General features: G+C 62.9%; 48 protein-coding genes, 1 other RNA gene and 2 pseudogenes (1 of these 51 only partly in view). 28 read left to right on the top strand and 23 right to left on the bottom strand.

All coding sequences use genetic code 11. From position 1 onward, the window contains the following. Positions 1-23: 23 nt before the first annotated feature. The 4 genes from BN1124_RS07805 (at position 24) to BN1124_RS07820 (ending at position 5,065) form a co-directional block, all read left to right on the top strand. On the top strand, positions 24-485 hold the full coding sequence (locus BN1124_RS07805) for a hotdog fold thioesterase (protein WP_042640620.1): 462 nt from the start codon (positions 24-26) through the stop codon (positions 483-485). A 185-nt stretch (positions 486-670) separates the two neighbouring features. After that, positions 671-2,599: a DEAD/DEAH box helicase gene (locus tag BN1124_RS07810; RefSeq protein WP_042640621.1), complete on the top strand. Its 1,929-nt coding sequence runs from the start codon at positions 671-673 to the stop codon at positions 2,597-2,599. A 240-nt stretch (positions 2,600-2,839) separates the two neighbouring features. Next, positions 2,840-3,754, top strand: coding sequence for a LysR family transcriptional regulator (locus tag BN1124_RS07815; RefSeq protein ID WP_042640623.1), 915 nt, complete (start codon positions 2,840-2,842; stop codon positions 3,752-3,754). 105 nt (positions 3,755-3,859) lie between these two features. After that, positions 3,860-5,065, top strand: coding sequence for an MFS transporter (locus BN1124_RS07820; RefSeq protein ID WP_042640625.1), 1,206 nt, complete (start codon positions 3,860-3,862; stop codon positions 5,063-5,065). An 80-nt stretch (positions 5,066-5,145) separates the two neighbouring features. Here BN1124_RS07820 and BN1124_RS07825 read toward each other — a convergent pair whose 3' ends face one another. Beyond that, positions 5,146-6,468 (bottom strand): Na+/H+ antiporter family protein, encoded by a 1,323-nt coding sequence (locus BN1124_RS07825; protein WP_042640627.1) that lies wholly within the window; start codon positions 6,466-6,468, stop codon positions 5,146-5,148. A 273-nt stretch (positions 6,469-6,741) separates the two neighbouring features. Beyond that, positions 6,742-7,404 (bottom strand): ribonuclease T, encoded by a 663-nt coding sequence (gene rnt / locus BN1124_RS07830; RefSeq protein WP_042640629.1) that lies wholly within the window; start codon positions 7,402-7,404, stop codon positions 6,742-6,744. A gap of 230 nt (positions 7,405-7,634) precedes the next feature. On the opposite strand from rnt, the gene BN1124_RS07835 reads away from it, so the two are divergent. After that, positions 7,635-8,510, top strand: coding sequence for a flagellar protein MotY (locus BN1124_RS07835; RefSeq protein WP_197066188.1), 876 nt, complete (start codon positions 7,635-7,637; stop codon positions 8,508-8,510). Positions 8,511-8,714: 204 nt separating this feature from the next. Here the strand turns inward: BN1124_RS07835 and suhB are convergent, their stop codons facing one another. Further along, positions 8,715-9,518: an inositol-1-monophosphatase gene (gene suhB, locus BN1124_RS07840; RefSeq protein WP_042640631.1), complete on the bottom strand. Its 804-nt coding sequence runs from the start codon at positions 9,516-9,518 to the stop codon at positions 8,715-8,717. Positions 9,519-9,718: 200 nt separating this feature from the next. Between suhB and BN1124_RS07845 the strand changes: the two genes are divergently transcribed. The 7 genes from BN1124_RS07845 (at position 9,719) to BN1124_RS07875 (ending at position 16,564) form a co-directional block, all read left to right on the top strand. Beyond that, positions 9,719-10,174 (top strand): hypothetical protein, encoded by a 456-nt coding sequence (locus BN1124_RS07845; protein ID WP_042640633.1) that lies wholly within the window; start codon positions 9,719-9,721, stop codon positions 10,172-10,174. 137 nt (positions 10,175-10,311) lie between these two features. Then, a complete protein-coding gene (locus BN1124_RS07850; protein WP_042640932.1) occupies positions 10,312-10,920 on the top strand; it encodes a glutathione S-transferase family protein in 609 nt (202 codons plus the stop codon). A 17-nt stretch (positions 10,921-10,937) separates the two neighbouring features. Next, positions 10,938-11,603 (top strand): glutathione S-transferase family protein, encoded by a 666-nt coding sequence (locus BN1124_RS07855; RefSeq protein ID WP_042640634.1) that lies wholly within the window; start codon positions 10,938-10,940, stop codon positions 11,601-11,603. 242 nt (positions 11,604-11,845) lie between these two features. Then, positions 11,846-13,372: an ABC transporter substrate-binding protein gene (locus BN1124_RS07860; RefSeq protein WP_042640636.1), complete on the top strand. Its 1,527-nt coding sequence runs from the start codon at positions 11,846-11,848 to the stop codon at positions 13,370-13,372. Next, positions 13,369-14,331 carry an ABC transporter permease gene (locus BN1124_RS07865; protein WP_042640934.1) on the top strand — a complete coding sequence of 321 codons (963 nt, stop codon included), beginning with the start codon at positions 13,369-13,371 and terminating at the stop codon, positions 14,329-14,331. The genes BN1124_RS07860 and BN1124_RS07865 overlap by 4 nt, the downstream gene beginning before the upstream one ends. Before the next feature lie 2 nt (positions 14,332-14,333). Next, on the top strand, positions 14,334-15,140 hold the full coding sequence (locus BN1124_RS07870) for an ABC transporter permease (RefSeq protein WP_042640638.1): 807 nt from the start codon (positions 14,334-14,336) through the stop codon (positions 15,138-15,140). Then, the gene (locus BN1124_RS07875; protein ID WP_042640640.1) at positions 15,137-16,564 is read left to right on the top strand and encodes an ATP-binding cassette domain-containing protein; all 1,428 of its coding nucleotides are present in this window, start codon (positions 15,137-15,139) and stop codon (positions 16,562-16,564) included. Before BN1124_RS07870 ends, BN1124_RS07875 begins: the two co-directional genes overlap by 4 nt. Positions 16,565-16,868: 304 nt before the next feature. Here the strand turns inward: BN1124_RS07875 and BN1124_RS07880 are convergent, their stop codons facing one another. From BN1124_RS07880 to BN1124_RS07905, 6 genes are all read right to left on the bottom strand, one after another. Then, a complete protein-coding gene (locus BN1124_RS07880; RefSeq protein ID WP_042640642.1) occupies positions 16,869-18,017 on the bottom strand; it encodes a Gfo/Idh/MocA family protein in 1,149 nt (382 codons plus the stop codon). After that, a complete protein-coding gene (locus BN1124_RS07885) occupies positions 18,014-19,099 on the bottom strand; it encodes a sugar phosphate isomerase/epimerase family protein (protein WP_042640643.1) in 1,086 nt (361 codons plus the stop codon). The genes BN1124_RS07880 and BN1124_RS07885 overlap by 4 nt, the downstream gene beginning before the upstream one ends. A gap of 81 nt (positions 19,100-19,180) precedes the next feature. Further along, a complete protein-coding gene (locus tag BN1124_RS07890) occupies positions 19,181-20,134 on the bottom strand; it encodes a substrate-binding domain-containing protein (RefSeq protein ID WP_042640645.1) in 954 nt (317 codons plus the stop codon). Positions 20,135-20,227: 93 nt separating this feature from the next. Next, positions 20,228-21,220, bottom strand: coding sequence for an ABC transporter permease (locus BN1124_RS07895; RefSeq protein ID WP_042640647.1), 993 nt, complete (start codon positions 21,218-21,220; stop codon positions 20,228-20,230). Next, complete coding sequence (locus tag BN1124_RS07900; RefSeq protein ID WP_042640649.1) at positions 21,201-22,688, bottom strand: sugar ABC transporter ATP-binding protein; 1,488 nt, start codon at positions 22,686-22,688, stop codon at positions 21,201-21,203. Before BN1124_RS07900 ends, BN1124_RS07895 begins: the two co-directional genes overlap by 20 nt. Positions 22,689-22,746: 58 nt before the next feature. Next, complete coding sequence (locus tag BN1124_RS07905; protein ID WP_052445579.1) at positions 22,747-23,763, bottom strand: LacI family DNA-binding transcriptional regulator; 1,017 nt, start codon at positions 23,761-23,763, stop codon at positions 22,747-22,749. Between the two features lie 722 nt (positions 23,764-24,485). Between BN1124_RS07905 and emrD the strand changes: the two genes are divergently transcribed. Next, complete coding sequence (gene emrD / locus BN1124_RS07910) at positions 24,486-25,685, top strand: multidrug efflux MFS transporter EmrD (RefSeq protein WP_042640652.1); 1,200 nt, start codon at positions 24,486-24,488, stop codon at positions 25,683-25,685. 206 nt (positions 25,686-25,891) lie between these two features. Here the strand turns inward: emrD and ssrS are convergent. Next, positions 25,892-26,073, bottom strand: a non-coding RNA gene (gene ssrS / locus BN1124_RS20810) — 6S RNA. Positions 26,074-26,087: 14 nt separating this feature from the next. Beyond that, positions 26,088-26,420, bottom strand: a complete 333-nt coding sequence (zapA, locus tag BN1124_RS07915; RefSeq protein ID WP_033129067.1) for a cell division protein ZapA — start codon at positions 26,418-26,420, stop codon at positions 26,088-26,090. A gap of 173 nt (positions 26,421-26,593) precedes the next feature. Between zapA and BN1124_RS07920 the strand changes: the two genes are divergently transcribed. The 8 genes and pseudogenes from BN1124_RS07920 (at position 26,594) to BN1124_RS21660 (ending at position 37,798) form a co-directional block, all read left to right on the top strand. Beyond that, positions 26,594-27,163, top strand: a complete 570-nt coding sequence (locus tag BN1124_RS07920) for a UPF0149 family protein (protein ID WP_033129068.1) — start codon at positions 26,594-26,596, stop codon at positions 27,161-27,163. Between the two features lie 210 nt (positions 27,164-27,373). Beyond that, positions 27,374-28,594: a 2-octaprenyl-6-methoxyphenyl hydroxylase gene (gene ubiH / locus BN1124_RS07925; RefSeq protein WP_042640656.1), complete on the top strand. Its 1,221-nt coding sequence runs from the start codon at positions 27,374-27,376 to the stop codon at positions 28,592-28,594. A 71-nt stretch (positions 28,595-28,665) separates the two neighbouring features. Then, on the top strand, positions 28,666-29,886 hold the full coding sequence (locus tag BN1124_RS07930; protein WP_042640658.1) for an FAD-dependent 2-octaprenylphenol hydroxylase: 1,221 nt from the start codon (positions 28,666-28,668) through the stop codon (positions 29,884-29,886). A 407-nt stretch (positions 29,887-30,293) separates the two neighbouring features. Beyond that, positions 30,294-31,391 carry a glycine cleavage system aminomethyltransferase GcvT gene (gcvT, locus tag BN1124_RS07935; protein WP_042640660.1) on the top strand — a complete coding sequence of 366 codons (1,098 nt, stop codon included), beginning with the start codon at positions 30,294-30,296 and terminating at the stop codon, positions 31,389-31,391. Between the two features lie 78 nt (positions 31,392-31,469). Beyond that, positions 31,470-31,859 carry a glycine cleavage system protein GcvH gene (gene gcvH / locus BN1124_RS07940; protein WP_033129072.1) on the top strand — a complete coding sequence of 130 codons (390 nt, stop codon included), beginning with the start codon at positions 31,470-31,472 and terminating at the stop codon, positions 31,857-31,859. 232 nt (positions 31,860-32,091) lie between these two features. Then, complete coding sequence (gcvP, locus tag BN1124_RS07945) at positions 32,092-34,968, top strand: aminomethyl-transferring glycine dehydrogenase (RefSeq protein WP_042640661.1); 2,877 nt, start codon at positions 32,092-32,094, stop codon at positions 34,966-34,968. Between the two features lie 360 nt (positions 34,969-35,328). Then, complete coding sequence (locus BN1124_RS07950) at positions 35,329-37,023, top strand: DUF3466 family protein (RefSeq protein WP_042640662.1); 1,695 nt, start codon at positions 35,329-35,331, stop codon at positions 37,021-37,023. A 286-nt stretch (positions 37,024-37,309) separates the two neighbouring features. Next, a pseudogene (locus BN1124_RS21660) lies at positions 37,310-37,798 on the top strand (GGDEF domain-containing protein). Positions 37,799-38,050: 252 nt separating this feature from the next. Here the strand turns inward: BN1124_RS21660 and panB are convergent. After that, a complete protein-coding gene (gene panB / locus BN1124_RS07960) occupies positions 38,051-38,899 on the bottom strand; it encodes a 3-methyl-2-oxobutanoate hydroxymethyltransferase (protein WP_197066189.1) in 849 nt (282 codons plus the stop codon). 28 nt (positions 38,900-38,927) lie between these two features. Continuing rightward, the gene (locus tag BN1124_RS07965) at positions 38,928-39,545 is read right to left on the bottom strand and encodes a LysE family translocator (protein WP_042640664.1); all 618 of its coding nucleotides are present in this window, start codon (positions 39,543-39,545) and stop codon (positions 38,928-38,930) included. A gap of 327 nt (positions 39,546-39,872) precedes the next feature. On the opposite strand from BN1124_RS07965, the gene BN1124_RS07970 reads away from it, so the two are divergent. Continuing rightward, positions 39,873-40,325 carry an Lrp/AsnC family transcriptional regulator gene (locus BN1124_RS07970; RefSeq protein WP_042640666.1) on the top strand — a complete coding sequence of 151 codons (453 nt, stop codon included), beginning with the start codon at positions 39,873-39,875 and terminating at the stop codon, positions 40,323-40,325. A gap of 184 nt (positions 40,326-40,509) precedes the next feature. On the opposite strand, the gene BN1124_RS07975 is transcribed toward BN1124_RS07970, so the two are convergent. The 6 genes and pseudogenes from BN1124_RS07975 to BN1124_RS21665 all read right to left on the bottom strand — a co-directional run. Then, a complete protein-coding gene (locus BN1124_RS07975) occupies positions 40,510-40,995 on the bottom strand; it encodes a VOC family protein (protein WP_042640668.1) in 486 nt (161 codons plus the stop codon). Between the two features lie 65 nt (positions 40,996-41,060). Further along, a complete protein-coding gene (locus BN1124_RS07980) occupies positions 41,061-41,729 on the bottom strand; it encodes a dihydrofolate reductase family protein (protein WP_042640670.1) in 669 nt (222 codons plus the stop codon). 20 nt (positions 41,730-41,749) lie between these two features. Continuing rightward, positions 41,750-41,971: a hypothetical protein gene (locus BN1124_RS07985; protein WP_042640672.1), complete on the bottom strand. Its 222-nt coding sequence runs from the start codon at positions 41,969-41,971 to the stop codon at positions 41,750-41,752. Positions 41,972-42,163: 192 nt separating this feature from the next. Next, positions 42,164-43,375 carry an EAL domain-containing response regulator gene (locus tag BN1124_RS07990; RefSeq protein ID WP_042640674.1) on the bottom strand — a complete coding sequence of 404 codons (1,212 nt, stop codon included), beginning with the start codon at positions 43,373-43,375 and terminating at the stop codon, positions 42,164-42,166. Further along, positions 43,356-44,873 (bottom strand): hybrid sensor histidine kinase/response regulator, encoded by a 1,518-nt coding sequence (locus BN1124_RS20820; RefSeq protein ID WP_156128143.1) that lies wholly within the window; start codon positions 44,871-44,873, stop codon positions 43,356-43,358. Before BN1124_RS20820 ends, BN1124_RS07990 begins: the two co-directional genes overlap by 20 nt. Positions 44,874-44,976: 103 nt before the next feature. Then, positions 44,977-47,496, bottom strand: a pseudogene (locus BN1124_RS21665) (transporter substrate-binding domain-containing protein); the annotation flags it as partial. Positions 47,497-47,759: 263 nt separating this feature from the next. Between BN1124_RS21665 and BN1124_RS08000 the strand changes: the two are divergent. After that, a complete protein-coding gene (locus tag BN1124_RS08000; RefSeq protein ID WP_042640677.1) occupies positions 47,760-48,509 on the top strand; it encodes a class I SAM-dependent methyltransferase in 750 nt (249 codons plus the stop codon). Between the two features lie 97 nt (positions 48,510-48,606). On the opposite strand, the gene BN1124_RS08005 is transcribed toward BN1124_RS08000, so the two are convergent. The 4 genes from BN1124_RS08005 to BN1124_RS08020 form a co-directional block, all read right to left on the bottom strand. Beyond that, a complete protein-coding gene (locus tag BN1124_RS08005; protein ID WP_042640678.1) occupies positions 48,607-48,852 on the bottom strand; it encodes a hypothetical protein in 246 nt (81 codons plus the stop codon). A 128-nt stretch (positions 48,853-48,980) separates the two neighbouring features. Further along, entirely contained in the window at positions 48,981-50,567 is a 1,587-nt protein-coding gene (gene ahpF, locus BN1124_RS08010; RefSeq protein ID WP_042640680.1) for an alkyl hydroperoxide reductase subunit F, read from the bottom strand. A gap of 126 nt (positions 50,568-50,693) precedes the next feature. Next, entirely contained in the window at positions 50,694-51,260 is a 567-nt protein-coding gene (ahpC, locus tag BN1124_RS08015; RefSeq protein ID WP_042640682.1) for an alkyl hydroperoxide reductase subunit C, read from the bottom strand. Positions 51,261-51,894: 634 nt separating this feature from the next. After that, positions 51,895-52,341: a CBS domain-containing protein gene (locus BN1124_RS08020; RefSeq protein ID WP_042640684.1), complete on the bottom strand. Its 447-nt coding sequence runs from the start codon at positions 52,339-52,341 to the stop codon at positions 51,895-51,897. Between the two features lie 475 nt (positions 52,342-52,816). Here BN1124_RS08020 and queA point away from each other — a divergent pair, with 475 nt between their 5' ends. From queA to secF, 5 genes are all read left to right on the top strand, one after another. Beyond that, positions 52,817-53,869 (top strand): tRNA preQ1(34) S-adenosylmethionine ribosyltransferase-isomerase QueA, encoded by a 1,053-nt coding sequence (queA, locus tag BN1124_RS08025; protein WP_042640686.1) that lies wholly within the window; start codon positions 52,817-52,819, stop codon positions 53,867-53,869. Positions 53,870-53,987: 118 nt separating this feature from the next. Further along, on the top strand, positions 53,988-55,124 hold the full coding sequence (gene tgt, locus BN1124_RS08030; protein ID WP_042640688.1) for a tRNA guanosine(34) transglycosylase Tgt: 1,137 nt from the start codon (positions 53,988-53,990) through the stop codon (positions 55,122-55,124). 51 nt (positions 55,125-55,175) lie between these two features. After that, positions 55,176-55,511, top strand: coding sequence for a preprotein translocase subunit YajC (gene yajC, locus BN1124_RS08035; RefSeq protein WP_042640690.1), 336 nt, complete (start codon positions 55,176-55,178; stop codon positions 55,509-55,511). An 18-nt stretch (positions 55,512-55,529) separates the two neighbouring features. Next, positions 55,530-57,383 (top strand): protein translocase subunit SecD, encoded by a 1,854-nt coding sequence (secD, locus tag BN1124_RS08040; protein WP_042640693.1) that lies wholly within the window; start codon positions 55,530-55,532, stop codon positions 57,381-57,383. 9 nt (positions 57,384-57,392) lie between these two features. Then, a protein-coding gene (secF, locus tag BN1124_RS08045) for a protein translocase subunit SecF (protein WP_042640695.1) crosses the window boundary here: on the top strand, positions 57,393-57,671 show its beginning. It continues 669 nt past the right edge of the window; 279 of the gene's 948 nt are visible here — the first part of the coding sequence; its start codon is at positions 57,393-57,395; the stop codon falls past the right edge of the window.

Raw genomic sequence — 57,671 nt, forward strand, 5'->3', positions numbered from 1 at the left:
ATCACATAAGGAGTCTGACTGTCATGAGTCAAGAGATCGCCCCCATCTGGCGCAAGCCCATGAGCCTTGAGGGGCTCAACGCCAGCTCCAACAACACCCTGATGGCCCGCCTCGGCATTCTCTATACGGCCTTTGGCCCGGATTGGCTGGAGGCCAGCATGCCGGTGGATCACCGCACTCATCAGCCGCTCGGCATGTTGCACGGGGGCGCCTCCGTGGTACTGGCGGAGACGCTGGGGTCACTGGCGGCCAACATGGCGGTCGGAGAAGACAGCTATTGCGTGGGACTGGAGGTCAATGCCAACCATCTGCGGGCCAAGCGGGAAGGGGTGGTGACAGGGCGTTGTACCCCCCTGCATCTGGGGGCGACGACTCAGGTGTGGCAGATAGAAATCCGGGATGAACGTGAGCGTTTATTGTGCACCAGCCGGTTGACCATGGCCGTGCTCAAACACAAGCGGGACAAGGACTCCCGCGAGGAGTGATCCGCAATAACGCACTATGCGTGCAAAATAAGCAAGCCATAGTCGCGAGATCCCTCTATAATTGCCAACGTCTTGAGATGCTTATCACATTTTTCAAGACAGCAGAACAAAGTGGCGCTATAATCGCCGCCTTTTTGCTATTCCGCGGTGTTAGCCGCCTGCCTTAATCTGGAAGAATCGAATCTATGTCTGATACCGAACAACTGCCCCTTTTTAGTGAGCTTGGACTGGCCGCGCCTGTATTGAAAGCGCTGCAGGACGTGGGCTATGAGCGCCCGTCTCCCATCCAGGCCGCAGCAATCCCCCACCTGATGGCGGGACACGATCTGCTGGGGCAGGCTCAAACCGGTACAGGGAAGACCGCTGCTTTTGCCTTGCCTCTGTTGTCACGTCTGGAAGCTGGTAACCGTAATACTCAGATTTTAGTGCTGGCACCGACCCGTGAGCTGGCGCTGCAGGTGGCCGAAGCGTGCCAACGCTATGCCCACCACATGCCTGATTTCCACGTGCTGCCCATCTACGGTGGCGCTTCCTACGAAACCCAGACCCGCGCCCTGCGTCGCGGTGCTCAGGTGGTCGTGGGTACCCCGGGTCGTGTGATGGACCTGATCCGTCGCAAGAACCTGGATCTCTCCGGCCTGAAAGCCCTGGTGCTGGACGAAGCCGATGAAATGCTGCGCATGGGCTTCATCGACGACGTGGACTGGATCATGGATCAGTGCCCGAGCACCCGTCAGGTTGCCCTGTTCTCCGCCACCATGCCGGATCAGATCCGTCGTGTGGCCCAGAAGCACCTGAAACAGCCAAAAGAGATCAAGATCGTCTCCAAGACCTCCACTGCACCGACCATCCGTCAGCGCTACTGGCAGGTGACCGGTCTGCACAAGCTGGACGCCATGACCCGTCTGCTGGAAGTCGAGCCCTACGAAGCCGTACTGGTGTTCGTACGTACCAAGAATGCCGCCGAAGAACTGGCCGGCAAACTGGCTGCGCGCGGTCACGCCTGTGAAGCCCTGCACGGTGACATCCCGCAGAAACTGCGTGAGCGTACCGTCGACAAGCTGCGTCAAGGCCAGCTGGACATCCTGATCGCCACCGACGTCGTCGCTCGTGGTCTGGACGTTGAGCGTATCACCCACGTGGTGAACTACGACATTCCTTACGATACCGAATCCTACGTACACCGTATCGGTCGTACCGGTCGTGCCGGCCGCAAGGGCGAGGCCATCCTGTTCGTGGCACCGCGTGAGCGTCGCATGCTGCGCGCCATCGAGCACGCTACTCGTCAGGCCATCGAGCCGATGAAGATGCCGAGCACCGAGGACATCAACCAGCACCGCATGACCAAGTTCAAGGAGCGCATCCGGGAAACCATGATGGGCGAAGAGCTGGAGATCTACCACAACCTGGTGAACGAGCTGATCCAGGAAGACTCCGCCGATCCGCTGGAACTGGCTGCCGCACTGGCCAAGCTGGTACAGGGTGATCAGCCGCTGCTGCTGGACGAATCCATTCCGGATCCTGCGTTCAACGCCGGCAGCGATCGCGGCAGCTTCGAGCGCCGTGACTTCAATGATCGTGGCGGTCGTGACTTCAACGACCGTGGTGGTCGTGACTTCGCCGACCGTGGCGATCGTCCTGCCCGTCGCATGCCGTCCCTCGAGCCGCGTCCGCTGAAAGACAATCCTGACGTAGAGATGGAACGCTACCGCGTAGACGTGGGTGCCCATCACGGCGTCAAGCCGGGCCAGATCGTTGGCGCCATCGCCAACGAAGCGAACATCGAGAGCCGTTTCATCGGCAACATCGACATCGCCGATGACTTCTCCACCGTCGATCTGCCCAAGGGCATGACCGCCGATGTGCTGGAAGTGATCAAGAAGGCCCGTGTCTGCCAGCGTCCGCTGCAGATCACTCGCTACACCGAAGTACCGGCCGGCACCAACACTGCCCCCCGTCCTTCCAGCGATCGTCCTGCCTTCAACAAGGACCGTCCTTTCAACAAGGATCGCCGTCCTGCCGGTGACCGCCCGTTCAACAAGAGCGGGGAGCGCCGTGAAGGTGGCTTCAACAAGGATCGCAAGTTCGGTGGCAACAAGCGCCGCGACAGCTAAGTCCTGATTGCACTGATAAAAGGCCGCTCATCGAGCGGCCTTTTTTATGCCCGAATTAAAGTGGAAACGGTGATTTTGACCGGTTTGGCCCGATGTTTCCTCGCGGTGTCGCCCTCCTGGCCGCCGCCTCGATGGAACAGGAGTAGAGCCGATGAGGGGCGGGGTGCTACCTTGTGCCACTGGAGCGTCGGTGGCGGGCAGCAAGCCGTCATATGGCCGGGATTGACGAAGGATAGACGTATGGATCGATTAGGGGCGATGGAGGTCTTCGTGCTGGCGGTGGAGACGGGATCCTTCTCGGCGGTGGCACGCCGGCTGAGCCTGGGGCAGCCCGCGGTGTCCAAGCAGATAGCCCAGCTGGAGGCGCAACTTGGCAGCCGGCTCTTGCTGCGCTCAACTCGCGGCCTGACCCCGACCGAGGCCGGTGAGGCCTATTATCAGCGCGCCAGGCAGATCCTCGACGACATCAGGGAGGCGGACGCCATGGTGGCGCAGTGCCGCGGCGAGCTGAGCGGTCGCCTGCGGGTAAGTGCCCCCGTCACCTTCGCCCGTTTGCACATCATCCCCCAGTTGCCCGCATTCATGGGCGCTCACCCCGGGCTCGATATCGAGATCCTGCTGGACGATGGCAACGTCGATCTCATCTCGGCGGGGATCGACGTCGCCCTGCGGCTCGGGGAGCAGGCGGACTCGGCGCTGGTTGCCCGCCGCTTGTCCCATTGCGCACGGCGGGTACTGGGCACGCCGGCCTATCTGGCGGCCAGGGGTATGCCGACGTCGCCCCAGGATCTGCAGCATTATGACCTGGTGATCTACAGCCCCAAGCCCGGCCTGGGGCAGCAGTGGCTGTTCTGCCGGGGGGAGGAGCAGATCGCGCTTGCCGGGCGCGGGCGCCTGACGGTCTCCGCCGCCGAGGGCATGCGCGCCGCCGTGCTGGCGGACATGGGGCTGGCGGTCAGCTCCGAGTGGATGTTTGCTCCCGAATTGGCCAGGGGGGAGGTCGTGCCTATCCTCACCGACTGGCAGCTGCCCCCGCTCGAGCTGTGGGCCCTGTTTCCCGCCGGCCGCCAGCTCAGTGCCAAGTCTCGCGCCTTCGTGGCGTTCGTGGCCAGCCTGCCCGAGCTGCAGTCGCCGACCCATTCCCGCCTGGAATAGCTGTTATCGCGCCGGGCCGGCTACTGCCGCGCCCCGCTCATGATTAGGCTGTGCTCATCCAGACCGTGCCCGGCACGGCGTTCAATCAGCCACGAGGATGACCACATGAGTGCAACCATATCCACCCAGCCAACCGGAGCGCCTGCGACACTGCTCAGCCCCGGGCTTGTCTTCGCCATGGCGCTGTCGTGTGGCCTGGCGGTGGCCAACATCTACTACAACCAGCCCATGCTGGCGGTGATGGCGCAGGACTTTCCCGGCCAGTCCGCCATTCCCATGATCGCCATGCTGACCCAGCTCGGCTATGCCGTCGGCCTGTTGTTGCTGGTGCCGCTTGGGGATGTGCTGGTGCGTCGCTGGCTCATCGTGGGGCAGTTTGTGCTGATCGCGCTGGCCTCCCTGCTGGCGGCCATGGCCACCGGGCCCGGCATGCTGATGCTGGCCTCGGTGCTGCTTGGCATAGGCGCCACGGCGGCCCAGCAGATAGTGCCGGTGGCGGCGACCCTGGCAACACCCGCCAAACGGGGCGCCGTGGTCGGCAGCGTGATGAGCGGGCTGCTCGGCGGGATCCTGCTCAGCCGCACCCTGGCCGGCGTCATCACCGCCTATGGCAGCTGGCGCGCCATGTTCTGGCTCGGGGTGCCATTGGCCCTGTTGGGGGCGCTGTTGATGGCCAGGATGATCCCCCTTGGCTTGCCGCGCGCCAACCTGAGCTATGTCAGGCTGCTGCGCTCGCTCGTCGGCCTGTGGCGTGAGGAGCCCAGTCTGCGTCGGGCGACCCTGACCCAGGCCCTGCTGTTTGCCTCCTTCAGCGCCTTCTGGACTGTGTTGGCCTTCTACCTCGCCACTCCCGAATACCGGCTCGGGTCCGAGGTCGCCGGTCTGTTCGGGGTGATAGGGGTCGCAGGGGTGGTGGCCGCGCCGCTGGCCGGGCGGATGGCCGACCGGCGAGGGGCGAGATCCGTGGTACTGGTCGGGGCCTTGCTGGTAGTGCTGGCCTGGATCTGCTTCGAGGCATGGCACTCCCTGCTCGGGTTGGCCCTGGGGGTCATACTGCTGGATCTGGGGGTACAGAGCGCCCTCATCGCCCATCAGCAGCTGATCTACGGCCTGCGGGAGGAGGCGAGGGGGCGGGTGAACACCCTGTTCATGACGGGCATGTTCCTCGGGGGGACCCTCGGCTCGAGCCTCGCCATGCTGGCCTGGCAACAGGGGAACTGGGTCGGGGTGGGGGGCGTTGGGCTGGTGCTGGCCTTGCTCGCGCTGCTCCTTGGGGTGGCCAGCAAGGGGGCGGGCCCGGCGGCCTCATGAAGCGGCACGGCGCTTCATACAAATAGAAATGAGAAAGGCGACCCTGAGGTCGCCTTTTGCATGCAGTGACAGTCGCCGACTCAGAGCACCATGGCGGCAATCCAGCCGAAGATGATGAGCGGGATGTTGTAGTGGATGAAGGTGGGCACCACGCTGTCCCAGATGTGATCGTGCTGACCGTCGGCGTTGAGGCCCGAAGTGGGGCCCAGGGTCGAGTCGGAGGCGGGGGAGCCCGCATCCCCCAGCGCACCGGCGGTGCCCACCAGGGCGATGGTCGCCAGGGGGGAGAAGCCGAGGTGGATGCACAGCGGCACATAGATGGTGGCGATGATGGGCACGGTGGAGAAGGAGGAGCCTATTCCCATGGTGATGAGCAGGCCCACCAGCAGCATCAGGAAGGCGGCCAGGCCCTTCTGATCCCCGATGACCGCAGAGACGGACTGCACCAGGCTCTCCACCCCGTGGGTCTCTTTCATCACGGCGGCGAAGCCGGCGGCGGAGATCATGATGAAGCCGATGAGGGACATCATGCGCACGCCCTGGGTGAAGGCATCTTGGCTCTCTCGAAACTTGATGACGCCGCCACAGGTGAAGATGACGAAGCCCGCCAGCGCACCGAGCACTATGCTGTTGGTCATCAACTGCAGCCCCAGCGCCACGGCGATGGCCAGCAGGGCCACCCAGATGTGGTTGAGGTTGAGCTCCACCGTCTCCGGCTCGGCGGCCAGAATCTTGTCCAGATCATACTGGCGCGGCTTTCGATAGCTGAAGAAGACCGCGATCAGCAGGCCGATGAACATGCCAAGCACCGGAATGGCCATGGCCAGCGGCAGCTGGCTGTGCTCCACCGGCACGCCGTTGTCGATCAGGTTCTTGGCCAGGATGTTGTTGAGGAAGATGCCCCCAAAGCCGACCGGCAACAGCATGTAGGTCGCGGTCAGGCCGAAGGTGATGACGCAGGCCACCTGACGGCGATCGATCTGCATCTGAGCCATGACGTGCAGCAGTGGCGGGATCAGGATGGGAATAAAAGCGATGTGCACCGGGATCAGGTTCTGGGAGGAGATGGACACCCCCAGCACCGAGGTGAGCAGCAGGCTCTTGACCCAGAGGATGCGCGAGCTGCTGGCATCTTTCCCCAGCTGGCTTATTACCTTGCGGGCCAGCAGATCGGTGATCCCGGAGCGGGAGATGGCGACCGCAAAGGCCCCCAGCATGGCGTAGGAGAGGGCGATCTCGGCACCACCACCCAGGCCACCGGTGAAGGTGCTGAGGGTATGTTCCAGTGAGAGCCCGCCGATCAGGCCGCCGACGATGGCGCCGATGGCGAGGGAGACCACCACATTGATCCGCAGCAGGCTGAGCACCAGCATCAGCGCCACTGCGATAACAACAGGATTCATTTGTTTTCCTTATAGTTTCTATTGCTGTCTGTCTTCTGAAAGGCAGCTAGTTTGCGAAAAACGTGACAAATGTCTAGTAAAAAATCAGGCAAAAAGGCTATCGGACAGCATCTTGTGGCACAAAGTTGATCGGCGCCGGGATTTGGTCTGCCAGCCGCGCCAATACTGGCTTCTGGTCAAACCAGCCCGGTCGCCACAGCCGCTCTTTTTTGCCCCGATAGACAGCAAACAGGCTGCCATGGGGCAGCCTGTTTGGGCGAGGTCGGGATGCCCTCAGGCATCCGCCTCCTCTGCGGGCATCTCATCCGGATTGGCCGGCGGCCAGCCACCCAGACTTTTCCAGCGATTGACGATGTGACAGAACAGCTCGGTGGTGCGTTCGGTGTCATAGAGGGCGGAGTGCGCCTCTTTATTGTCAAACGGAATGCGGGCGCTCTGGCACGCCTTGGCCAGCACCGTCTGCCCCAGCGCCAGGCCCGAGAGGGCGGCGGTATCGAAGGTGGCGAAGGGGTGGAACGGATTGCGCTTGAGGCCGGCACGCTCGGCGGCAGCGGTCACGAAACCGTGATCGAAGGTGGCGTTGTGGGCGACTATGATGGCCCGGCCGCAATCCTGCTCCTTCATTCCCTTGCGCACCCCCTTGAAGATCTCGGTCAGCGCCTCTTTCTCGCTGACGGCGCCGCGCAGCGGATTGAAGGGATCGATGCCGGTGAACTCCAGCGCGGCCTTCTCCAGGTTGGCGCCTTCGAACGGCTCCACATGAAAGTGGAAGATCTGATCGGGCATGAGCCAGCCCTGCTCATCCATCTTGAGGGTATAGGCGGCGATCTCCAGCAAGGCGTCGGTGCTGGCATTGAACCCGGCGGTTTCAACATCGATGACGACGGGGTAAAAGCCACGAAAGCGGGCCTTGAGGGTGTGAACGGCGTCGGTCATGGTATCTCGGTCGGCATAAAGTAAGGCGCGCATTATGGCAAAAAAGCGCGGCCTTGTCCCACCCGCGCGATGGGCCACTTCACGCCGGGCCGAGGTCGCCGGCCCGCGCCAGGGGTCTCGGGACCCCGCCATGGGCCCGATGCGACCATGTCCGGCTTCCCTCGTTTTGTTGCTAAAGCTTGCCAGCCCCCTGCCGATAGTTAATCCGAGATCGTATGGAGGGCAAGCCGTTGAATGCTTGGGTGTTAGGGTTGGTCAGCATATCCGTGAGTATGCAATTGCAGGCGGGGGTCACCGAATTTGGTGCCGGCCTGGATCAATCCGTCTGGCGGTTGACCTCGGACAGCCAGATCGAATGCCGCCTCGAGCACCCCATTCCCCGCTGGGGGACCGGGGCCTTCGTCAGCCGGGCCGGTCGCAAGATCAACCTGGACTTCGAATTGAAGGGGCTGCGCCCCCAGGCACGCACCCAGCGGGTGAGCCTCGGCATCATGCCGCCCATCTGGCGACCGGGCGTGGCGGGCCGCGAGATCAGCCAGTTGCAGCTTTACCAGCAGTTCGACGGTCTGGTGGCCGGGCAGACCGCCTGGACCATGCTGGACGAGTTGGAGGGGGGGCGCATGCCGACCTTCCAGTACCGCGACTGGTATCGCCAGGATCAGCCGGTGCGGGTGTCCCTCTCCTCGGTCAACTTCAGGGTCAAATACCAGGCCTTCATGGATTGCCTGAGTGGCCTGCTGCCCTACAGCTTCAACGACATCGCCTTCAGCGTGCTCTCCTACGACAAGAACAGTGATGCCCTGTCGCCGGCCTCCAAGCGGCGGCTGGCGATGATCGGTGACTACGTGAAGGCGGACAAGAGCATCGACGTGGTGGTGATCGATGCCTACAGCGACAGCTACGGCGGGCGCTGGCCCAACCAGAAACTCTCAGAGAAGCGCGCCGATGCCATCAAGCAGGTGTTCGTGGACTTGGGGATAGAGGAGGGCAAGATCTCGGTGGAGGGGCACGGCGAGAAGCAGCACGTGGCCTCCAACGAAACGGAAGGCGGCCGCGCCAAGAACCGGCGAGTGGTGATCAACATGGGCCGCAACGGCGCCATCTAATCGGTAGCGAACCCTGCTGCCTTGTTACGTTGTAGTGTCGTCTTGTGTTTTAAAACATGGTCGTGGTGACATATTACCCTGCACTCCAGGGGCCATTTCCCGCATCTCCTGCCATCCTGAGCGGCCTTCTTCCTGATTTGCGGGTATAAAAAATGCCAGTCGGCTGAGCCGACTGGCATTTTTTTCACGATAACGCGGACTTATTTATTTAGCCAACGATTCCGGCAGGTTCTCGCGGATCTTGCCGAGCATCTCTTTGAGGACGCGCGGGTTGGCGACGACGATGTTGCCGGAGTTTTCGTAGTTGTGACCACCCACGAAGTCGGTGACGATGGCGCCAGCTTCCTTGGCCAGCAGCTCACCGGCTGCGGTTTCCCAAGGCTTCAGACCGATTTCCCAGTAACCGTCGATGCGACCGGCGGCCACATAGGCCAGATCCAGCGCAGGGGCGCCGGCACGGCGGATGTCGGCACACTCGATGAACATGCTCTGGAACATCTTCAGGTAGGGTTCGATGTGGTGCTTCTGCTTGAACGGGAAACCGGTCGCCAGCACGGTGCCGGCCATCTCTTTGGCCTTGCCCACACGGATGCGGTAGCCGTTCAGCTGGGCGCCGTTACCACGGGTAGAGGTAAACAGCTCATCGCGGATCGGATCGTAGACAACGGCTTGTTCGGTCTTGCCCTTGACGCGCAGGGCGATGGAGACGGCAAAGTGCGGAATGCCCTTGACCAGGTTGGTCGTGCCATCCAGTGGGTCGATGATCCATTGGTAGTCCGGATTGGTACCGGCGATCTCACCAGACTCTTCAGCCACGATGCTGTGTTCCGGGTAAGATTTTTTGATGGTATGAATGATGGCCGCTTCGGCTTCACGGTCAACGTTGGTCACGAAGTCATGGCTGCCTTTCTGGATAGCCTCGATGTTCTCAGGCTGGGAGAAGGCTTTTACTACAACTTGACCGGCGTTGCGCGCAGCGCGCACGGCGATATTCAGCATCGGATGCATAGGTTCACCACTGGATGTTAAAGAACGGGGGATAAAAGGACGCGGTATCTTACCAAGATATTCCGGAATGGCAACCGTTATCCGCATGGGCAGCGACGGGGGCGACTGCCAGATCTGACGGCTCCAATAAAGACTCTTTTTGGTCTAGTCTTACTGCGGCAGTCGGATAACAGGCTGCGGTGAGCATAGGGATATGAACCATGAATCTGTCATTAGTCAGTCAAAAACCGTCAGCCGCGACGACCCTGGGGGTGCTGGCTGCGCTGCGAGCCTCCAGCGGATATGGGGACTATTTCAGCGAGGTGCGCGTCGCGCAGCCAGGCCAATGGCAACCGTCGAAGGAAGAGGCGGCCATCTTGTTGCTGGAAGGGGACGATGATACTTGGCCCGAGTTGGCCTGGTCAGCCAGCGACGATCCCCTGGGATTGCCCGTATTGCCGCTGCTGGTGCACCGCCTGGATGACAGTCTTCCCCAGGGGCCGGACGTCAGGGATCCACGTTTCTACTTTATTTCCAATGGCATAGTGCTGGATGAGGCGGAGCTGTCGGATCCCGCTTGCAGCCACATACTGCAGAGCAAGCTCGAGTCCTATTTCCCGCTCCTCTCCCGTCTCACCCTGCTGCGACAGCGCCAACCTCTGGGTCTGCGCAACTAACCTCTGTTCCTGATCCCGGACTATTCAAACGGCGCAATATTTGTCATAACAGACCGATATTGCGCCGTCGTGATCGCGTCCATGCCCGAGAGGTCGCGCGATGACGGCATATGAACGCCCTGTCCATGGAGAATGAGATGAAGGTGTATGAGTTGAGACGTGCCCCCAACGCCCGCCGGGTCAGGATGTTTCTGGCGGAGAAGGGCATCGAGATGGCCTATCAGCAAGTGGACCTGGGAGCCGGCGAGAATCTGAGCCCCGAGTTTTTGGCCAAGAATCCGGCGGGGCGCATCCCTGTGCTTGAGCTCGATGATGGCACTCATATCAGCGAAACCCTGGCCATCTGCCGTTATTTTGAAGAGCTGCATCCCACCCCTAACCTGTTTGGCAGCACGCCGCTGGAGCGGGCGACCATAGAGATGTGGAGCCGTTTCATCGAGTTCAATCTCTGGTTGCCCACCGGCATGGCGTTTCGCCACATCACGGGGTTTTACAAGGACAGGGAGACCACCTTCCCCGAGTGGGGCGAGGAGTGCAAAAGAAACGCCCAGACCTGGTTTGACAAGCTGGACGCCCGTCTCGCAAAGATCCCCTATATCGCCGGTGAGCGCTTCACCATCGCCGACATTCTGGCCCTGTGCACCATCGACTTTGGCAAGGTCGTGGAGTTGCGCATCGCCCCAACCCAGCTTCATTTGCAGGCCTGGCACGAGCGGGTCAGTGCCCGTCCCAGCGCCAAGGCCTGAATCACAAGGAGTCCATCATGATCGATCTCTACACCGCCGCCACCCCCAATGGCTTCAAGGTCACCATAGCCCTCGAGGAGCTGGGACTGCCCTACCGGGTGATCCCCCTCGATCTGTCGGCGCTGGATCAGAAGAAGCCCGACTTCCTGGCGATCAACCCGAACGGCCGCATCCCGGCCATCGTCGATCGGGATAACGGCGACTTCGCCGTGTTCGAGTCCGGTGCCATCCTGCTCTATCTGGCGGAGAAGGCGGGCAAGCTGCTGCCGCAAGATCCCAAGCGCCGCTCCCAGGCCATCCAGTGGCTGATGTTCCAGATGGGCGGGGTCGGTCCCATGATGGGGCAGGCCAACGTCTTCTATCGCTACTTCCCCGAGAAGATCCCGGCGGCCATCGAGCGCTACCAGAAGGAGGGGCGTCGCCTGTTCGAGGTGCTGGACGCCCACCTGGCCCACCACGAGTATCTGGCGGACGAATACAGCATCGCCGACATCGCCACCTGGCCCTGGGTCAGGATTTATGACTGGAGCGGCATCTCCATTGAGGGGCTGACTCATCTGCAGGCCTGGATGGATCGTATGGCCGCCAAGCCTGCCTGCCAGAAGGGCATCAACATACCGCCGCGCAAGGAAGAGACGCCAGAAGAGGCGGCCAAGCGGGTGCAGCAGATGATGACCCGCTGAGTGAAAAGGCCCCGATACGGGGCCTTTTTATTGCCTTGAGTGCTGACTTCCATAGCAAAATCACCTGTTTTATCTGCGCGGCGAACGCCCCTTGTGATGCTCCTTGCTGGCCTCTGTGACTCTGTTGTTGGCTCCCTCTCTCCCCATCAATCGATGACAAGAAAACATTTCTATCAGAATTTATTGTTATGTTATAACGAAACTCTTTTGGGCTGATAATGATTATTGTTTTGGTGGAGAGAATGACAAAAAAGTACGCCTATTCAGGATGGTGCGCGCTGGCACTGCTGGTCGGGATGAATGCGGCCCATGGCAAGCCGCTCACCATGGTGGGACCCTGGGAGATCCACAGCCTGGATCCGGCCAGCAACGGGGTCTTCTTTACCCGCCTGCAGGTCGCCGAGACCCTGGTGGAGGTCGACGACAAGGGTCAGCTTCAACCCGGGCTGGCCAGCGCCTGGTCCAGCTCCTACGATGGCCTGACTTGGCGCTTCAAGCTGCGCCCCCAGGCCTATTTTCACAACGGATCGGCGGTAACGAACGAGCAGGCCGCCTTTGCCTTGCAGCAGGCCTGGCGCAAACCGGGTGTGCTGCAAAGCGCACCTATCAAAGGGATTGAGGCCAAAGAGGGGGCATTGCTCGTCACCCTGACCCAGCCATTCCCGTCGCTGGCGGCGGTGTTGGCCCATCCCAGCACCCAGATCCTGGCGAAGGGGGCCTATGACGGCAAGGGGGAGGTGACCCGGGTGATTGGCTCCGGTCCCTATCGCATCACCCGTTTGCAGCAACCACAGCGGATCGACGTCAGCCGCTTCGAGGGCTGGGATGGCGCCCAACCCGCCATAACGCAGGTCAGCTACCTGACGGTCGGCCGCGCCGAGAGCCGTACCCTGATGGCCGAGAGCGGTCAGGCCGACATCGCCTGGGGGCTGGATCCGGTCAGCATCCGCCGTCTGCAGCAGGCCCCTCGCGTGACCATCGCCTCGGTGACCCTGCCGCGCACCATACAGCTCAAACTCAATGGGGCCGATCCGCGCCTGAGTGATCCCGCCGTGCGTCGTGCACTCAGCCTTGCCATCGACCGCCGCGGCATGGCGACCGCACTGCTGCGGGATCCCGAGATGGCGGCGACCCAGCTGTTCCCACCCAGCCTGAGTCAATGGCACCAACCCGGCCTGACCCCCCTTGCTTATGATCTGCAGGCAGCCCAGGCCGCCTTTGCCGCGGCGGGTTGGCACAGGGGCGACGACGGCGTGCTGCACAAGGGGCAGACGCGCTTTGCCCTTACTCTGCGCACCTTCCCGGATCGCCCGGAGTTGCCGCAGCTGGCGACGGCGTTGCAGGCGCAGTGGAAGCAAGTGGGGGTCGAGCTCAAGGTGGCGGTGGGCAACTCGAGCGAGATCCCGGCCGGCCATCAGGATGGCTCGCTCCAGCTCGGCCTCTATGCCCGCAACTATGCGCTGGTGCCGGATCCGCTGGTGACCCTGCTGGGGGATCTGGCCCCCGCAGGGGCCGACTGGGGGGTGATGAACTGGCAATCCCCCGCGCTTGAACAAGATCTTGCCCGCCTTGGCAAGGAGACGCTGCCGGCCGAGGAGGCCGCCGCGCTGCGCCGGGGCATCGCCACCACATTGCAACAGGAGCTGCCGCTGCTGCCCATCGCCTGGTATCGCCAGAGTGCGGCGGTCAGCCGTCAGCTCAAGGGCTTTGAGCTGGATCCCCAGGAGCGCAGCTACCATCTGACCCGGCTGACATGGGGGCCGCAATGACGGGCTCTCCCATGTCGAGCGTCATGGCGGTCCTCGGCCAGCGGCTGATACAGGCGCTGACGGTGGCGCTGCTGGTGGCCGGGCTCTGCTTTCTGATGGTGCAATCCCTGCCCGGGGACATCGCCTTTCGCATCGCCGCGGGCCGCTACGGCTATGACTATGTCACCGCCGAGGCCGCGAGCGCGGTGCGCAGCGAGTTGGGACTGACCGGCTCGGCCCTGGCCCGCTTCGGTGACTGGCTGGCTGCCCTGCTGCAGGGGGACTTGGGCAGCTCCCTGGTGACGGGGGCGCCGGTGGCGGGGGAGATTGCTCATCACTTGGGGGCGACCCTGTCGCTGGCGTTCACCGCCGTGGTGCTGGCCCTGTTGCTGGCGCTGCCCCTCGGCAGCCTGAGTGCCTTGCGCCCGGGTGGGATCTGCGATCGGTTGACCCTGGCCTGGAGCGTGCTGATGCGGGCGTTGCCCCCCTTCCTGCTCGGCCTGGTGCTGATGGTGCTGCTCTCGGTCGAGCTGGGCTGGGTCAGCGCCGCCGGGCACGGGGAGGGGCACAATCTCTGGCTGCCCGCACTCACCCTGGGGCTTGGCCTCTCCGGCGTGCTGGCCCGGGTGGTGCGAGAAAGCGTGCTCAGCGTGGTGCAGTCCGATTATTACCGCTTCGCCCTCACCAAGGGGCTCTCTCCGGTGCGGGTATTCTGGCGCCACGGGCTGCGCAACATCGGGGTCAGCGTCATTGCCTACACCAGCGTGCAACTGGTGCTCCTGATCGAGGGCGTGGTGGTGGTCGAGAGCCTGTTCGCCTGGCCCGGTATCGGCCATGCTCTGGTGCATGCCATCTTCTGGCGCGACGTGCCCATGGTGCAGGGCACTGTGCTGGTGCTGGCGGCGCTGTTCGTGCTGCTCAACACCCTGACCGACCTGCTTTGCCTCGCCATCGATCCCCGCGGTCCCAAGGAGTCTTGATCATGTCTTTTTCCGTCAAGGCGGGGGCTGCGCTGCTCCTGCTGGTGGTGCTGTTCGCCTTGCTGGCACCCCTCGTCTGGTCCGATCCCGCCGCCCAGGATCTGGCCCATTTTCTGGCCAGCCCCAGCTGGCAGGAGCCCCTCGGCCGCGATCAGCTTGGCCGCAGCCTGATGGCGCGGCTCGGGTCGGCGACCCGCTTGTCTTTGCTGCTGGGGATCTTGTGTGTCATGACGGCAGCCCTGCTCGGTTCCCTGCTGGGGTGGCTCAGCGCCTGGCGCGGGGGCTGGGTGGACGGGCTGCTGCGCAGCCTGGCCGACGGCGTGCTGGCTCTGCCGAGCCTGCTATTGGTCTTGCTGTTCTCCGCCATGGCCCAGGGCGGCTTCGCCATCCTCTATCTGGGTCTGGCGATGGCGCAGTGGGTGGAATACTACCGGGTGGTGCGGGCCCGTAGCCGCAGTTTGCTCGCTTCGCCACAGGTGGAGGCGTCCCGGCTGCTCGGCTTTGGCAATGGCTATGTCGCGCGTCGCCACCTCTGGCCCGTGCTGGCGCCCCAGTTGCTGACCATGATGGCGTTCGGCCTCGCCGGAGCCATCCTGACCCTCTCAACCCTGGGCTTCGTCGGGGTGGGCATTCAGCCGCCCACCCCTGAGCTGGGCCTGATGATGACGGAGGCGCTGCCTCACTATCAGGAGGCGCCTCGCCTGCTGCTGGCCCCCATCCTGGTGATGGGGCTGATGCTACTGGCGCTGGTGCTGCTCAATCAGCAGGCGTCTTCCCATCCCCGTTCTTCACAAGGAGTCGCAGCATGACGGCCACTCATATCAAGGGTCTGCAGGTGAATCACGGCAGGCAGGTCCTGCTGCAGGCGCCGGACCTGACCCTTATTCCCGGCACGGCCCTGACCCTGATAGGGGAGAGCGGCTCGGGCAAATCCCTGCTGGCCCACGCCCTGATGGGCACATTGCCTGCTCCCCTGCTGGGCCAGGGCCGGCTTGAGGTGGCGGGTCAGCATCATGATCTGGCCGAGCCCCACCGGCTGCGGGCCCTGTGGGGGCGGGAGCTGGCGATGCTGCCGCAGGAGCCGGTGATGGCGCTGGATCCCACCATGGGGTTGCTGCGCCAGGTGGAAGAGGGCTGGCTGGCCAGAGGCTCCTCCGCGCGTGCGCGGGCCAGGGCGTCTCTCGAGCGTCTGGGGCTGGCGGGGCGAGAGCGCCACCTGCCGCACCAGCTCTCCGGTGGCATGGCCCAGCGTGCGGCCTTCGCGGCGGCCACCCTGGGGCAGGCCCGGCTGCTCATCGCCGATGAACCCACCAAGGGGCTCGACCGCCAGGCCTGCGTGAGGTTGCAAGGCTTGCTGCTCGGCTATCTGGCGCGAGGCAGCCAGCTGCTGACCATCACCCATGATCTGGCCCTGGCCCGCGCCCTGGGGGGCTGGGTGCTGGTGGTCAAGGGGGGCGAGATAGTGGAGCAGGGCCTCGCCGAGCGGGTGCTGCACCAGCCTGCCCACCCCTACACCCGGGCCCTGCTGGCGGCAGAGCCGGAGGCCTGGCCCAGGGCGAGCGCGCCCGCCCCCGGTGACTGGCTGCTGAGGGGGGAGGGGCTGACCATGGGCTATGGGGAGCAGAGCCTGTTCGAGGATCTCGACGTGCAGCTGGCACAGGGGGAGCGACTCGCCATCATGGCGCCGAGCGGTGCGGGCAAGAGCACCCTCGGCAATGTGCTGCTCGGCCTGCAGCGGCCGCTGCGCGGGCAGCTGCTGCGCCGGGACGGGATAGCGCCTCACCGCTGGCAGAAGCTCTACCAGGATCCGGTGCAGGCCTTTGCCAGCCGGGTGCGGCTCGGCACCCTGTTTGACGATCTGCTGCGCCACCATCAATTGCCCCGCCAGCACCTGACCGACTACCTGACAAGGCTCGGGCTCGATGAGAACTTGCTGATGCGCCAGCCGGGCCAGGTGTCGGGCGGCGAGCTGCAGCGGCTGTCCCTGATCCGGGCCCTGCTGCTGCGTCCCGTGCTGCTGTTTGCCGATGAGCCGACCTCCCGGCTCGATCCCCTCAGCCAGCAGCAGACCATGGCCTGCCTGTTGGAGGAACTCGGCGAAATAGGCTGCGCCCTGCTGCTGGTGACCCACGACGAGGCCCTGGCCGACAAGGTCGGCGATCGCTGCCTGCGGCTGGGAAGGGCGCTGGCGAGGGAGGGGCAGGGGATGACCAGGGGGCGGCGAACGGGATGACGAGACGACCGGACGGGTGAGGATGCCCCATGCGCCGGCCCCTCGGCGGGGCAGGCGACCCCGCCACCTCGGGTGCACCAGAAGCTGCCTATGGCAGAGCAATATTCTTAAATCTCAACATAAATCACTTAAAACTAATCAACAAACAGCGTGACACACTGCCACCGGCAGGGATGTCCATCCATCAAAAAGGAGTTGAAGGTGCATAAGCTCAAGCGGGAACAACAGATAACGACAAGCCGGACGGCGCCGGCTGAATGGCGCCGTCCGGCTTGTCTGGCGAGGCGTTTCCCCCATGGCGGTGTCAGGGGGAGAGCGGCTGCCAACGTCCGTCAGCGGCGTGACTGGCCAGGCTGGCTTCGATAAAGCGCATCCCCGCCACCCCGTCCTCGACCGTGGTGAGGGCCAGGCTCTCGGGCGGGGGCGGGAGTCCGGCCTCGAGGGTGTGGATCTGCAGCGCCGCATCGGTGTAGAGCTGAGCGAAGGCCTCCAGATAGCCTTCTGGATGCCCGGCAGGCACCCGGCTGGCGTGCTGCGCCGCCGGGCTTGCCACCCGGCCCCGGGTCAGTCGCTGGCTGGCGCCGCCAAGAGGCGTCAGCCAGAGCGCATTGGGCTCCTCCTGGCGAAATACAAGGCTCGCCTTGCTGCCATAGAGGCGGATCTGCAGCCGGTTCTCCTCGCCGCTGGCGACCTGGCTGGCGTTGAGGGACCCGCGCATCCCGCCAGGGTAGCGCAGCCAGACTTGCAGGTGGTCGTCCACCAGGCGCCCCGGCACGAAGCTGTGCAACTGGGCGGCGAGCTCGCTTGGCTGCTGCCCGCTGATAAAGGCCGCCAGCTGGTAGGCGTGGGTGCCGATGTCACCGAGGCAACCCGCCCGCCCGGACCGGGCGGGATCCGCTCGCCAGTCCGCCTGTTTGTTCTGGCCGAGGGGAATGGGATTGGCGAGCCAGTCCTGTAGGTATTCCACCTGCACATAGCGCAGCTCGCCCAGGGCGCCGGCGGCGACCAGCTCGCGGGCGTGGCGCACCATGGGGTAGCCCGAATAGGTGTGGGTGAGGGCGAACAATCGCTGCCGCTGGTGGGCGAGCAGGGCGAGTTCTTCCCCCTCGGCCAGGGTCAGCGCCAGCGGCTTGTCGCAGATGACGTGGATCCCGGCCTGCAGGAAGGCGCGCGCCACCGGGGCGTGCAGGTGGTTCGGGGTGGTGATGGCCACCACCTCGATGCCGTCGGGTCTGGCCGCCTCGGCCCGGGCCATGAGGGCGTAATCCTCATAGGCGCGGGCCGGATCCAGCCCGAGGGCGAGGGCGCTCGCCCTTGCGTTGGCGGGATCGGCGGAGAGGGCGGCGGCGAGCAGCTCATAGTGATCGTCCATGCGGGCGGCGAGCCGGTGCACGGCGCCGATGAAGGCCCCCTGGCCGCCCCCCACCATGCCCAGACGCAGTCGTCTTGTCATCGCTTCTCTCCTTGCTTGCCGGTGGGATCCGCGCCGAGGCCGAGCAGGTTTCTCACCTCCTTCCGCGCCAGGCCGCTGCCGGCGAAGTCATCGAAGGCATGATCGGCGACCCGGATAATGTGCTTGCGAATGAAGTCGGCCCCCTCGGCGGCGCCGTCCTGCGGGTGCTTGAGGGCGCACTCCCACTCCAGCACGGCCCAGCCGGGGTAATCGTACTGGGCGAGCTTGCTGAAGATGGCGCCAAAGTCGATCTGCCCATCCCCCAGGGAGCGAAAGCGTCCCGCCCGCTCCAGCCAGGGGGCGTAGCCGCCGTAGACGCCTTGGCGCCCCGAGGGCCTGAACTCGGCATCCTTGACGTGGAAGGCGCGCACCCGCTCGTGATAGAGATCGAGGAAGGCGAGGTAGTCGAGCTGCTGCAGCAGCATGTGGCTGGGATCGTAGAGCACGTTGACCCGGGGGTGATTACCGGTTGCCTCGAGGAAGCGCTCCAGCGTGGCGCCATCGAACAGATCTTCCCCCGGGTGCAGCTCGTAGCAGAGATCCACCCCGGCCTCATCAAACGCGTTCAGCAGGGGGAGCCAGCGGCGGGCGAGCTCGGCGAAGGCCTCCTCGATGAGTCCGGCGGGGCGCTGGGGCCAGGGGTAGAGATAGGGCCAGGCGAGGGCGCCTGAGAAGGTGACGTGGGCACTGAGGCCGAGCCGTTGGGAGGCGGTGGCGGCCGCCTTGAGCTGATCGGCGGCCCACTGGGTGCGGGCGGCGGGCTTGCCGCGCACTGCCGGGGGGGCGAAGCCGTCGAACAGGCTGTCATAGGCGGGGTGGACCGCCAGCAACTGGCCCTGCAGATGGGTGGAGAGCTCGGTGATGACCAGCCCCCGCTCGGCCAGCAGGCCGCTGACCTCGTCGCAATAATCCTGGCTGGCCGCCGCCCGGGTCAGATCGAACAGGCGCTGGTCCGTCGGCAGTTGCAGGCCGCGAAAGCCGAGGCCGGCGGCCCAGTCGGCCAGGCCCGTCAGGCTGTTGAATGGCGGCTGCTCCCCCATGAACTGGGCGAGGAAGATGGCCGGTCCCTTGATGGTCTTCATGGGCACTCCTGCGTCAAAGCGCGGTGAAAGGTTGCACGGATGACGGACTGGCGATCGGCTGGGCCGATCGCCAGTCATTGCTTAGAACGGGGAGTCGGGGAAGTAGAACTCCTTGGCCGTCTGCGGGGTGATCAGCACCGAGGGGATGATGGTGTTGGCCGGCAGACGCTCGCCCTTGATGCGAGCCTCGGCGGTGAGCATGATGGCGTCATACATGAACTTGGGGGAGTAGGAGACGTTGGCCTGGATGCGGGGATCGCTGCCCTCCATCAGGGTCTTGATCGCCCCCTTGGCGCCGGCGCCGCCGAACACCAGCTTGATGTCGGTACGCTTGGCCTGATCGATGGCCTTGAGCACCCCCACCGCCATGTCATCATCCGCTGCCCAGACCGCATCGATGTGCTTGAAGCGGGTCAGGAAGTCCTGCATCACCTTGAAGGCGTCGTCGCGGTTCCAGTTGCCGTACTTGGCGTCGAGGATCTTGATCTCCCCATGCTGCTTCATCACGCCGCTGAAGGCGTCGAAGCGCTCGTTGTCCAGGGTGGTGGGAATACCGCGAAGGGCGACGACATTCCCCTTGCCATTCAGGGTCTTGGCGATGAACTCCGCCGGCAGCTTGCCGAAGGCGGTGTTATCCCCGGCCACGTAGGCATCCTGGGCGCTGGTGTCGGTCAGCCCCCGGTCGACGACGGTGACATAGACCCCCTTCTTCTTGACCTGGGCCACGGGCTTGGTCAGAGAGGCTGACTCAAACGGGAAGATGACTAGCGTGTCTATCTTGTTGACCGTCAGCAGATCCTGCAGCTGGTTGGCCTGCTCCGGCGCCGTGGCGGCGGTCTTGACGATCACCTTGAGATCGGGGTGAGCCTTCTCCAGATCCTCCTTGGCCTTGTTGGCCCACCAGACGATGCCGGCGGTGAAGCTGTGGGTGGCGGTCGGGATGGAGACCCCCAGGGTCATCTTCTCGGCTGCCAGGGCGCTGCTGGCGCCAAGCATGAGGGCGCAGGCGCCCAGGGTGTGTAGCATCTTGTTCATCTTGATAGCCTCTTGACTGTTGGGCTGCTGCCCGTTCCTTGTCCGGCGAAGGGAGCCCTCGCCACTCGTCTTACTGCCGTTTCCACCACAAGCTCAACGCCGGCGCTGCATGAAGGCGACCATGATGATCACGACGCCCTGCACGGCCGCATTGAGGTAAACACTGATGATGCTGGTCAGATTGAGGATGTTGCTGATGACCGACAGCAGGATGGCGCCCACCAGGGTGCCGAAGATGCGCCCCTCGCCTCCCTTGAGGGAGGTGCCGCCCACCACCACGGCGGCGATGGCCTCCAGCTCCCACAAGAGCCCGGTGGTGGGGGTGGCGGAGCCCAGGCGCGGCACATAGAGCAGGGTGGCGATGCCGACGCAGAGCCCGAGCAGGGCGTAGCTGAGCAGCTTGACCAGATCGACCCGGATGGTGGCGTAGCGCGCCACCTGCTCGTTGGAGCCGATGGCCTGCACGTGGCGCCCGAAGGCGGTGCGGTTGAGCAGCAAGCCCCCGGCCAGCGCCACCAGCAGGAAGACCCAGACCGGAATGGGGATCCCCAGCAGGCTGCCGTAATAGACGGGGCTGTAGATGTCGCCGAGGGCATCGTCCAGGGTCAGGGCGCCGCCATCGGCCAGATAGGTCAGCACGGCCCGGAAGATGCCGAGGGTGCCGAGGGTGACGATGAAGGGCTCGATCTTGCCGCTGGTGATGAGCAGGCCGTGACCGGCTCCGAACAGCAGGCCGAGCAGCAGGGCCAGCGCTATGCCGATGATCACCACCAGCAGGGGAGACTCCGCCAGCGGCCCCGCGCCGAGCCGGTTCATGATGAGGATCATGGCACCGGCGATCAGGGCCGCCATGGCACCGACCGAAAGATCGATGCCGCCGGACATGATAACGAAGGTCATGCCCACGGCGATGATGCCGATGAAGGCGGTGCGGGTCAGCACGTTGAGCAGGTTGTCCAGGGTGGCGAAGTCGGGGTTGAGCAGGGTCCCGAGCAGGCACAGCAGGATGAGCCCCAGCAGCGGGCCCGTGCCCGACAGCAGGGAGGAGAGCCGCTCTTTGCGGGTTTCAGTGGGTGCCGGTTGCATAGGCGATCAACTCCTCTTCGGTCAGATGATGGGCGGGCAGCACCGCCTGCAGGCGGCCTGCCCGCAGCACGGCGACCCTGTGGCACAGGCCGATCAGTTCAATAAGCTCGCTCGAGATGACGATGACGGCACGCCCCTCGGCGGCCAGTCGCTGGATCAGGAAATAGATGTCGCGTTTGGCGCCCACATCCACCCCCCGGGTGGGTTCGTCGAGGACGATGACCCTGGGGTCCGGGTGCAGGAACTTGGCGAGGGCCAATTTTTGCTGATTGCCCCCCGACATCATGCGGGCCCGGATCCCGTGGGAGCCGGCCTTGATGCCGAAATCGGCGATGGCCCTGGTGAGTGCCGCTCGCTCCGCCCCCTTGTCCAGCCAGGGGTGGGCATAGCGCGCCAGGGTCATCAGGGTGAGGTTCTCGGTCAGCCCGAGCTGGGTGTGCAGCCCCTTGCCCTTGCGATCCTCCGGCAGATAGGTGAGCCCCTGCTGCATGGCGGCGCGGGGGCTGTCGATACGCACCGCCTTGCCAGCCAGCTGGATGCTGCCGGCCTGGCGCTCGCGCAGCCCCAGGATGGCCTCGAACGCCTCGGTGCGACCGGCCCCCACCAGCCCGGCGAAGCCGTAGATCTCACCGCTGCGCACCTCAAAACCGAGATCGTCCACCCAGCCGGGGACACTCAGCCCCTTCACCGCGAGGGCGATCTCCGTGTCCTGAGGAGGAGGGAGCCTCGGGGGAAACATGTCCGACATCTCGCGCCCCACCATGAGGTTGGCCATCTGCTGGCGGCTGAACGCCGCCGTCTCGCCACGGCTGACGAAGCGGCCATCGCGCATCACCACTATCTCGTCGGTGACTTGCTTGACCTCGTCCAGCTTGTGGGAGATGTAGATGATGGTGGTGCCCTGGGCCTTGAGCCGGGCGATGAGGGCGAACAGCCGCGCCGTCTCCCCCGGGGTCAGGGTGGCGGTCGGCTCGTCCATGATAAGCAGCCTGGCCTGGCGGGACAGGGCCTTGGCGATCTCCACCAGCTGCTTCTCCGCGACGATGAGCTGGCGGACCTTGGTGGCGGGGGCGCGCTGCAGCCCGACCTGCTCCAGATAATGCTGGGTCTGGCTCGCCATGCGGGCCTCGTCCAGCAGCCAGCCCCGTTTCAGCTCATGGCCGAGGAACAGGTTCTGGGTCAGGGTCAGGTGCTCGGCCAGGTTGAGCTCCTGATGAATGAGCACTATCCCTGCCTGCTCCGCCTCCCGAGAGGAGCTCCAGCGGCGGGCCTCGCCATCGATGCGGATCTCCCCGGTGCTGATGGGTTCGTAACCGGCGAGGATCTTCATCAGGGTGGATTTGCCCGCGCCGTTCTCCCCGAGCAGGCCGTAGACCCGGCCTGCCGCCAGGTCGAAATCGACCCCGTGCAGCACCCGTATGGGGCCAAAGTCCTTGCAGACGCCGTGAAATTCGACACTGAGGCTCATGAGGTTCTCCGGTTGTGTCCGGCCCTGTCAGGCTGTTGGCAAAGAAGGATGAGTGGCATCAGGCGCTGCCCCTGACGACGAGCTTGTGGGGGAGCAGGGCGCCGGGCAGCAGGGTGTCGGGAGTGCTCAGGCGCTGCAGCAACAGCCGGGCCGCCTCGGCGCCGAGCTCGTCCATGGGTTGCGCCATGGTGGTGAGGGGCGGGTTGAGCTGGGCGGCCAGGGGTATGTCATCGAAGCCCATGATGGCGATGTCGTCCGGGATGCGCAGACCCGCCTCCTGCAAGCTGTGCATCAGGCCGATGGCCAGGGCATCGGCGACGGCGAAGATGGCGGTGGGGCGCTGGGGGCAACGGAGCAACTGCTGCGCCGCCTCGGCCCCGGCCAGGAAGCTGAAGCTGGTGACCCGGATGTTCCACTCCTCTGCCAGGGTCAGCCCGGCCTCGGCGAGGGCCTGGCGCACCCCGGCCTCACGCTGGCGGGCATAGAGGTAGGCGGGATCCGCCCCTATCAGGGCGATGCGGCTATGGCCCCGGCTCAGCAGATAGCGCACCGCCGCCGCCGCCGCCCCCTGATTGTCTATGCCGACATAGGGCACCGGCATGGCGGGATCAAATTCGCAGCAGGCGACCCAGGGCAGTGCGTTGATCTCCTGGCTCAACCCCTGCTGGATGGAGTCGGGATCCAGGCAGATGGCGCCATCCGCCCTGTGGGTGCGCAGCAGCTCGAAGGCCGAGCGCTCCCGCCCCGGATCGGCGCCGGTGTCGCACAGCAGCACGAAGTAGCCGTGCTGGCGGGCCACCCGGTCGATGCCGCGCACCACCTCGATATAGAAGGGATTGGTGAGGTCGGGCACCATGATGAGCAGCAGCCAGCTCTTGGCGGTGCGCAGGCTGGTGGCCAGGTGATTGACCCTGTAGCCGAGCGCGTGGACGGCCTGGTCGACCTTGGCCCTGGTCTTGGCGGTGACCCCCTCCTGCTGGTTGAGCACCCGGGAGACGGTGGCGACCGACACCCCGGCCTGCTCCGCCACGGCGGCCATGGAGACGGGATTGACGGGGGAGGGGGCTCGGCTCATTACTGCGACCTGTGGTTGAAATGTAATCGATTACATTTTTAGGCGAGGCCAGCCGAGTTCGCAAGTTTGCAGTAACAAATAAATAACAAACTTTTATGTCTTTGATTTTATGGGGCTGTTGAGAACGCCGTCCTGGGGATATTCGGTGTCATTTGTCGACGGCGCACTCTTCTGGGTGGTGCCTCTAGGCACTACCTCGGAGGGAAAACCGCTCCCGCACGGGTGAAAAGGGCTGTGGCCTCTTGCCGGTGGTCATTCTGAGGCGCTGGCCGATCAGAGAAGGAAGCCGTACTGGAGCCTGGTAGAGCAGGGTCGGATCCCTGTCGATGCGCAAGTTAAGGCCTTGCCCGATAAAAAGGGGCCTTTATCTGGACTCGCTAGCGACAGATCGGGCCCGGGTTCTGCACAAGCGCTGGCCCCTTCGCAGTTGGCCCCGTTCGCGGGGTCAGGCAGGGGCCTTGCCGGCAATAAACGCCTGATTTTCATCCGAAACGAGGGGATGTTTTTCGTCACATTAGAAAAACTTGGGAAAGCAGATTATAAAGATTCGTTCGTTTTTTGTGACATGAATCACTAATATTACCGCAGCCAAGAGAGCGTCCTGCTTTCGGCTGGAGCGGGTCCTCCGCCTTGTTTTTACCCTTCAGTGACCCTTGTTTGGATCCCCTGCAGACATCTGCCAGGGGCGTGGCAGCTTTTTGATGATTTGCGGGACAACAGCTATGACTCGGCACAGTTTCTATCCTCTGTTTTTTCTGACCATCCTGATGGTCGCCGTGGGCCAGATGACCCAGACCCTGTATGTGCCCTCCATTCCCATGATGGCGGGGGACTTCAACGTGGCCTCCGGCCAGTTGCAGGCGGTGATGGCCTGTTACCTCATTCCCTACGGGCTCTCCCAGTTCGTCTATGGCCCGCTGTCGGATCGCGTTGGCCGTCGTCCGGTGCTGCTCATCGGCATGATGGTGTTCCTAGTCGGCACCCTGACCATCCAGCTGATCCCGCACTTCAGCGCCCTGCTGGCCGGCAGCTTCATCCAGGGGCTGGGCACAGGTGCCGGTGGCGCCATGAGCCGCACCGTGATGCGGGATCGCTACAACGGCGCCGAGCTGAACCGGGCCAACAGCCTGGTGAGCATGGGGGTGATCTTCTCCCCGCTGCTGGCCCCGGTGCTGGGTGGCTGGCTGACCGAGCTGTTTGACTGGCGCGCCGGTTACTGGTTCCTGTTCGGCTTCGGCGCCCTGACCACCCTGGCGCTGCTGGCCTGGTTTGGCGAGACCCTGCCCGAGGCCGCGCGTCAGCAGCCGCTGCGGGTCGGTGCCGCCTATCGCCATGTGCTCGGCAACCCGCGTTTTCAGGGCAACCTGCTGTGCCTGATGGCAACCTTCGCGGGTCTGGCGGTGTTCGAGGCGGCGGCCGGGGTGCTGCTCGGCGATGTGCTCAAACTCAGCGCCCGCACCGTCAGCGTCCTGTTCGTGCTGCCGCTGCCCGGCTACCTGTTCGGTGCCTGGCTCTCGGCCCGCCTGAGTTTTCGCCTGAGTCAGGGCAAGCTGATGCGCCTTGGCATCGCCTTCCTGGCGCTGGGCTCCCTCATCATTCTGGTGCCCGGGCTGTTCGGGCTGGTGAGTGCGGCTTCCCTGGTGGGCGGCGCGGCGGTCTACTTCATCGGTAGCGGCATCCTCTATCCGACCGCCACCTCCTGCGCCATCGAACCCTTCCCGGGTCAGGCGGGTACCGCCGGTGCCATCTTGGGTGGCATGCAGAACCTGGGGGCCGGTGTGGTCACCCTGCTGGCGGCCAGCTTCCCGATGCAGGGCCAGCTGACCCTGGGGGCCATCATGACGGTGATGGTGGTGCTGGTGGCCATGAGCTTCGCCTGGCTGCGCCACCACGGCTCGCCCCACGAGCAGATGGCCGTTTGACGCGCACAACAAGAGAAAAGCCCGCCACCCTGGCGGGCTTTTTTATAGCTGGCGACGACTCGATAGTGTGGAAGAGCTGCATAAGAGGAAACACTGCCTGGATACAAGCTGACAGTGGTAGCTGACTAACAGAACCGGAAGGGGCAGTGGTATCCACCATCCAGGCAAAGAAAAAGCCCGTCAGATGCTGACGGGCTTTTTGCTATTGGTACCCCGGAATGCCGTTGCCGGTTTGGGCCCTTGAACCGTGAGTTCAAGGCGGAAATCTAAACTGGCCGCAGGCTTCTCGGTCGGGCCGAGCATGCGCAATAGTCAGAAGATAGATTTCCTGTTGGGTATGATTATCGGCTCGGGGACTTGAACCGGCTGACAAACATCCCAGGGAATTTTAAAACGGTGCGCTTAGGGCTTGGGGCCCTCTTCGCCGGAATCGCCATATTGGCCGTGCTCGATCAGGGCTGCCTCTATGGTGCGCTGCAGCATCTTGATCCGCTTGTCCATGGTCTCAGAGTATTGATGGTTTTTCTCTTTTTCAAGGCAGAGCTCATGACAGAAATTGAGCGCCGCCATGACGGCAAGCTGTTCGTTGCTGGAGACCTTGGAGCGTTGACGCAGCTCGATGAGCTTGTCGGTCAGCTGGTCGGCGGCCTGGCGCAGGGCGTCCTGTTGTCCCAGGGGACAGGATACCTTGTAGGGACGTCCCAGAATGACGATTTCTACGGCCTCTATGCTCATGCCTTCCTCAATACGGCGGGGCTGATTTCCGCCTTTATCCACGTGGACAACTGGGCGGGACTATATAGCGCAGATGCAGAAGTTTCAAGGCCTTGCTGGCTCTGGAAGGGGGAGAATGCTAGGATCCTGACCATAAATTTCGCATATTTGCCTGAACTTTGAGCGGATCTTAGATGAGCAAAACAAACCCCCTGAAATACGCGGCCGTGGCCGACCTGATGGAGCGACATGAGCTGATGGCAACGGCTGTCGAGGCCCATGGCGTGATCTGCGGCCTGGTCTGCGGTGGCGTGGTGCTGGACGACAAGAGCTGGCTGCCTCCTTTCAACGATCTGGTCAACGACGGTTTCGGCCTGCCGGCACCGGTGCGCCAGGTGATGACCGATCTCTATCAGGGCGTCATCGAGGGGCTGATGGCGCAAAAGGGTGTCGAGCTGATGCTGCCAAGCGATGAGGCGCCGCTGGATGAGCGTATCGATGCGCTGGTGGACTGGTCCCAGGCCTTCCTCGCCGGTTTTGGCGTGGTGCAGCAGGAGCTGTCCAGGGCCTCGGAAGAGCTGCAGGAGATGATCCAGGACATCGCCAGCATCACCCAGGTCTCCGCCGAGTTCGATCAGGAGGATGACGAGAACGAGGCCTCCTTCCTGGTGCTCTACGAACACGTGCGCCTCGGGGTCATGATGGCCTTCGAGGAGTTCGGCAAGCGTCCCGATGCCCCGATAGCGCCGCCGACCCTGCACTGATCCCCGCCAGCGGGCGACCGTCAGTCCCTATAAAGAGAGCGCCCCGGTGGCGCTCTCTTGCATAGAGGAGCAGAGGAGGGGCAATGAACGCCGGCGGATGAGGAAGCGGCCAACGGATGGCTCCAATCGGTTTTTGCCCGTGGGGTCGCATCCCGGGGAGCGGCTTTGTGGTAGCATCTCCCCATGTTTTCAGCTTCTTCCCCTCATCTCATGTCTCAATCCTCTCTGGTTCACGTCGATGTGGCTATCGTCGGCGGTGGTATGAGTGGCGCCGTGCTGGCGCTCTCCCTCGCGGCCCTGCGCGGGCCGAGCGGTGCGCCCCTGCAGATCCTGCTGCTGGAGGCGAGCGCCCCGGAACTCAATGCTCATCCCGGCTTCGATGCCCGCGCCATCGCGCTGTCGGCGGGCACCTGCGAGGCCCTGGCCCGTCACGGTCTCTGGTCTCGCTTCGCCCCCCACTGCGCTCCCATCACCGACATCCACGTCTCGGATCGGGGCCATCTTGGCCAGGCCCGCCTGTCGGCGGTGGAATATGGCCTGCCGGCCCTGGGTCAGGTGATCGAGCTGTCGGCGGCGGGCCTTGAGCTACAGCAGGGGATCGCCGCCTGTCCGCAGATCCAGCTGCGCTGCCCGGCCCAGCTCGCGACCATAGTGCCGCTGGAGGAGGGGGTGACACTTACCCTGGCGAGCGGCGAGCGCTACCAGACCCGGCTGCTGGTGGCGGCCGATGGGGGCAACTCCTTCGTGCGCCAGCACTTCAAGATGCCGGTCAGCCGACACGACTACGAGCAGAGCGCCATCATCGCCACGGTCAAGACGGCGGAAGATCCCGCCGGGCGGGCCTTTGAGCGCTTCACCGAGGGTGGCCCGCTCGCGCTCTTGCCGATGCAAGACGGGCTCTCGTCCCTGGTGTGGAGCGTGGCGCGAGATCAGGCCGACGCGCTGATGGCGCTGGATGACGCCGCCTTCCTCGCCCGCCTGCAGCAGGCCTTCGGCTGGCGACTCGGGCGCTTCGAGCGATGCGGTGCGCGCCACCGCTACCCGCTGGTGCTGACCGCCGCCGACTACCCTCTGGCCCAGCGCACCGTGCTGGTGGGCAACGCCGCCCACCTGCTGCACCCCATCGCCGGGCAAGGCTTCAACCTCGGCATGCGCGATCTCGACCTGCTCACTCAGGCGGTAGCCCGGGCGCTCGCGGCGGGGGAGGACATCGGCAGCTTCGAGGTGCTCAGCGGTTACTGGCGCCAGCGCCGGGACGATCAGGACCACACCATCTGGCTGACCTCAGCTCTTGCCCAGCTCTTCTCCAACGGCCACGGCCCCCTGGTGGCGGGTCGCAACCTGGCGCTCTCCCTGATGGGGCGATTTGCCTGCCTCAAGGGGCCGCTGGCGGCCCAGACCCTGGGTTTCGTCAACCAGACGACGAGATGAGGGCAGGCTCCCCTGCCAACCGATTGATGATGCCGGTGGCCAAGGCGGCCGGCCAGCGAAGGAACTAAAGAATGCAAATGCAGACGGTGGATCTGGTGATAGTAGGGGGCGGCATGGTGGGTCTCGGGCTCGCCGCCGCCCTTAAAAACAGCGCCCTGAGCGTGGCCGTGGTGGAGGGCCAGTTGCCCGAGCCCGTGCTCGGGGAGGCGCCGGATAACAGGGTCAGCGCCCTGAGCCTCGCCAGTCAGCACATATTGCAGGGGGTCGGTGCCTGGGCCGGCATCGAGGGGCGGCGTCTGCAGCCCTACGACAAGATGGCGGTGTGGGAGCAAGACAGCTTCGGCCACATAGCTTTCGACGCCGCCAGCCTGCGCCAGTCGGCCCTTGGCCATATCGTCGAGAACCGGGTCATCCAGCTGGCCCTGCTCGATGCGCTGAAAGGAGCGAACAATATCCAGCTGCTCACCCCGGCGCGGGCCCAGAGCCTGCAATGCGGCGAGGCGGGCGCCGTGTTGCTGCTGGACGATGGCCGCGCCCTCTCGGCCAAGCTGGTGGTGGCGGCCGACGGCGCCCACTCCTGGGTGCGCCGTCAGGCAGACATTCCGCTCACCAGCTGGGACTACGGCCATCACGCCCTGGTGGCGACGGTGCGCACGGCCGAGCCCCACGACGGGGTGGCGCGCCAGATCTTCACTCCCGAAGGCCCGCTCGCTTTCCTGCCACTGTGGGATCCCAACCTCTGCTCCATCGTCTGGTCGGTGCCCGCCGCCCGGGCCGAGGCACTCTGTGCCTGCGATGACGAGGGCTTCAACCGCCGGCTCACCGCGTCGTTCGACGCCCGGCTGGGGCTGTGCAAGGTGGAAGGGGCGCGCAGCGCCATTCCGCTCACCGCTCGTTACGCTCGCGACTTTGCCCGCGAGCGGTTGGTGCTGGTGGGGGATGCGGCCCACACCATACACCCGCTGGCGGGGCAGGGGGTGAACCTCGGCCTGCTGGACGCGGCGGCCCTGGCCGAGCAGATCCTGCACAATCACCGTGCGGGGGCCGACATCGGCCTGCTCGCCAACCTGCGACGCTACGAGCGCTGGCGCAAGAGCGAGGCCGCCCGCATGCTGGCGGCGATGGAGGGGCTCAAGCGGCTGTTCGGTGGCAGCCACCCGCTCAAGAAGCTGGTGCGCGGGGTAGGGCTGCGGGCGTTCGACGCCCTGACGCCGCTCAAAACCCAGGTGATCCGGGCCGCCATGGGGCTGGATGGGGAGCTGCCGGCCCTGGCCAAGGGTGAAAAAATCTAATCTTACTCGCGGTTTTTCACAACAAAACTAATCTGACAAGGCTGAATGCCCCTTTGGAGCACCAGCCTTTAATGTTGGCGCGAAGCGAAACGTTTTTCTGTAAATTGTGACGAAACGGTGAAAATCAACATTAAATCTCGCAAAAGCCGGTCATCCACTGTTTTTATCACTGTTTTTGCCTTAGTGTCTGGTGTCAGTTTTACGGGGGTGGATTAGTTTTTTTTGAGCGGTGGCATTCCGCTCTTGTCATATAATCCGCTCCGTTCAAGGAATCACTCTTGCCCGGCAAGGGCAGGAACGAGCACAGACCTTGTGATCCTGTCTCTCTTCCCGAGAGGTAAGCGAGATGGAGGGGTCGCGAGTGTTGTCGCTAACGCTTTAGGGCTCTTTGCTAAGGAAAGAATGCGATGATCCAGACTACTGTACTGCATCCCAAGCACCTGGAAGCCGGCGCCAAGATGGTCGACTTCCACGGGTGGGAGATGCCCATCAACTACGGCTCCCAGCTCGAAGAGCACCACGCGGTGCGCAGCGATGCGGGCATGTTCGATGTCTCCCACATGACCATCGTCGACTTGACCGGCGAGCGCGTCAAAGCCTTCCTGCAACACCTGCTGGCCAACGATGTGGCCAAGCTCACCGTCCCCGGCAAGGCCCTCTACAGCGGCATGCTCAACCCGGAAGGCGGCGTCATCGATGACCTCATCACCTATTATCTCGGCGACACCTTCTACCGCCTGGTGGTGAACTCCGCGACCCGTGAAAAAGATCTGGCCTGGATCCGTCACCACGCCATCGACTTTGCCGTGAGCGTCACCGAGCGCCCGGAGCTCGCCATGATCGCGGTGCAGGGCCCGCAGGCCAAGGCCAAGGCGGCCAAGGTGTTCACCCCTGAGCAAAACGCCGCCGTGGCGGGCATGAAACCCTTCTTCGGGGTGCAGGCCGGCGATCTCTTCATCGCCACCACCGGCTACACCGGCGAAGACGGCTACGAAATCGTGGTGCCAGAGCCCCAAGCCTGCGCCCTCTGGCAGGCGCTGCTGGACAACGGCGTGGCCCCCTGTGGCCTGGGTGCCCGCGACACCCTGCGTCTCGAAGCTGGCATGAACCTCTACGGTCAGGACATGGACGAGTCGGTTTCTCCGCTCGCCGCCAACATGGCCTGGACCCTGGCCTGGGAGCCAAGCGATCGCCAGTTCATCGGTCGCGCCGCCCTGGAAGCCCAGAAGGCCGCCGGCACCCAGCCCAAATTGGTGGGCCTGGTGATGGAGGAGAAAGGGGTGCTGCGGGCCGGCATGCCGGTCACCTTCACCAGCGAGAGCGGCGAGACACGTGAGGGGATTATCACCTCCGGTTCCTTCTCCCCGACCCTGGGTTACAGCATCGCCCTGGCCCGTGTCCCCCGCGATATCGGCGGCGAGGCTCAGGTCGAGATCCGCAAGAAGCTGGTCACCGTGAAGGTCACCAAGCCGGCCTTCGTGCGCAACGGCCAGCCACTGGTGTAACAATCTATTGCGGCGCAGGGAGTCACCCTTCGCCGATTCTTTTTGTCGAAGCGATTCAAGAGCATAAAGGAAGCAGAAATGAGCCATATCCCGAGCGAACTGAAATATGCCACCTCCCACGAGTGGGTCCGTGTTGAAGCCAACGGTGAGGCAGTTGTCGGTATCACCGAGCACGCCCAGGATCTGCTGGGAGACATGGTGTTCGTCGATCTGCCGGAAGTGGGCAAGCAAATCGGTGCCGGTGAAGACTGCGCCGTGGCCGAGTCGGTGAAAGCCGCCTCCGACATCTACAGCCCGGTGAGCGGCGAAATCATCGCCATCAACGAAGAGCTGGAAGGCAGCCCCGAGCTGGTCAACTCCGACCCCTACGGTGCCGGCTGGCTGTTCCGCATCAAGCTGGACGACGCCGGCGAGCTCGCCAACTTGCTGGATGCCGACGGCTACCAGAACGTAGTGGACGAAGCGTAATCCTGTTGGGCCCTGCAATCTTTGCAGGGCCTTTTTGTATGGCCGCCGGGTAGCACGCCTGGTGGTCGGGTGAAGTCGCCGCGCCAGCCCCCTCACCAGATGAGGCGGAGCCGAGCCCAGAATCGCGACCCCCGTGTCCGCACAGCGTGCCAGCGACACAGAACATGAGTGGAGACGGCCCAGGCCGGCTCAGAAATTTTTATCAGGACTTATTTACCAGGAAATCAGGGAAATGACTCAGTCACTGTTTGAACTCGAACAAAAAACCGATTTCATCCGCCGCCACATAGGCCCGGGTGAGGAAGAGCTGCGCGCCCTGCTGGCGGAAGTCGGCGCCGAGAGCCTGGACGATCTCATCGATCAGACGGTGCCTGCCGCCATCCGCCGCCCTGGCCCCCTCGGCATCGGTGCCCCCATGACCGAAGTGGAGGCCCTGGCCAAGCTCAGAGGCTATGCCGCCCAGAACCGGATCGCCAAGAGCTACATCGGCATGGGTTATCACGACACCCACGTGCCCCACGTCATCTTGCGCAACGTGCTTGAAAACCCGGGCTGGTACACAGCCTACACCCCTTATCAACCCGAGTTGGCCCAGGGCCGTCTCGAGGCGCTGCTGAACTTCCAGCAGTTGACCCTGGATTTGACCGGGATGGATCTCGCCAGCGCCTCCCTGCTGGATGAGGCCACCGCCGCCGCCGAGGCCATGGCGCTTGCCAAGCGCATGGCGAAATCCAAGTCCAACCTCTTCTTCGTGGCCGACGACGTGCATCCTCAGGTGATCGACGTGGTCAAGGAGCGGGCGGTGCACTTCGGCTTCGAAGTGGCCGTCGGCCCCACCGCCGATGCGGTGAGCGAGGAGGTGTTCGGTGCCATGTTCCAATACCCAGGCACCACCGGCAACGTCAGCGATCTGCGGGCCCTGATCGCCGCGGTCCAGGCCCAGAAGGGGCTGGCTTGTGTCGGCGCCGACATGCTGTCGCTGCTGCTGCTCAAATCCCCCGGTGAACTGGGCGCGGACGTGGTGTTTGGCTCCGCCCAGCGCTTCGGCGTGCCCATGGGTTACGGTGGCCCCCACGCCGCCTTCTTCGCCACCCGCGACGCCTACAAGCGCTCCATGCCGGGCCGCATCATAGGCGTCTCCAAGGATGCCCGTGGCAAGCCCGCCCTGCGCATGGCGATGCAGACCCGTGAGCAGCACATCCGCCGCGAGAAGGCGAACTCCAATATCTGTACCGCCCAGGTGCTGCTGGCCAACATGGCGAGTTTCTACGCCGTCTACCACGGCCCTGTGGGTCTGGAAACCATAGCGTCCCGCGTCCATCGTCTGACCAGCATCCTGGCGCTGGGTCTCAAAGCCAAGGGCGTGGCCCTCAAGCACGACAGCTGGTTCGATACCATCACTGTACTGACCGAGGGCAAATCCGGGCTGGTTGCGAAGGCCGAGACCCATGGCATCAACCTGCGCTCGGATCTGGACGGCGCCGTGGGCGTCTCCCTCTCCGAAACCACCACCCGCGAGGATGTGGCCGAACTGTTTGATCTCTTCCTTGGCCTGGGTCATGGCCTGGACGTGGCTGCCCTGGATGCCAAGGCACAGGCGCACCACGCCATCCCGCAGGATCTGCTGCGCACCGATGCCGTGCTGACCCACGAGGTGTTCAACAAGTACCACTCCGAGACCGAGATGTTGCGCTACATCCACCGTCTCGAGGCGAAAGACCTGGCCCTGAACTACGCCATGATTTCGCTCGGCTCCTGCACCATGAAGCTCAACGCCACCGCCGAGATGATCCCGGTGACCTGGCCCGAGTTTGGCAAGTTGCACCCCTTCGCCCCGCTGGCCCAGACCCAGGGCTACCAGCTGTTGCTGGCAGATCTGGAAGACTGGCTGGTGAAGGTGACCGGTTATGACGCCGTCTGCATGCAGCCGAACTCCGGCGCTCAGGGTGAGTACGCGGGCCTGCTGGCCATCAAGAAGTACCACGAGTCCCGCGGCGAGGGGCATCGCGATGTCTGCCTGATCCCGGCCTCCGCCCACGGCACCAACCCGGCTTCCGCCCAGATGGCGGGTCTCAAGGTCATCGTCACCGCCTGCGACAAGTTCGGTAACGTGGATCTCGACGACCTGCGCGCCAAGGCCGCCGAGGTGGGGGATCAGCTCTCCTGCCTGATGGTGACCTATCCCTCCACCCACGGGGTGTACGAGGAGACCATCAAGGAGGTGTGCGACATAGTGCACCAGCACGGTGGTCAGGTGTATCTGGATGGCGCCAACATGAACGCCCAAGTGGGGCTGACGGCACCGGGCTTCATCGGTGCGGACGTCTCTCACCTCAACCTGCACAAGACCTTCGCCATTCCCCATGGTGGTGGCGGTCCTGGCATGGGCCCCATCGGCGTCAAGCAGCATCTGGCCCCGTTCGTGGCCGGTCACGCCGTGGTCAAGACCGACAAGGAGAGCCGCAACAACGGCGCCGTGTCGGCGGCCCCGTTCGGTTCGGCCAGCATACTGCCCATCAGCTGGATGTACATCGCCATGCTGGGTGACGAGGGGCTGAAGAAATCCACTCAGGTGGCCATCCTCAACGCCAACTACCTGGCCAAGAAGCTGGGGGAATCCTTCCCCGTGCTCTACACAGGTCGTAACAACCGCGTCGCCCACGAGTGCATCCTGGACATTCGTCCCCTCAAGGAAGCCTCCGGCATCAGCGAGATGGACGTGGCCAAGCGGCTGATGGACTACGGCTTCCACGCGCCGACCATGAGCTTCCCGGTGGCGGGCACCCTGATGGTTGAGCCGACCGAATCCGAATCCAAGCGCGAGCTGGATCGCTTCGTCGAGGCCATGACCCGTATCCGTGCCGAGATCGCCAAGGTGCAGGACGGCCACTGGAGCTTGACCGACAACCCGCTGGTGCATGCGCCCCACACCCAGGACGACGTGATGGACGAGCAGTGGGTTCGTGGCTACAGCCGTGCCGAGGCTGTGTTCCCGTCCGACGCCGTGCGCGCCAGCAAGCTGTGGCCCTCGGTCAATCGCATCGACGACGTGTACGGGGACCGCAACCTGTTCTGCTCCTGCATCCCGACCGAGGACTACGCCGACTGATAGGGGCGACCTACCACGGATAATCGAGCAAAAAACGCGAAGGCCTTGCATCAGCAAGGCCTTTTTTGTTTGCCATCGGACGATACTGTAAGGATGGATCACACCCATGGTGCTGGTGCGATGGCTGCCGATGGGCTCATATACCGAACCCGGTGGATACGTAAAAAGCCTTTATCTGATGGTTATTTGACGGATATTGATAGATGAGTAATTATGCTCGCTTGGTGGTAGTGCATGCGAGGTAATCCACCCGTAACGCACTCAAGCAACGCCGGTCAGAGCGGCCGGATAGACTGACAGATGCTGTGCCCAGCAAGGAGGATTGGGAACGCATTGAACAAACAGGACGTTAGTAAGTCGATGAAAAAGCCATTATCCATGCTCGCCATCCTGGTGGCTGTCAGCCCCCTCGCGCAGGCGTCACAGTCTCCTTTCTTCACCATCGTCGATGATGAGACCCAGGGTTATGCCACCGGGATCAGCGAGGATGGCAGCCAGCTCGTCGGGATCAACACCAGAAACAACCAGGCCGACTACTTCTCCACGGTACGCTTTGCCGACTTCCTGGTCGACCGGTTCCGGTTTGATGACGAGTGCATGCTCTCGGGCAACGCCTGTGACGCCTTCTGGGGGGAGACTGAGCCCGGCTTTGCACATCAATGGCGCACCGACTTTCTGGATGACATCGATCAGCGCAGCAACGTGGGGGGCGAGGGCGGTAGCGAGTCCGATGGCCTGATCACCGCACTGGGCGAAACCGCATCCACGCGGGTGGGCTACCAGATCCAGGAAAAGACCTCGGGCAAGGTGACGGGCATGAAGCTGCGCACCGCCTTTGCCGTCATCGACAACGGTGCCCCCGTTTTCCTCTTCGATGAGGCCAGCGATGAGAACCATGAACCCCATAGTCTGAGCGTGGCGACCGGCATCAAGCGGCTGGATGACGATGAGTTCCTGGTGTTTGGCACCTCGGCCACGGGCCGAAACAAAGCGCACAGCGTGGATGACGAGCCCTATGAATTTTGTTTCGCCGGACTCGATGACAAGGCGGAGGACGAGAACGCATTCAGGGAACTCAGCGAATACCGCTATTGCCCGGGGGTCGATACCCAGGCCAGCTTCTGGTGGTTGAAAAATGACGGCAGCCTCAAGGAATTGCTGCTGCCCGAACAGTATGCCTCCGGCGACAACCAGAGCGAGGCGCTGCAGACGGCTTCCGTTCTGGACGTCGCCGAGGTATTCGATGGCAGAGACTGGTTTGGCGTGGGTTACAGCACAGTAGTCACAGGAAATGAGGAACAGGTGGCCCTGCGGGGGCGTAACCTCGCGACCTACTGGCAACTGGATCTGGAGGGGACCGGCAAGGTGCACGAGACCACCGTCATTCCGCTGCCCGCCGGGGAGCCTGGCGGCGATCTGCGCCACTCCTGGGCGGTCGGCATCAATGAGAATGGCTACGTGATAGGTAACCAGCGCCGGGCAACCGCGAAGGGGGAAAATCGCCCGGTGGAGATGTTTGTCTTCAACCTGGCCACCCCCGAGGTGACTGCCGTCGTTCCCCTGCAAGACGATCCCATCGTCGGTGCCGGCTCCGAGGCGGCGGCGATCAACGACCACGACATGGTGGTGGGCTGGCGGGATGCCCGTGGCCAGGATGACAACGTCGTCGATGGCGCTGCCAATCGCCTGCAGGAGGCCTTCCTGCTCGATGCCCCGACCGGCAATAACTGGTACATCAACGACCTTATCTGCGGGCTGGACGACGATGGCGAGAAGCTGTGCCAGCAAAACGGCTTCTATTATCACATCGTCAATGCCGTCGGCATCAGCAGCGACGGCACCGTCGCCGCCACGGCCAATCGCTACAGCAGCGAGAGCGATCTCAACGAGCGCATCAACGCGACTGTCGTCAGCGTCAGGCTGGTGCCGGTCGAGAAGGATTACGAGGGCAACACGCCCGAAGACTTCGAGGTCAGCGAGGATGGCGGTGGCAGCGCGTTCTGGCTGATGCTGCTGATGCTGCCCTTCGTCTGGTGGCGTCGTTACCAGCGCTAACAGTGACGCTGCGAGGGGGGGCTATGGCGAAGAGGGGCTGTGCAAGCGGGACAACATCGCCCTGCAGATCAGTATCATTGCCATACTGCTGCTGGTGCTTTCGAGCGGACTCTTCATCATCACCGCTGTCTTATTCCGCTCCCGGCTGAAGGGGGTGATCAGTACCCTGACCCAGATGAACCGCCTGCTGCGCTTCAGCTCGGAGAAGGATCTGAAGGGTCTGGTGCTGCCGAATCTGCCCGAGATGGCCGAGTTGCGGACAGAGCTGAATCTGGTGTCGGATCAGATGCTGCAGACCTATAACCGGTCACGTCAGGACAGCCTGACCGGCCTGCATAACCGGCGTTATCTGGATGAGACCCTGGCCCGCTTGCAGGCACAGGAGTCCCCCTTCGTATTTGCACTGATCGATCTGGACAGGTTCAAGTCCATCAACGACACCCATAGTCATGCGGTCGGGGACAAGGTGCTGCGTCGGGTCTCGGCCCTGGACCAGGAGCTGCTGGGCTCCTCGGCCACCCTGTGCCGTTATGGGGGGGAATAGCTGGCGGTCATCTTCGAGCAGGGCACGCTGGAGGACGCCGAATGGCAGATAGAGCGGTGGCGGCTCGGGGTCAGCGAATTGCAGTTGCGGGAAGATGATCTCACCGTGACCTTCAGCGCCGGCATCGGCGCCGCCGACGGGCGCAGCGTAGAGACACTGCTGGAGGTGGTCGATCAGGCGCTGTACCGTGCCAAGGAAGACGGCAGAAACCGTCTCTATCGGGCGCTCTGAACGAAGAGATGAGCTCAGGTTCTCGAGTGGACAACCAGCAGGCCTTGCATCAGCAAGGCCTTTCTTATGGTTGCGAGGGCGGTTTCAGCCTCGCCGCGCCTGGACTCCGCTGTCGATGATGGCGTGCCAGTAGCGCTCCGTCTCGGCCTAGGAGGATGAATAAGCCATAAGCCCTGTGTAAAAGCCTCCGTTCTTTAGAGCTCGGTTTGGATCATGCTTCAGTGACCAGTGGTTTCCAGCCGGTCTTTTGCGTCAGAAGCTGTGCTCGGAGGTGGGGAAGGATCCCGCCTCGACATCGGCAGCGTAGTTGCATGCCGCCTGGTGCAGCAGGGTGTGCATGTCGGCGTACTGCTTGACGAATCGTGGCAGGCGCCCGGTTCGCAATCCTGCCATATCTTGCCAGACCAGCACCTGAGCATCGCAGTGGACACCGGCGCCTATGCCCACGGTAGGGATGGCGACGGCTGCCGTGATTTTCTCGGCAACCTCGGCCGGTACCATCTCGATGAGCAGGGCAAAGGCACCGGCGGCTTCGAAGGCGAGGGCTGTATCGACCAGCCGCTGGGCATCCTCGCCCCGTCCCTGCACACGGTAGCCACCGAGCTGATGCTCCGCTTGCGGGGTGAAGCCTATGTGGGCCATGACAGGGATCCCCGCGCTCACCAGTTTTTCCACCTGGGGCAGCATCTGCTTGTCGCCTTCGAGTTTCACGGCATGAGCACCGCCTTCCTTCATGAATCGAACCGCAGTGTGGAAACACTGCTCGGCCGAGCCTTGATAAGAGCCAAAGGGGAGATCCGCGATCACCAAAGGGCGGCGGGTGGCGCGGGTCACGGCCCGTACCAGCGGGATCAGTTCGTCCACAGTGACCGGGAGCGATGTTTCGTGGCCGTAGACGTTGTTGGCGGCGGAATCCCCCACCAGCAATACCGGGATCCCTGCCTCTTCAAAAATGGCGGCGGTGTACATGTCATACGCGGTCAGCATGGCCCACTTCTGGCCAAGCACCTTCATCTGCTGAAGATGCGGGATCCGGATGCGCGAGATGGCCATACCGGGGGTGGCGCCTTGACCGTAAGGAGAAGATTGTTCACTCATCATGAGGATACTCATAGGGTTGGGATGACATTCAGGTAATCACCCTGTCTGCGAACAGGAGTGCGGCGATAATAATCATGGCCGCGCCGGACAACTGGCTAACCCTGAGGGCCGCCCGCGGGCGGGTTGTCAGTATGGCCTGGGCACCATAGCCTACTAGCAGGTAGACGATACCGCAGCTGATGATATGTACCCAGCCCAGTGCCATCATCTGCACCGGCACCGACCAGGCTGCGGCCGGATCGGTGAACTGGGGCAGCAGGGCCAGGAACAGCAGGAAGACTTTGGGATTGAGGCCACTCACGCAGACACCCTTGAGGGTCCAGCGATGCCATGCCTCCGGCCCCTGATCTTGGTTGGCAGCTGGCGTGGCCGGGTGAATGAGCAGCTGGATGCCAAGCCAGAGCAAGTAGGCCGTCCCCATGAGGGTGATCAAAGTGAGTGCCACCGGGTGGCTGGCCACCAGAGCGCCAACTCCGGCAGCCACGATCAGGATGGCCATCAGGTGGCCGAGCAGTAATCCGGTCACTGCGGGGAGCACGACCCGGCCTCGCATGCCGGCTGAGATGGCATAGGCCCAATCCACCCCGGGCGTTATCACGAACAGGATGGAGACAGCCCAGAAGGCGGCAAAGAGTGCTGGTGTCATGATAATCTGGCCTTTCGCAAAGATGAAACAACTGCCAGGCGTGAGCCGTCTACTCCTGTGCTCTTGGCCGATTCAGTCGGTGGGCACCCTGGCTTGTTGTGTATGCTCTGCCGGTGCAGGCATGCCCCCTGATCCCCCGTCATGGCAACCCGATCAAGGGTGCTGCCGAGTCGCTCTTGTTCCATCCTTTGCCTCTCCTGTTTCGGCTTGATTGGTGAGGTTGAAATTGCCGCCATCACCCTACGATTGAAAAGAATATCCCTGAGTGATTAGAATGTGCTGTCTAATCTTTGCGTTAAGTCTCGATATATAGGGAATATCTTCCAAATGGATAAAGCTGATCGCAAGATCCTTGCCGAGCTCCAGTCAGACGGGCGTCTTTCCGTCACCGAGTTGGCCGAGCGGATTGGGCTCAGCGTCTCTCCCTGTCACCGGCGGGTGCGAGTCCTCGAAGAGACAGGGGTGATCAGGGGGTATCGCGCACAGCTCGATCCCGCCAATCTGGGTCTGAACTTTTCCGCCATCGTGTTTGTCACCCTGAGAGAGGGTGACCGTCAGGCCGTCGCCTCATTCGAGCACGCTGTCATGGAGATCCCTCAGGTCATCCAAGCGCAGCGGCTGTTTGGCGATCCCGATTACCTCCTGAACGTCATTACCCGGGATCTTCCCGCCTTCCAGCGCTTGTATGATGAGCAGTTGTCGGCCCTGCCCAGCGTCCAGCGCCTCACCTCTACCCTCGTCATGAAGAGCGTTGTGCAAGACAGGCCTTTGCCGTTATGAAGGGGAGGGGGAAAGGAGATGTCCTGTGATCATGTCGGTCATCTGCCGATATGCAGGTTCATGTGCGGGTAGCTGTCTGTTGTTGAGCTTCACGCCAGAAAAAAGCCCCCGTCAATTGACGGGGGCTTTGCATTTTTGCCGAGTGCGTGGTCAGTGCATAGGACATACAAAGACGATAGAGGTTTCAGCCTCGCCGTGCCGCCTCTATGGTTGCGATGTCGATCTTGCTCATCTGCATCATGGCCTCGAACGCGCGTCTGGCGGCGGCGGGATCGGGGTTGGCAATCGCCTGGGTCAGGGCGAGGGGGGTGATCTGCCAGGAGAGGCCCCACTTGTCCTGGCACCAGCCACATTCGCTCGCCTGACCGCCGTTGTCGATGATGGCGTGCCAGTAGCGATCCGTCTCGGCCTGATCTTGCGTGGCTATCTGAAACGAGAACGCCCAGCTGTGCTTGACCCCGGGCCCGCCGTTGAGCCCGAGGCAGGGGATCCCCATCAGGGTGAATTCGACCGTCAGCAGATCCCCCTGTTTGCCCGACGGGTAGTCTGCCGGGGCGCGATAGAGGGCGCCGACGGATGAGTCGGGGAAAGTGCTGGCATAAAACCGCGCCGCCTCTTCGGCATCATGGTCGTACCAGAGGCAAATCCTGTTCTTCGCTGCTTGTATCATCTCAATGTCTCCGTTGTGAAACCGTCTTGCACCGTCGTCAAAGCGCGCGTACGGGGAGTTTCAGATCACCAACTGCCATCGGCCATCCGTTGGCGCCTTGCCAGCTCCCTCTCGCTCGGTTCGTTACCCGGGAAGGTACCGGGCTGGATGTGGCCGTCAGGCACATAGGTGCTCATCACCACGCCGGTGGTTGATACCTGGGAGCGGACGAGCCGCAGTGCCGAGGGGCTGGCGCGCTCGCCGAACAGGCGTTTGCCTCGCCCAAGCAGCAGGGGGAAGGTCCACAGGTTGTATTCGTCGATCAGGGACGCGGCCTGGAGCGTCTGGATCAGCTGACCGCTGCCAATTGTCTGCAGATCGGGGCCGGGCTGAGCCTTGAGCGCAGCGATGGCCGCGACGACATCCCCCTGCAGCAGGCTCGAATTGTGCCAATCAAGCCTCATCAGGGTGCGCGAGGCGACATGCTTCCTGGCCGCATTGAGGGTCCTGGCGATCGGGTGATCAACGGGCTGATAAGGCCAGTAGGCCTCGAAGATCTGATAGGTCCGGCGCCCGAGTACCAGCTCGCGATCCTTTCCGTCAAACCCCGCGCTCGAGATGTCCATGCCGGGGTCTGCGTAGCCGACCATCCAGCCGCCGAGGGCAAAGCCACCGGTGGGATCTTCTGCTGGCCCGCCGGGGGCCTGCATGATGCCATCGAGGGAGACGAAGGCCGAGACGATGAGTCTTCTCATCAAGATGCTCCTGTGGTGCGTCAGTCAGACGTGAGGCCCACGCCGAGGGGCGCTGAGCCCGTGGCGTCGGTGGTTTGCATGGCGGCGCTCAACTCCAGCTTGAATTGATCCAGCTGTGCCTTGGCTTGCCGGGCCTGCTCGGCCTGGAGCTTTCCCGTGGTGGCCGCGGTGCCGACCAGCTCGGGGCCGCAGCCGCCGAGCAGCAGGGGAATGAGGGGTAATAGGCATCTGAATGTCGACATGGGCCCTCCCGTCAGGCTCTCAGTATTGTCATCGGCGCCCGCTCTGAGGGGCTTGCCCAAGGTTTGAGTGTAGCGGCAGCCTGGCGTTGGCTGGTGGTTTGGCGAGGTGCTGGCAGCGGGTGGCGGTTGTGACAGCGCCTATGCCCGGCAATAAAAACGCCGATCAGAGGATCGGCGTCTTGCTGGTTGGCGTTATGCCCGCTGGACAGGGCCGGTGGCCCGCCAGCGGCTGTGCCACTGGGCCAGCTGATCGCGGGGCATGGGGTGCCCCACGTAATAGCCCTGACACTCGTCGCAGCCAAGGCGAGCCAGCTGATCCCAGGTGCCCTTGTCTTCGACCCCCTCGGCGACCGACTTGAGGCCTATTTTGTGCACCAGGGTCAGGGTCGACTCTATGATGGCGAGCCGCACCGGATCCTCATGGCAGCGATCGACGAAGCTGCGATCCAGCTTGAGTTCGGTGAAGGGCAGCTGGTTGAGTTGCTGCATCGAGGAGTAGCCGGTGCCAAAGTCATCGATGGAGAGGCCAAAGCCGTGCATCCGCAGCCGGCTCAACCGCTCGAGGGATTGGCCGAGATCCTTGATGAAGGCGCTTTCTGTCACCTCCAGGGTGATGAGCTCGGGTGCGATCCGCCTCGACTCGCACAGCGTGATCAGGCGATCGCACAGATCTCCCTCGACCAGGCTGACGCTGGAGAGGTTCATCGACAACCTGATGGTCGAGCCGGCTGTCTGCCAGCTCTCCAGATCCCGCAGGCACTGCTCGATGAGGCGTTCGGTCAGGGGACCGATGAGGCCGCACTCCTCGGCCAGGGGGATGAAGCGCGCGGGCGCTATCATGCCAAGGGTCGGGTGCAGCCAGCGGGCCAGCGCCTCCACCCCCAGCAACTCGCCGGTGGCGAGGCTCACCTTGGGCTGATACCAGGGCACGATTTCTCCCTGATTTTCCAGCGCCCTGGCCAGTTCGGCGACCTCGATGAGCGGGCCTGTCCCCGCCTGCTGCAGGTTGTCATCCGGTACCCAGCTGGCGAGCAGCTCGGTGAGCCGCCCCTGGCTGGCTGGTTTATCCAGCCGGCCGAGTACCCGCAGGCCATAGGCGTCGCTCATGCGCCGCACCGCCTCGACCACGTCCTCCTCGAGGGCGCTCACCAGTATGATGCCGCCGCGAAACCCGCTCAGGGAGAGACGGCGCAGCAGCGCCATGCCGTCCATGCCGGGCATGCGCAGATCGCAGAGCAGGATATCCACCTGCTGCTGTCGGCACAGGGCCAGCGCCGCCTCGCCATCCGCGGCCTCCAGCGGTACCCGATAACCCAGGGCCTGGATCTGGTGCATCAGCGCCTTGCGCTGAAAGGTGTTGTCTTCCACCACCAGAAGGGAAATGTCAGTGGAGGGTCTGTTCATCGAGCCATGCTCCTATCTCGCTGCCGATCGCCTGTATTCTCTCTTGCAGTTGGCGCACCAGCTCGGCCAATGGCACCGCTTGCTGCTGTTTGCAGCAGCTCTCCACGGCCTGTGCCAGCTCGGCCAGTTCGTGCTCGCCTGTCATCTGGGCCGCCCCCATGATGCTGTGGGCCGCATTGAACAGGCGATCCCATTCCAGTCCGGGTAGCGAGTCCTGCAGGCGCGCCAGATCGATACCGTTGCTGTTCACATATTCGGCCGCCAGGGTGCGGGCCACGGTCTCGCCACCAAACAGGGCTATCCAGCGCTCCCTCATGGCGCTGCCAGCCGGCACTCCCGAGGCAAGCTCGGGCGCCGGCATCAGATACTCTCCCAGTATCCGGCCGAGATCCTCCAGACTGTAGGGCTTGTAGAGCATCTGGGTCATGCCGGCCCGGTCGCTCTGGCGACTCACCATCCTGGAGGCATCCGCAGTCACGCCTATGATGGGCGCCGTCACCCCCAGCTCACGCAGGGCCGCCGTCAGGCGGTAGCCATCGAGATCGGGCATGTGGCAGTCGGTGAGCAGCAGATCGAAGTGTTCCTTCTGCCAGGCATCCAGCGCCAGGCGCCCGTTTTCGCAGAGCCTGAACTCCACGCCAAGCAGGCCGAGTTGACGTTGCAGCAGGGCACGGTTGACGGGGTGATCCTCGGCGACCAGCACCCGGCCTCTTAGCCGCTGGATGGAGGGGGCGACTCGCGACTCGCTGCCCTGTGGCGCTGTCAGCTCTAGGCAGCTCTCCAGCAGCAGATCGGGGTAGAGAGGCTGGCTGCCAAGACGCAAGCAGTGGCGCTGATGCAGGCTGGTGCGCAGGCTCTCCTGCTCGGACAGGAAGATGATGCGATGAGCTTGCAGCTCGGGCGCATCGAACGCGGTTCCCTTGTTCAGACTTTGTGGCGGGCAGAGTCGGTGCAGATCGGTCTCGTCGAGCAGCAGCAGCCCTGGGGCGAGGGCGCCGCCTCGCTCACAAAGCCGCACCTCGGCCCCGAAGCTGCGCAGCAGGGTGGCCCCATAGTGCAGGGACGCCGACACCTGCCAGCAAGTGCCCGCCAGCGGCTTCCCTTCCCAGTGTGGCTCGGGCAGTGGCAGCGACAATATGGCCCGGGTGCCCTGGCCGGGATCACTCTCTAGGCTGAGCTGGCCCCCCATCCGCTCGGCCAGATTGCGGCTGATGGCCAGCCCCAGCCCGGATCCCCCGAAGCGGCGGCTGATGCTGGTCTCGCCCTGCTCGAAGGGATTGAAGAGGCGGGACAGCCGCTCGGGAGGGATGCCGATGCCGGTGTCCTCCACCCGCAGCCACAGTCGCTGATCCCGATAGGCCAGGGTGATGATGACGTTGCCCCGTTCGGTGAACTTGATGGCGTTGTGCAGCAGGTTGGAGAAGATCTGCTCCAGCCGGTTGGGATCGATCTCGACCCGATCCGGCAGGGCCGGATCCCACTGCAGCTGGACCTGCAACCCCTTCTGGCGCGCGGGTGGCCACGTTGCTGCGCACCACGGCGCACAGCACCTCGGCCAGGCGCACCGGCCGCGGATCCAGGTGCAGTTGACCGGCCTCCATCTTGGAGTAGTCGAGGATATCGTTGACCAGATAGAGCAGGTTGTTGGCTGAGCTGACCACGTTGCGCACCAGATAGTGCTGATCCTCGCTGAGCTGACCCAGCCGCAGCAGCTCCAGCATGCCGTGCATGCCGGCGATGGGGGTGCGCAGCTCGTGACTCATGGTGGCCAGGAACCTATCCCGGGCCTGGGTCGCCGCCTCGGCCTTCTGGCGCGCCTCCTCGAGCGCCCGCTGCTGGGCCTTCAGCGCCGTGATGTCCTGCACCATACCGTACAGCACGGCCTGGCCATCGGGTTGGCGTATGACATTGCCACGCACCTGCAGGGTACGTGCCCGACCGTTCACGAGACGGGACGGGAAGCTGAGATCGACCCGGTTCTCTTCATTGATCTGGCGCTCCAGCTCGGTGAGCAGCAGGGAGCGCAGTTGCGCGTCCAGATGGGGGAACAGATCGTGGTACTGATTGGTGAGCAGTTCCTCACTGGTGCGCAGATCCATTTCCTGATAGCCGGCGCTGACATACTGGAAGTGCCCCTGACCCTCGCCCAGATATTGGAACTGGAACACGAAACCGGGAATGCTGTCGGTGAGCCTCGCCAGCCGAGCCTCGGCCTCCTGGGCGCGGGCCTGGGCATGCAATTGTTCGGTGGTGTCGGTGAGGACGGTAAGGATCCCCGCCTTTTCCCCGTCCAGCCCCCGAAACAGCCGCTTGTGATAGGTGATGAGACGCTCGTTGCCATCGGCTTGCCAGGCTTCCTGAAAGTGGAGGTCCTCCCCGTTTTCCCACACCCAGGCATCTTGTTCCTGGATCCGCAGTATGACCTCAAAGGGCAGTACATCGGTGAGCAGCGCCGCGTAATCTCCGTAGGTGTCTGCGCCACCGAGGTAGAACTGGCGGTATGCCCGGTTGGTGATGGCGATCTCCAGGCGTTCGTTGGTGAGCACCACCATGTTGGGCAGGGTGTCGAGCAGGGTCTCCATCAGCTGCAACTGGTGTGAGAGCTGCGCCTCGGCCCGCTGGCGCTGGCGTACCTCGCGGCTCAAGGAGCGGTTCCACAGGTAGCCCAGCAGCGCCACCAGCAGTATGCCGCCCATCATCCCGGACACGACGCGCAGCAACTGGGTGCGGTTGATGCCGGTCTCGATCTTCAGGGTGAACCACTTGTCCTGCAGCAGTTGCATCTCCTGCGGGCTGACAGAGCCCAGGGCCTTGTTGAGGATGCTGGCCAGCATGGGGTTGTCCTTGGTCACCGCCATCGCCATGGGCACATCCAGCTCGTTGCCGCGGTAGGCGATGTGAAGCTTCAGATCTGACTCATGGCGCAAGAGTTGCTCGTTGATGCCCTCACTGGTGAGGATGTAGTCCACCTTGCCCGTGGCGAGGGCGGTCAGTTGTTCATCGAAGGAGAAAAAGGGCACGGGTTCGGCTTGCCAGGCGCTGATGATGGCGATGTCGGCCGAGGCGTTGCTCGCCGCTACCCTGGCTCCCTTCAGCTCCTTGAGTGAGCTGATCTCCCCTCGTTCATTGTTGGAGACGAGCAGGCGTTTCAGGGTCAGATAATCGGAGGTGAAGAGCAGGTGCTGGCGCCGCTCTGGCAGGTTGACCACGGTGGGGGCCAGCGCCAGCTTGCCCTCTTCAACCATCACCAGGGAGTTTTGCCCGTGGGTGGGGTGCAGTTTGAAGCGCAGCCCGCTGCGCCGCTCGATCAGGGTCAGCAAGTCCGCCACCAGGCCGCTGAAGTGGCCGCTCTTGTCTACCTGGCCGAGGCCGACCCAGGGGCCCGGGGCGAAGCTCACCTCCGGGTGCGCGGCGATCCAGGCCGATTCCTCTGGGGTGAACAGGCTGGACTCCCCGCTCTTTTTCTGTGGCTTGTTATAGGCATCGGCCAGTTGGATGAGCGCGTGCTTGTCCTGGGGGGTGAGGCTATCCACCGCCAGGCTCAGCAATTTCCCCAGCCGCTCGTTGGTGGCAGCCGTTGTCAGGGCCAGCTGGGCGGGTGCTATCCAGGGAACCTCGACCAGAGCGCTGGCCTTGAGGCTCTGGTTGGGGAGGCTGCTCTCCAGGTAGGGGCGATCGGAGAGATAGGCATCCGCCAGCCCGTATTTGACCATGAACAGGGCCTCGGTGTTGACGTCCACCCGCTTGATCTTCTTGAAACCGAGGTGCTCGAGCAGATCACAGCTGTCGTAGCCGCGCTCGCAGACCCACTGCATCTGCGCGGCCTGAGCCAGGCTGGGGGGATCTTTGGGCTTGCCGAGCAGCACGGCACGGGGGATCTCGATGAGCGGCGCGGTGAAATGCATCCAGGTCTGGCGTTGGGGGGTCATCGCCACGCCGGCCAGGGCATCCACCTCGCCGCTGCGCAAGGCGAGCTGGGCATCGTTGAAGGTGGGATAGGCGCGGTAGCGGAGGCTGAGTCCGAGCCGCTGGCTGACGGCCTGCAGGTAGTCGTGTAACAGACCCTGATAGTGATCCTTGCCCGAGTAGAAACTGTAAGGCGCCCAGTCTGAGGCGGGCATGCCGACCACCAGGGTCTGCTTCTCGCGCAGCCATGCTTGCTGGCCGGGATCGAGGCGCAGGGCATAGGGTGCCGGCACCTCGGCCTGTGCGCACCGAAGGGTCAGTAAAGTCAGCAAAATCAGTAGTTTTACAATCCCACGCAAGATGGATTCCCGAATGATGTGATGGCGGTCACAGTGTAAGGGGCTGCTCCTCGCACTGTCTATTGATAAGGTTGGTATAGACAGCTCGAATTCAGCTCAAGTTTCAAAAGGAGTGAGGGATGGACAGTACCCAGCGATTTTCGGCCCGGGTTGAGGCCTATGTGAAATACCGACCCGGATACCCGACCGCCATGCTGGACTTTCTGGTCAGGCAGCTCGGCATGGGCCCCCATGCCGTGGTCGCCGATATAGGGGCGGGCACCGGCATTCTGACCGCCTTGCTTGCCCCTCGGGTGGGCCAGCTGTGGGCGGTGGAGCCCAATGCGGAGATGCGTGGCGCCGCCGAGCGGTTGCTGACGGGGGTCGATCATATCCACTGGCTGAGCGGCAGCGCTGAGCAGACCGGGGTGCCGACGGGGGCGCTGGATCTGGTCACCGTCGCCCAGGCCTTTCACTGGTTCGACAGAGCCGCCTTCAAGGCCGAGTGTCGCCGCCTGTTGAAGCCGGGTGGACGGGTCGCGCTCATCTGGAACGACAGGCTGATGGACACCCCGTTTCTCGAGGCCTATGAGGCGGGGCTGCGGGCCCATTCGGGGGACTATGAGGAGGTCAATCATCGCAATCTCGGCGACGCCGACTTTCAGGCCTTCTTCGAGGGGGAGTATCGCCTCGATCGCTTCGAGAACCGCCAGCTGTTCGATCTCGACGGTGTGCTGGGGCGGCTCAACTCCTCTTCCTATGCACCCGCCATCGGCACGCCGGCCTATGAGCAACTGACTGCGCTGATCCGCCGCGAGTTCGCGCGTTATGCGGTCGATGGCCGGATCCCCTTCAACTATTGCACCCTGGTTTATAGCGGTCGGGTCTAGGGGCTGTCTTTGAGGGGTGAGCCATGGCTTGTTGCCACAAAAAAGCCCTCGCCAACGGGCGGGGGCTTTGCATGGTGATGCGGTCGATCTCGGGGCGTCAACCCTTGTCGATGCCAAGCAGGGTCATGGCCTTGGCCAGGGTATCGACGGATTCCTGATGCTTGCCCTCCTTGTGCAGGGTTTCCCCTTCGGCCCTCAGCTGTTTCACCTCGGCCAGCTTCTCGGCACTGATGACGGGGCCGGCGGCCAGGGCATCGTCAATTTTCTTCATGTCCATGGGGCAGTGGAAGGCCAGTGCGCTACCGGCGAACAGCAGACCGGCCAGCAAGAGTATGGTTTTCATGTTCAGATCCCAATGTGGTGGATGCCTATCAAGGATAGCGCTCGGGCAGCGGGGTGTGGCCAGTACCGGGCGACGCATATGAAAAAGCCGACTCCAGGGAGTCGGCTTCTTGTTGAGCGATGAGCCTATCAGGCGGTCACTGCCTCGCCCTTGACGGCACTCTCTTCCGGCGCGGCATTGCGGATGAGGTAATCAAAGGCCCCCAGTGCCGCGGTGGCACCGGCCCCCATGGAGATGATGATCTGCTTGAACGGCACAGTAGTAGCATCTCCTGCTGCGTAGACGCCGGGCAGGGAGGTGGCACCCTTGGTGTCGATCTCGATCTCGCCAAAGCGGGTCAGGGCCACGTCGCTCCCCTTGAGGAACTCGGTGTTCGGCACCAGACCGATCTGCACGAAGATGCCGGCGACCGCCAGGTGCTTGATCTCACCCGTGGTGCGATCTTCGTAATCCATGCCCACCACCTTGCTGCCGTCACCGATGACTTCGGTGGTGCGGGCGCTCATGATGATGTCGATATTGCCCATGGAGCGGGCCTTCTTCTGCAGCACGTCGTCGGCACGCAGGGTATCGGCAAACTCCACCACGGTGACGTGCTCGACGATACCAGCCAGGTCGATGGCTGCTTCGATACCGGAGTTACCGCCACCGATCACCGCCACGCGCTTGCCCTTGAAGAAGGGACCGTCGCAGTGCGGGCAGTAGGCCACGCCCTTGGTGCGGTATTCCACCTCACCCGGTACGTTCAGATCGCGCCAGCGGGCACCGGTGGCCAGGATCACGGCACGGCTCTTCAAGGTTGCGCCTGAGGCGAGCGCCACGTTCACGTAACCATCCTTGCTGATGGCGGCGGCACGCTGCTCGGTGATCACTTCCACGCCGTACTGCTTGACGTGCTGCTCCAGGCTCGCGGCCAGCTTCGGGCCCTCGGTGTAGGGCACGGAGATGAAGTTTTCGATGCCGACGGTGTCCATCACCTGACCACCGAAGCGCTCGGCGACGATGGCGGTGCGAATGCCTTTACGGGCGGCATAGATGGCAGCGGCGGCGCCAGCCGGGCCACCACCGACCACCAGCACGTCGTAGGGGGCTTTCTCGCTGAGCTCGGCGGCTTTGCGCTCAGCGGCGCCGGTATCGAGCTTGGCGACGATCTCTTCCAGGGAGATACGGCCCTGGCTGAACGGCTGACCGTTCATATAAACGTTCGGCACGGCCATGATCTGACGCTCAGCGACCTCATCCTGGAACAGGGCACCGTCGATCATGGTGTGAGTGATGCCGGGGTTCAGGGTCGCCATCAGGTTCAGGGCCTGCACCACGTCCGGGCAGTTGTGGCAGGACAGAGAGATATAGGTCTCGAAGTGGAACTCGCCCTTCAGGTTCTTGACCTGCTCCAGCACGGCCGGATCGGCTTTGGAGGGGTGTCCGCCGCTTTGCAGCAGGGCGAGTACCAGAGAAGTGAATTCATGACCCATGGGGATGCCGGCAAAATGCACGCGCGGGGCTTGACCCTGGGGCGCGATGCTCATGGAAGGCTTGCGGGCGTTACGGCCATCGGTCATGGCGATTTTGGGGGACATGTCGCTGATTTCTGTGGCCAGGGCCAACAGTTCCGCTGACTTGTCGCTGTCATTGCCGGACACGCTGATCTCGATGGGATTGACGATGTACTGCAGGTAACCGTTGAGTTGTTGTTTGAGGTTGGTATCTAACATGGTCGAATTCCTTCTTGCTGAATGCGGGTCGGCGGCATTACTGGATAAAGAGAACACTGAATACAGACAATACGGGGCCTGAAAGCAGACCGGCCCTTGAATGGGCCGGTCTTGGAGGAGGGAGGCTTAGATTTTGCCTACCAGATCCAGGGACGGGGCCAGAGTGGCTTCGCCTTCTTTCCACTTGGCCGGGCAGACTTCACCCGGGTGGGAGGCAACGTACTGGGCAGCCTTGACCTTGCGCAGCAGTTCCAGAGCGTCACGACCGATGCCGCCAGCGTTGATTTCAACGATCTGGATGATGCCTTGCGGGTCGATCACGAAGGTACCGCGGTCAGCCAGGCCAGCTTCTTCGATCATCACGCCGAAGTTGCGGGTGATGGCACCGGTCGGGTCGCCGATCATCGGGTACTGGATCTTCTTGATGGTGTCAGAAGTGTCGTGCCAGGCCTTGTGAGTGAAGTGGGTGTCGGTAGAGACGGCGTAGATCTCGACGCCCAGCTTCTTGAATGCAGCGTAGTTGTCAGCCAGGTCACCCAGCTCGGTCGGGCAAACGAAGGTGAAGTCAGCCGGGTAGAAGAACACCACGGACCACTTGCCTTTCAGGTCAGCGTCAGACACCTGAACGAATTTGCCTTCGTGGTAAGCGGTAGCGTTGAACGGCTTGATTTCGGTGTTGATATAGGTAGACATGTATTTGCTCCTTGGTGATGTACATGTGCCCGTCCGGTTGTGAAAAGTGGGTCCGGACCAGGCGTTTAACTTTCGACGGGGTCATCATAGGGCTTTTCGCTAATCGGTCAAAGCCACAATTTTGAATCACTTAAATCTATTTATTAGATAGCCCATCACAACTGTACCTAACATGAATATCTCAGGCCTTGAGAGATAACTCATTGTCGAAGTTCAATTTCTGTCCGGCAGGTCACATTTTCAAGTCCCGGATGGGATCTTGTTTTATCCATGAGATGAAAACAGGGAAATAGGAAGGATCCTAGGGGAGGGCGGAAGACGGACAAAAAAATCCCGGCGCCATCGCACAGACAGGGCCGGGTCATCAAACAAGGAATGGCGATATAAAAATGCTTTACAGCAAAGACTCACTACGGGGTGTGCAAACTTGCAGACATATGAAGAGAAGACATCGGGTGCACAATCCCTCATCTCCCCTTCGGCAATAATTGCATGACGGGCATCATAGTGTGATGGAGATCACAATGCAAGGTTGTGGTGTAATTTTTCAATCAAAATGAAAGTGTTTCAGTTTTTGTGCCGTATAAATGCGCTGAAAACGCTTTTATTGTAATTTAATTACAGTTTTTGGCGATCAGAAATCCGAAAGGGGCTCCTGCTCTTCCATCAGCTCCAGCAGATTGATGGCTACCGCGATGAAATCTGACTCCGTGACTATGCCCACCAGTTTGCGGCCCCGCAAGACCGGCAGGCAGCCGTATTTGTGGCGTTGCAGATAGAGCGCCGCCTCCTTGATGCCGGCATGGGGATCCACGCTCGCCACCTGGCGGGTCATGATCTCGTCGAGCTGGACGCTGTCGGTGAACTCGGCTTCCCGCTCGGGGTTGATGAGCAGCAGCTTGGATTCGCGGGTGGCCAGGATGTCGGAGAGGGTGACCAGCCCCAGCAGTTGATGGTGGTCATCGACGATGGGAATGTGGCGGATCCGCTCTTGTTGCATCAGATCCATCGCCTGCTTGACGCTGTTCTGCGGACCCAAAGTGAAGGGATGTTCGGTCATGATTTCAGACAGGGTCATCATGGTGGGCCTCCTTGTGTCTCTGCCTTCACCCTAGCCCAGCCCCCGTCCCTGAAACATGATCAGGGTCAATACAGATCGTTAAAGAACCATTAACCCATAGGGTCTGTTGGCGTTTCGGCGCAAGCCGCGTTGCAGTGACAAATCACACCAGGCTAGGCGCGGGGCGCAGGCAATGGTGATCCCTTGGCAAGCCCTGCAACAACGCATGGCGTGATTTGCCGCGCAACCCGCAGGGACGGGTCAGTTTATGCGCGTAACGTCGTTACTCGACGATTCATTTGGGGGACCAAACGTCATGTCTCGTGCCTAGCTCCGCGCAAAAACTGACGACGTCGCGGCCGTGACGAAACGCCAACAGACCCTAGCGCTCACAAAAACGCCCGCTATCCCTTGTCTGCCTTGGGTTTTTGGTCTTTTGGGTTGCCTTGCCGTGAGGGGATAACTAGACTAGCCGCCGATTCCCCCGAGGTGAAAGATGCAAGTATCCGATTTTCATTTTGATCTGCCAGACGAGCTGATTGCCCGCTATCCCATGACGGAACGTACCGCCAGTCGTCTGTTGCAGCTCGATGGTCAAACTGGCGCCCTGCGCCACGGTCAATTTGTGGATGTGCTGGACCAGCTCAATCCCGGCGATCTGCTGGTGTTCAACAACACCCGCGTCATTCCGGCACGCATGTTTGGCCAGAAGGCCAGCGGCGGCAAGCTGGAGGTGCTGGTGGAGCGCATCCTGGACGAGCACAGCGTGCTGGCTCACGTGCGTTCCTCCAAGTCGCCCAAGCCCGGCACCCGCCTCATCCTGGACGGGGGGGTGGAGGCCGAGATGCGCGCCCGCCACGACGCCCTGTTCGAGATCCACTTCCTGGACCCGCGCCCGGTGCTGGAGATCCTGGAAGCCATCGGCCACATGCCGCTGCCCCCCTATATCGACCGTCCCGACGAGGACGCCGACAAGGAGCGCTACCAGACCGTCTACAACCAGAAGCCGGGTGCGGTGGCGGCACCGACCGCCGGCCTGCACTTCGACGAGCCGCTGCTCGAGCGGATCAAGGCCAAGGGCGTGGAGCTGGCTTTCGTCACCCTGCACGTGGGGGCGGGGACCTTCCAGCCGGTGCGGGTGGACAAGATTGAAGATCACCACATGCACTCGGAGTATGCCGAGGTGCCGCAGGAGGTGGTGGATGCCATCGCTGCGACCCGCGCCCGGGGTGGCCGCGTCATTGCGGTGGGCACCACCTCGGTGCGATCCCTCGAGAGCGCCGCCAAGGTGACCCTGGCCCAGGGCAAACCCCTTGCGCCGTTTTTCAGCGACACCGATATCTTCATCTTCCCGGGCTACGAGTTTCAGATCGTCGATGCCATGGTCACCAACTTCCACCTGCCGGAGTCGACCCTGATCATGCTGATCAGCGCCTTCGCTGGTTACGATAACGTGATGGCGGCCTATCAGGCGGCGGTGGCCGAGCAATACCGTTTCTTCAGCTACGGGGATGCCATGTTCATCACCCGTCGCCGGGCAGAGGCTTGAGGCCTCGCCCTTCAGAACTTGTTCACGATCTTCGCGTAAGATCGCGCGCAGCTTCTTATATGGGGCCCTCGCGGGCCCGCTGTTGTCAGACTGTTTCTCTGACTGAATCGAGGTAGCAATGAAATTTGAACTGAAAACCACCGATGGCCGTGCCCGTCGCGGCCAGCTGGTGTTCGAGCGTGGCGTGGTGCAAACCCCGGCCTTCATGCCGGTCGGCACCTACGGCACCGTCAAGGGGATGACCCCGGAAGAGGTCCGTGAGACCGGCGCCCAGATCCTGCTCGGCAACACCTTCCACCTCTGGCTGCGGCCGGGTCAGGCGGTGATGCGCGCCCACGGGGATCTGCACGACTTCATGAACTGGCAGGGCCCGATCCTGACCGATTCCGGCGGCTTCCAGGTGTTCAGCCTGGGTCATATCCGCAAGATCACCGAGGCCGGGGTGCACTTCCGTCACCCCATCAACGGCGAGAAGATCTTCCTCGACCCCGAGAAGTCCATGGAGATCCAGTACGATCTGGGCTCCGACATCGTCATGATCTTCGACGAGTGCACCCCGTACCCCGCCACGTACGAAGAGGCGCGCAAGTCCATGGAGATGTCCCTGCGCTGGGGCAAGCGTTCCCGCGACAAGTTCGATGCGCTGGGCAACAAGAATGCCCTGTTCGGCATCATCCAGGGCTCAGTTTATGAAGAGCTGCGGGATGTCTCCCTCAACGGACTGCTGGAGATCGGTTTCGACGGCTATGCGGTCGGTGGCCTCGCCGTGGGTGAGCCCAAGGAAGACATGCACCGCATCCTTGAGCACGTCTGCCCGAAGATCCCGGCCGACAAGCCACGCTACCTGATGGGGGTGGGCAAGCCGGAGGATCTGGTGGAAGGGGTGCGCCGCGGCATCGACATGTTCGACTGCGTGATGCCGACCCGCAACGCCCGCAACGGCCATCTGTTCACCACCGACGGTGTGGTCAAGATCCGCAACGCCAAGTATCGCGAGGACACCAGCACCCTGGACGCGGACTGCGATTGCTACACCTGCAAGAATTACACCCGCAGTTATCTGTACCATCTGGACAAGTGCAACGAGATCCTCGGCGCCCGTCTGAATACCATTCATAACCTGCGTTATTACCAGCGTGTCATGCAGGGTTTGCGGGACGCGATCGAGCAGGGTAAATTAGACGACTTTGTAACTGAGTTTTACCGTCGGCAAGGGAAGCCTGTGCCTCCATTAGCTGAAAACGACGCGCAATAACAACGATATATCAGCTAGTTATCTTATCTACATCAATCAAGAGGTTGTTAAATGAGCATTATCTCCAAGGCGTATGCAGAAGGCGCGGTTCCGGGTGCACAGGGTGGTGGCATGGAAATGATCATCATGCTGGCCGTGTTCGGTCTTATCTTCTATTTCATGATCTATCGTCCCCAGGCCAAGCGTGCCAAGACCCACCGCGACCTGATGAGCTCCCTGGCCAAGGGGGATGAAGTGCTCACCTCCGGTGGTCTGGTCGGCAAGATCGCCAAGGTTTCCGCCGATAGCGAATACATCGTGCTGGCCCTGAATGATCAGACTCAAGTCACCATCAAGCGTGACTTCGTCTCTGCCGTTCTGCCCAAGGGTTCTATTCAGTCCCTTTAATCTCCCGAGGAGCACAGCGTGTTAAATCGCTATCCGCTGTGGAAATACCTGATGGTGGTCGTGGTGATCGCCATCGGTTTTCTATATGCAGCCCCCAATCTTTACGGCGAAGACCCGGCCTTGCAGGTTTCTGCCAGCCGTGGTGCCGAAGTTAAACTAGAGACGCTTGATCTGGTGAAGGAGACGCTCGAAGCGGCTCAGATCCCGGTCAAACACGCTGCGTTCGAGCACGGCTTCATCCTGGTTCGTTTCAAGAACACCGAAGATCAGCTCAAGGCCCGCGACGTCGTCGCCAACAAACTGGGCGACAACTTCATCTCGGCCCTGAACCTGGCACCCTCTACGCCTGCCTGGCTCGAAGCCATCGGCGCCGCGCCGCTCAAGCTGGGCCTTGACCTGCGTGGTGGTGTGCACTTCCTGATGGAAGTGGACATGGCCGAGGCGCTGGCCAAGCAGCAAGAGCAGATGGTGCAGGATTTCCGCTCCGAGCTGCGCACCCAGAAGATCCGTTACTCCGGCGTGCGCCGGGTCGGTGACAAGGTGCAGGTGGTGTTCCGCGAAGAGGCCGATCAGACCAAGGCGGCCTCTCATCTGCGTCGGCAGAATCCGGATCTCACCTTCACCACCGAGCAGAAGGGGGATGACTTCATCCTGCTGGCCGGCTTGAGTGAAGCCAAGGTCAAGGAAGTGAAGAAGTACGCCCTCGAGCAGAACATCACCATCATCCGTAACCGGGTGAACGAGCTGGGTGTGGCCGAACCCCTGGTACAACAGCAGGGTGCCGAGCGCATCGTGGTGGAGCTGCCGGGGATCCAGGACACCGCCCGTGCCAAGGAAATTCTGGGCGCGACCGCGACCCTGGAGTTCCACATGGTCGATGAGACTGCCGATATCCAGGCTGCCGCCGATGGCCGGGTACCGCCGAGCTCCAAGGTGTACAACGATCGCAACGGTCGCCCGGTGGTGCTGCAAAAGCGCATCATCCTGACCGGTGACCACATCGTGGGTGCCCAGTCCGGTTTCGACGAATACAGCCGTCCCCAGGTCAACATCAAGCTCGATGGCCAGGGTGGCAACAAGATGGCCAACTTTACCAAGGACAACGTTGGTAAGGGCATGGCTACCGTGTTCATCGAATACAAGCCAGTGGGTCAGCCGGGTCCGGATGGCAAGCGCAAGTTCCGCAAACAGGAAGAGGTGATCAACGTCGCCACTATCCAGTCGCGCCTTGGCAGCCAGTTCCGCATCACCGGCATCGACAATGCCAACGAAGCCCATAACCTGGCGCTGCTGCTGCGTGCCGGTGCCCTGATCGCGCCCATCCAGATCGTGGAAGAGCGCACCATAGGCCCGAGCCTGGGTCAGCAGAACATCGACAGCGGTATGGAAGCCATCGGCTGGGCCATGCTGGTGATCGTGCTGTTCATGGGGATCTACTACCGTGCCTTCGGTTGGGTCGCCAACCTGGCGCTGACCATGAACCTAGTGCTGATCGTCGGTATCATGTCGATGATCCCAGGGGCCACCATGACCCTGCCGGGCATCGCCGGTATCGTCCTGACGCTGGGCATGGCGGTGGATGCGAACGTGCTGATCTACGAGCGTATTCGTGAAGAGATCCGCAATGGACGCGGGGTGCAGCAAGCCATCCACATGGGCTTTGACCGTGCCTTCTCGACCATCGCCGACTCGAACGTCACCTCGCTCATCACCTGCGTGATCCTGTTTGGTATCGGCACCGGCGCCATCAAGGGCTTCGCCCTGACGCTGGGGATCGGTCTGACCGCCTCCATGTTTACGGCCATCACGGTATCCCGCGCCATTATCAACCTGGCCTGGGGTGGACGGCGCATCGACAAGCTGCCGATCTAAGGAAGAGACATGTTTCAGATTCTACATTTTGAAAAACCGATTCCCTTCATGCGCTTCGCCAGGTCGGGAATGGTGTTCTCTGCCCTGCTGACGATGCTCGCCTTGTTCTGCCTGTTCGATCGTGGCCTGAACTGGGGGCTGGACTTCACCGGCGGTACCACCATCGAGGTGGGGTTCCAGCAATCGGTGAGCCTGGACAAGATGCACGAGGCGCTGGATCAGCAGAAGATTGAAGGGGCAACCCTGCAATTCTTCGGCTCAAGCCGTGACGTGCTGGTGCGCATGGCC

Origin of the sequence: Aeromonas eucrenophila (assembly GCF_000819865.1) — a bacterium.
Classification (GTDB): domain Bacteria; phylum Pseudomonadota; class Gammaproteobacteria; order Enterobacterales; family Aeromonadaceae; genus Aeromonas; species Aeromonas eucrenophila.

Coding starts and splice junctions, on each gene's coding strand:
- zapA (WP_033129067.1), bottom strand. CDS start 26,420: ATGAGCATAGAGGCCGTAGAAATCGTCATTCTGGGACGTCCCTACAAG.
- gcvH (WP_033129072.1), top strand. CDS start 31,470: ATGAGCCATATCCCGAGCGAACTGAAATATGCCACCTCCCACGAGTGG.
- BN1124_RS08005 (WP_042640678.1), bottom strand. CDS start 48,852: ATGAAAACCATACTCTTGCTGGCCGGTCTGCTGTTCGCCGGTAGCGCA.
- gcvT (WP_042640660.1), top strand. CDS start 30,294: ATGATCCAGACTACTGTACTGCATCCCAAGCACCTGGAAGCCGGCGCC.
- BN1124_RS07965 (WP_042640664.1), bottom strand. CDS start 39,545: ATGACACCAGCACTCTTTGCCGCCTTCTGGGCTGTCTCCATCCTGTTC.
- BN1124_RS07875 (WP_042640640.1), top strand. CDS start 15,137: ATGACGGCCACTCATATCAAGGGTCTGCAGGTGAATCACGGCAGGCAG.
- BN1124_RS07895 (WP_042640647.1), bottom strand. CDS start 21,220: ATGCAACCGGCACCCACTGAAACCCGCAAAGAGCGGCTCTCCTCCCTG.
- BN1124_RS07890 (WP_042640645.1), bottom strand. CDS start 20,134: ATGAACAAGATGCTACACACCCTGGGCGCCTGCGCCCTCATGCTTGGC.
- BN1124_RS07900 (WP_042640649.1), bottom strand. CDS start 22,688: ATGAGCCTCAGTGTCGAATTTCACGGCGTCTGCAAGGACTTTGGCCCC.
- BN1124_RS07865 (WP_042640934.1), top strand. CDS start 13,369: ATGACGGGCTCTCCCATGTCGAGCGTCATGGCGGTCCTCGGCCAGCGG.
- BN1124_RS07985 (WP_042640672.1), bottom strand. CDS start 41,971: ATGTCGACATTCAGATGCCTATTACCCCTCATTCCCCTGCTGCTCGGC.
- BN1124_RS07950 (WP_042640662.1), top strand. CDS start 35,329: ATGAAAAAGCCATTATCCATGCTCGCCATCCTGGTGGCTGTCAGCCCC.
- queA (WP_042640686.1), top strand. CDS start 52,817: ATGCAAGTATCCGATTTTCATTTTGATCTGCCAGACGAGCTGATTGCC.
- BN1124_RS07930 (WP_042640658.1), top strand. CDS start 28,666: ATGCAAATGCAGACGGTGGATCTGGTGATAGTAGGGGGCGGCATGGTG.
- BN1124_RS07870 (WP_042640638.1), top strand. CDS start 14,334: ATGTCTTTTTCCGTCAAGGCGGGGGCTGCGCTGCTCCTGCTGGTGGTG.
- panB (WP_197066189.1), bottom strand. CDS start 38,899: ATGATGAGTGAACAATCTTCTCCTTACGGTCAAGGCGCCACCCCCGGT.
- rnt (WP_042640629.1), bottom strand. CDS start 7,404: ATGACCGACGCCGTTCACACCCTCAAGGCCCGCTTTCGTGGCTTTTAC.
- BN1124_RS07905 (WP_052445579.1), bottom strand. CDS start 23,763: ATGAGCCGAGCCCCCTCCCCCGTCAATCCCGTCTCCATGGCCGCCGTG.
- suhB (WP_042640631.1), bottom strand. CDS start 9,518: ATGCATCCGATGCTGAATATCGCCGTGCGCGCTGCGCGCAACGCCGGT.
- tgt (WP_042640688.1), top strand. CDS start 53,988: ATGAAATTTGAACTGAAAACCACCGATGGCCGTGCCCGTCGCGGCCAG.
- BN1124_RS07820 (WP_042640625.1), top strand. CDS start 3,860: ATGAGTGCAACCATATCCACCCAGCCAACCGGAGCGCCTGCGACACTG.
- BN1124_RS07805 (WP_042640620.1), top strand. CDS start 24: ATGAGTCAAGAGATCGCCCCCATCTGGCGCAAGCCCATGAGCCTTGAG.
- BN1124_RS07825 (WP_042640627.1), bottom strand. CDS start 6,468: ATGAATCCTGTTGTTATCGCAGTGGCGCTGATGCTGGTGCTCAGCCTG.
- BN1124_RS07885 (WP_042640643.1), bottom strand. CDS start 19,099: ATGAAGACCATCAAGGGACCGGCCATCTTCCTCGCCCAGTTCATGGGG.
- yajC (WP_042640690.1), top strand. CDS start 55,176: ATGAGCATTATCTCCAAGGCGTATGCAGAAGGCGCGGTTCCGGGTGCA.
- BN1124_RS07815 (WP_042640623.1), top strand. CDS start 2,840: ATGGATCGATTAGGGGCGATGGAGGTCTTCGTGCTGGCGGTGGAGACG.
- BN1124_RS07980 (WP_042640670.1), bottom strand. CDS start 41,729: ATGAGAAGACTCATCGTCTCGGCCTTCGTCTCCCTCGATGGCATCATG.
- BN1124_RS08000 (WP_042640677.1), top strand. CDS start 47,760: ATGGACAGTACCCAGCGATTTTCGGCCCGGGTTGAGGCCTATGTGAAA.
- BN1124_RS07975 (WP_042640668.1), bottom strand. CDS start 40,995: ATGATACAAGCAGCGAAGAACAGGATTTGCCTCTGGTACGACCATGAT.
- emrD (WP_042640652.1), top strand. CDS start 24,486: ATGACTCGGCACAGTTTCTATCCTCTGTTTTTTCTGACCATCCTGATG.
- BN1124_RS07850 (WP_042640932.1), top strand. CDS start 10,312: ATGAAGGTGTATGAGTTGAGACGTGCCCCCAACGCCCGCCGGGTCAGG.
- BN1124_RS07990 (WP_042640674.1), bottom strand. CDS start 43,375: ATGAACAGACCCTCCACTGACATTTCCCTTCTGGTGGTGGAAGACAAC.
- ahpC (WP_042640682.1), bottom strand. CDS start 51,260: ATGTCTACCTATATCAACACCGAAATCAAGCCGTTCAACGCTACCGCT.
- gcvP (WP_042640661.1), top strand. CDS start 32,092: ATGACTCAGTCACTGTTTGAACTCGAACAAAAAACCGATTTCATCCGC.
- BN1124_RS07920 (WP_033129068.1), top strand. CDS start 26,594: ATGAGCAAAACAAACCCCCTGAAATACGCGGCCGTGGCCGACCTGATG.
- BN1124_RS07860 (WP_042640636.1), top strand. CDS start 11,846: ATGACAAAAAAGTACGCCTATTCAGGATGGTGCGCGCTGGCACTGCTG.
- ahpF (WP_042640680.1), bottom strand. CDS start 50,567: ATGTTAGATACCAACCTCAAACAACAACTCAACGGTTACCTGCAGTAC.
- BN1124_RS07810 (WP_042640621.1), top strand. CDS start 671: ATGTCTGATACCGAACAACTGCCCCTTTTTAGTGAGCTTGGACTGGCC.
- BN1124_RS07845 (WP_042640633.1), top strand. CDS start 9,719: ATGAATCTGTCATTAGTCAGTCAAAAACCGTCAGCCGCGACGACCCTG.
- BN1124_RS07970 (WP_042640666.1), top strand. CDS start 39,873: ATGGATAAAGCTGATCGCAAGATCCTTGCCGAGCTCCAGTCAGACGGG.
- BN1124_RS07880 (WP_042640642.1), bottom strand. CDS start 18,017: ATGACAAGACGACTGCGTCTGGGCATGGTGGGGGGCGGCCAGGGGGCC.
- BN1124_RS08020 (WP_042640684.1), bottom strand. CDS start 52,341: ATGATGACCCTGTCTGAAATCATGACCGAACATCCCTTCACTTTGGGT.
- BN1124_RS07855 (WP_042640634.1), top strand. CDS start 10,938: ATGATCGATCTCTACACCGCCGCCACCCCCAATGGCTTCAAGGTCACC.
- ubiH (WP_042640656.1), top strand. CDS start 27,374: ATGTCTCAATCCTCTCTGGTTCACGTCGATGTGGCTATCGTCGGCGGT.